Origin of the sequence: Micromonospora sp. NPDC048868, from assembly GCF_043198195.1 — a bacterium.
Taxonomy (GTDB): Bacteria; Actinomycetota; Actinomycetes; order Mycobacteriales; family Micromonosporaceae; genus Micromonospora; species Micromonospora reichwaldensis.
This window is the reverse complement of record NZ_JBICUN010000032.1, coordinates 1-42,272: the sequence shown is the minus strand read 5'-3', so window position 1 is coordinate 42,272 and position 42,272 is coordinate 1. Positions and strand designations below refer to the sequence as shown.

Genomic DNA, 42,272 nt, shown 5'->3' with positions numbered 1-42,272 from the left:
CCCAACGCGATGGAGACCTCACCGGTTACGACCATCGCTCGCATTCACACACTGAGCCAAGCCCACAATGGGCAAAGGCTACCGAACCACCCTCTTACAATTGCGGTGCTGCGACGGCTGCTCAATCGAGCAGACCGCGCACGGTGCTCGCTAGGTTGGCGAGTCTGGCATCGGCGCGTTGGCGCCGGTGCCTCACCCACTCCTTGCCCTCTGCAGCGATCCCTTCAAGCACGTGCAGGGTGTGGCTGAGTCCGGAGGCATCCAGTGACAATTCGGCGATTCTGGTCGGGTCCTCGTTGTGCTGGAGCGCTTCGTTGTCGGACTCGCTCACCAGGACCGAGACCGGTTCCCCGCTGAACAGTGTCAACTCGAAGGTCTGTTGTCGGGCCGCTATACCGTCGATCCGGACGGCGGCGACGGCGTCGAATCGATAATTGAGCCGCTGTGTTGTGCGGTCCACGGCGGCCTCGAAATCCAGATCGATGTTGACCTGCCTGACCCCGTCGTCGGTGAGTAGGAAGAGCAGCAGACGGTAGCGGGAGTACCGCCACGGACCGCGCGGGTACCGCGCCTTCTTGCAGGAGTTGGCGGGCGCCTCGATGAAGGCGTGCGCGATAACCTGGCTCGGGCGTAGCCTGTACTGCCGCATGGCTTGGTCGACCAAGACCTTACGGTCACCTTCCAGCCAGGCGGCCATCTCAGTGTCCGACGGTTTGTCGGAGAGTTTGCGCTGCCACCGGTGGTACGCCGCCCACCTGGCTGCCTCCTTGTCAGCTCGCTCCGCCTGGTCGGCGGTCACCCTGCGGCGTTCGGCGACGATCCGGAACGACGAGCGGAGCGCCGGCACCGCAGACGCCACCGCGAGTAGGCACCAGGCGATGCCTTGGAGGGGAGCGGCCATCACGGCGGCAGGAACAGCCCACAAGCTGCCGGCAGTCAGGGCAACCAGCCCACCGATGTAAAGTGCCATCGTTGTGCCTGGGGATTGGAGCTGGTGGCGGTACGCCGTCAACGTGTCCCGTTCCCACTGTTCGCGGACGTCGCTCACCAGGTATCGGACGAGCCAAGCGATTTGTTCGGCCTCGATGCGCTGCTCACGGTAGATCTCGACCAACTCGTCCCGCAGTTGTCGTCGAATTCCTGCCGTTTGGGCGAGCCAGTGTGCGCGGTCGGTTCCTCGCGGGACGTATCGGCCGAAATAGCGGTTGAAGAGCCGGTCTACCTTGCGGGCGAAGCCCCCTGGCGGCGCTTCAGGGCGACGCTGGCGGGGCGGACGCATTCCGGCGTCCTTTTTTCGCAGGCGCGTCCTTCGGTAGTAGCGGTCTGCCCCACCGATGCAGAAGGCGGCTAGGCCGGCCAGGCTGACGAGCAGACCGAGGTTCGAGTCGAGTTCGCCGTGAGCCGCCACCAGTATGGTCAATTTGACAAAGGCGAATGTGAAGAGAGCCGTGCCCGCGCCGACGCGTAACCAGTCCCTCAAGGCGACAGCGGGGGGCTCGACCGGTAAGGTCCTCGGCTGCGCTGGCGTGGGGTGGAAGAACTTCCAGACCCGGTTCAGCCGGTCATCCGCGGTGCGTTGCGTCTTCGCGAGAGTGACAGATCTTTGCCACATCTCATCCTGCATGGCGCCCTCGAGTAGTGCATCGAGGTGACCGTAGATCCAGTCGCGTTGGCGCTGGTTCAGCGCGTCGATTTCCTTGATGACGAGTTCTGCCTCGGCAGCGTTGACCGGACCCAGGATCCGGATGATGGCCTTCAACCCCGCTGCCCATTCGTCACGGTCGTCAAGTTCTGGCAGGCTGGTACAGATGGCGTCGAGGCGATCCAACTCCTCCGTGCCGAGCTGTCGTAGGGTGCGTCCGCTCAACAGTGCGATCAGCCGGTAGAACTGGACTTCGGTGGTGGCATATCCGCCGGCCACCGCCTTCTCGATGAACCTCCGTGCCTCATCGCGAACCCGCGCGCGGAGGTACTTCAAGGCGGCGTTGAATTGTTCTTCGGGGCTCGGGTCTGGTGGCAGACGGTAGAAGTTGACGTCGCCGTGAACGATCCCCGCCTGCAGATCGACGCGAGCGTCGCCTTGGGCGACGTTGGTCGCCGTGGGGCTTGTCACGACAGCCCTCGCACCGTGGCGATGATGACTGCTAGGCGCGCTGCCAGCTCAGTCACGTCGGCTACCAAACCCCGCAACCGCTTGAGCGCGACGAGCAGGCCGCCCCGCTTTTCGGAGGTGTTTGCTGAAAGGCAGTCGGTTGCCGCGTCCAATTCCGACTCGGCCGCCACATAGGTCTCTTCGTCGAGGTGACCATCGAGGTGGGCCTGCTTGAGGTGGCTCCTCAGCTCGGCAATACTCGCTGCCCAGGTCGACCGGCCCGTCCGGGCCTGCGCCGAAAATGACATTGCCGTGGATCTGCCCGGCCTGCACCCCTACCCGGGCGTTGCCGGTAGCAATGTTTCGGTTGGTCATACCCATTGGCTGGCTCCCGTCTCGACCTGCGGTGTCTGATTGGCTAATCGGGCCATAGTTGATCAATTCCTGTGCCAGTGCGGTGGCGAACGCGGCGGCGTGGCGTGCCGCCCGCGGTTGCCAGTTCATTCCGTCGGTAGCTGTCTTGCTGCCGTCGGCGCGGTCACTGATACCGCGTACGACCACCACGGGAAGGGCCCGGTTTAGGTGGCCGGCCTGTGCTACACCCGCCGCCTCCATCTCGATCGCTACGGCGTCGTTGTAGTGCTGACGGATCCAGTTGGCCTGCGCGGAGATTGCCGAGTCCTGTACGACCTCACCAGCGGCAATAGGCCCGAAGTGGACCACTGGAGAAGAACCGGTGGGTAGGCCGTGGCGCCAGCTACTGCCTCTGGCAACGTGATGCGCGACCTGGTCAGCCTCGTGCGGGATCTCCCACGCCTTTGGTCGGGCCTTCAGGCCATCGTCCTCGCTGGTGCCGCCGTGATAGGCGTAGATCTTGCTCGCGACGACGACATCGCCGAGCTGAATGTTGCGCCACAGGCCACCGGCCACTCCGACGAACAGCACTGCGGCCGGAGCGAATTCCGCCATTGCGCGCTCAGCGAGGACTGCGGCCGAATGATTACCTTTGCCGACCAGGGCCAGCGCGACCCGGCAACGACTCTGGCGGATCCGGCCCACTTCAAAACGGGTGCCGGCGGCGTGTCGGTGCACTCGCAACTCGGTCAGTCGGTCGCGGACCGCTTCGTACTCGAGGTTCAGGGCCGTGAGGATCACGACGAGACCGCTGTTCGTGCTCACGTTGTCTCCTTGCTAATTAAACTGGTAGGTCTGGTCATGGGGGGATGCAGCGCTGTGCGAGGGCCAGGTCGGAACAGCCGCGCGGGACGGCCGCCCTCCGTCTTCCGAGTGCCTCCGGCGGGAACGATGAAGCCGTCCACGCCCTGCACCTTCCGGTAGAAATTCCGTGGATCGAGCTGTACGCCCCATACCGCTTCATAGACGTTCTGCAGTTCCGAGATGGTGAAGGTCGGGCCGCAGAACGCTGTGGCGAGGGCGGAGCGCTCCAACTTCTCCCGGGCTCGGTCGACACCTTCCGTGAGAATCTGTCCGTGGTCGAAGGCGAGCCGCGCTCTGCCGGACAGCGCCTGGGCCACCGGCGTCCAACACGCGGCTGACGCGTCGGTGCCGGCGATCGGTTCAGGCAGCCGAGGGGCGACGGCCAGGTATGCCACAGAGACCACCCGGCCCCTAGGGTCTCGCCCGGGTCTGCCGTAGATGCCCAGTTGTTCGAGGTGCAACTGATCTGCCCCCACGCCGGCCTCCTCGGAAAGCTCCCGATGGGCAGCGGCCAAGAGGTCTTCCTCTTCATGGCTCAGGAAACCGCCAGGCAGGGCGAGAGCCCCCTGATAGGGCTCGACGCCGCGCTCGATCAGCAGTACCTGCAGGCAGGATTCACGCAGCGTGAGGATGACGAGGTCAACCGCGAGCAGAACGGCTGGGGCAACCCAGCGATCGTCGGACATGAGTCGACCATAGGCTTACTGTCAGCCTGACAGGAACCCTGCTGAGTGTCGGATTTCAGCAGCGTGCCAACGGGCACCCGTCGGCCGCACACGGCAGTTGGAGCAAGGTGCGCCTGCGGTATCAACGCTTGATTTGGCGAGTAGATGTGCACGGTTCGGCCGGCGGTGACCAGCACGGTGCCGCCGGCCGGGAGGACCGGGCTTTGTCTGGCCGGGGCAGCAGCGGGTTCCGAGTCCGTGCGGCGCAGACCAACGCCGCAAGGCACCCAGGGTTGCGGGGCGAGTACGCCGCCACCGCATGCCCATGTCGCCGCACCGGGCCTCGGCACCAAGCAGGTGCTGCTAATGCTCGGCTGGTGCGGTGAGACGGCCTGGTGGCGTCCGGCTCAGTCGGCCAGTTCGTCGGCGAGCAGGTCCATCAGCAGCCCGTCGTGCCAGCGCCCGTCCTCGCCGCGCTCGTAGCGGCGCAGCACGCCGACGGGGCGGAAGCCGACCTTCGCGTACGCCCGGACGGCCGCCGTGTTCGCCGCCGCCGGGTCGATGGTGAACCGGTGGTGGCCGTGCTCGTCGATCAGGTGCCGGACCAGGGTGCGGATCGCGTCCCCGCCGAGCCCGGCGCCGCGTACCGCCGGGTCGAGGAAGACGTCCATGCTGGCGTGCCGGTAGTCGGGGTCGTCCTCGGCGTACCACTGGATCGCGCCGACCACCCGGCCGTCGTGCTCGATCGCGTACACCGTCAGGGCCTCGTCGGCGAGGTCGGCCCGGACGGCGGCGACCAGGTCGTCGCCGCCGCGCCACCAGCGCCGGACCTCCGGGTTGGCCCGGATCGCGACGAGCGCCGGCACGTCCCCGGCGCCCGCCGGCCGCAGGGTCACCGCCCGGCCGCGCAGCATCCCCTCAGCCCCGGATCTCGCCGTGCTCGACGCAGACCGCCGCCCAGCCGACCGGCAGCACCTGCACCTTCATCCGGCGGCGGCAGTGCGCGCAGAAGCGCGGCGGCTCCAGCTCCCGGGCCGCCGCGCACCCGTCGTGCGACCCGGCCGCCACGGCCTCGCCGCAGCGGTCGCACCAGGCGGCCGACGTCCCGCCGGCCGCCGTCGCCGCGTCACTCGTCGTCACCGGGGCGCTCACAGCGTCGCGGAGAGCGCCTTGACCGGCATCTTCAGGTCGTCGAGCAGCTCCAGGTCGGCCGTCGCCGGCCGGCCCAGCGTGGTCAGGTAGTTGCCGACGATGACCGCGTTGATGCCGCCGAGGAGGCCGTCGCGGGTGCCCAGGTCACCGAGGGTGATCTCCCGGCCGCCCGCGTACCGCAGGATGGTGCGCGGCATGGCCAGCCGGAAGGCGGCGATGGCGCGCAGCGCGTCCTTGCCCTCCACCACCGGCCGGTCGCCCAGCGGGGTGCCGGGGCGGGGGTTGAGGAAGTTCAGCGGCACCTCGTGCGGGTCCAGCTCGGCGAGCTGCGCGGCGAACTCGGCCCGCTGCTCCACCGTCTCGCCCAGGCCGAGGATGCCGCCGCAGCAGACCTCCATGCCGGATTCGCGGACCATCCGCAGGGTCTCCCAGCGCTCCTCCCAGGAGTGCGTGGTGACCACGTTGGGGAAGTAGGAGCGGCAGGTCTCCAGGTTGTGGTTGTAGCGGTGCACGCCCATGTCGACCAGCTCGTCGACCTGCTCCTTGCTGAGCATGCCCAGCGACGCGGCGACCTGGATGTCGACCTCGGCCTTGATCGCGGCGACGCCCTCGCGCATCTGCTTCATCAGCCGGGCGTCCGGGCCGCGCACGGCCGCCACGATGCAGAACTCCGTCGCCCCGGTCGCCGCGGTCTGCTTCGCCGCCTCGACCAGCGAGGGGATGTCCAGCCAGACCGACCGGACCGGGGAGGTGAACAGGCCCGACTGCGAGCAGAAGTGGCAGTCCTCCGGGCACCCGCCGGTCTTCAGCGAGACGATCCCCTCGACCTCCACCTCGGGCCCGCACCACCGCATCCGCACCTCGTGGGCGAGCTGGAGGGCGGCGGGCAGCTGCTCGTCGGGCAGGTTCAGCACGGCGAGGACGCCGGCCTCGTCGAGACCGACGCCGTTCTCCAGCACCTGGGTTCGGGCCTGGTCGAGGATCTCTGGCATGGCTCGTACCCTACAAGGCCACCTGGCCGGGATGAACGGCCCGCGTGTCGGCACCCGGACGCCGGGGTGGACACGCCGGGCGCTGGCCGGCGGGTGGTAATTTCGCCCGGCGGAAGCGGCCGACGGCGGCCGGCCGGGCGGCGTGGGGGTGACGGTGGCGGACTGGCTGGCGGCGCTCGACCGCCGCGCCGAACTGCGCGCGAAGGCGGGGCTGACCCGCCGGCTGCGACCGCGGGCCGCCGGCGACGCCGTGGTCGACCTGGCCGGCAACGACTACCTCGGCCTGGCCACCCACCCCGAGGTCACCGCCGCGGCGGCGCGGGCGCTGTCGGCGTACGGGCTGGGGGCCACCGGGTCGCGGCTGGTGCGGGGCTCCACCGACGCCCACCACGCGCTCGAGGACGCCCTCGCCGACTGGCTCGGCGCCGAACGGGCACTCGTCTTCTCCTCCGGCTACCTGGCCAACCTCGGGGCGGTCCGGGCGCTGGTGCGGCCCCGTACGCTGCTCGTCTCCGACGCCCACAACCACGCCTCCCTGATCGACGGCTGCCGGATCTCGGGCGCGGAGACCGTGGTGACCCCGCACGCCGACGTCGCGGCGGTGGCCGCCGCGCTCGCCGCCGCGCCCGGCCGGCCGGCGGTGGTCGTCACCGAGTCGGTTTTCTCCGTCGACGGCGACCTCGCCCCGCTGGCCCGGCTGCACGCCGTCGCCCGGGAGCACGGCGCGCTGCTGCTGGTCGACGACGCGCACGCCCTCGGGGTGACCGGCCCGGCCGGCGCCGGGGGTGTCGCCGCCGCCGGCCTCGCCGGCCAGCCCGACGTGGTCGTCACCGCCACCCTCTCCAAGGCCCTCGGCGGCGCGGGCGGGGTGGTCGCCGGGCCGGCGGAGTTCGTCCGGCACGTGATCGAGACCGGCCGGACCTTCATCTTCGACACCGCGCTGCCCCCGGCCGTGGCCGCGGGCGTGCACGCCGCCGTCGGGCTGGCCCGCGCCGGCGACGACCTGCGCGCGGAACTGGCCGAGCGGGCCGCCCTGGTCGTCCGCCGGCTGGGCGCCGCCGGGCTGGCGGTCTCCGCCCCCGACGGCGCGGTCGTCTCGGTCACCGCCCCCGGCCCCGAGGCGGCGAGCGCCTGGGCGGCCGACTGCCGCGACCGGGGAGTCGCCGTCGGCTGTTTCCGGCCCCCGTCCACGCCGGACGGCCGGTCCCGGCTGCGGCTGACCATCGGCGCCGGCATCCCCCGGGCGGACTTCGAGCGGGCCCTGGAGACCATCGTGGAGGCAGCACCATGACCGGGCCGTGGCGCGGGCCGGTGCTGGTGACCGGCACCGACACCGACGTCGGCAAGACGGTGGTCACCGCGGCGATCGCGGCCGCCGCGCAGGCGGCCGGCCTGCGGGTCGCGGTGGTCAAGCCCGCCCAGACGGGTACGGCCGGCGGCGAGCCGGGCGACGTCGACGCGGTCAACCGGCTGGCCGCCCCGCTGACCGGCCGGACGCTGGCCAGCTTCCCCGACCCGCTCGCCCCGCTGGCGGCGGCCCGGGTCGCCCAGCTGGAGCCGCTGGAGCTGGACACCGTTGTCGACGCGGTCCGCGAGGAGGCCGACAAGCACGACCTGGTGCTCGTCGAGGGCGCGGGCGGCCTGCTCGTACCGATGGGGCTGTGGCCGGAGGGGAAGCCCTGGACGGTGGCGGACCTGGCGGTGGCGCTGGGCTGCCCGGCCGTGGTGGTGACGCGGGCCGGTCTGGGCACCCTGAACCACACCGCGTTGACGCTGGAGGCCCTGGAGCGTCGGGGGGTGCCGGCGGGCGTGGTGGTCGGCGCCTGGCCGGCGGCGCCGGAGCTGGTGCACTGGGCCAACCTGACCGACCTGGTGCCGAGGCTGATGGGCGCCCTGCCGGCCGGGACCGGGGCGATGGATCCGGGGGTCTTCCGCCGGTCCGCGTCCGGCTGGCTCACCCCGGCGCTCTACGGGGTGCTCGACGACTGGCGCGCGTGGGCCGAGGAGATCAGCTGAGCACCTGACTTTCGTCGGTGCCGGCGCAGGTCGGGCGTGGGTAGCCTGACCGCCGTGGGGAACTGGTGGTCCGTCCGGGTGGGCGGCGCGGTGCGGTCCCGGGAGGTCGTCCGGCGGCGGCTCGGCGACCTGCTCCTGTGGGCGACGACCGCTGCCCCGATCGCGTACGCGCTCGTCACCCCGCCGCACTCGGGGCCGGCCACCGCCCGGCTGGCCGGCGCGCTGCTGCTGCTCGCGGTGGCGGTCGCGGTGAGCCGGCGTTGGCCGGTGGTCGCCCTGGTCGGGGTGGTGCTCGGGTCGTTGCTGGACGGCAACTTCCTCTTCGCGATCCCGGTGTTCAGTTATCTGACCGGTCGCCGCAGCGCCACCGCCCGTACGGCCGCCGTCGCCTTCGCCGTGCTCGCGGCCGGCGGCACGGCGCTCAACCTGGGGCTGCTCGGCACCGGCGCGGCCACCTGGTTCCTGCTCGCCTCGGTGCTGCTCTTCGCCGGGGTGTTCCCGTGGCTCGTCGGGCGGTACCGGCGGCAGCAGGCCGCCCTGACCGAGGCCGGCCGCCGGCACGCCGAGGCGCGGGAGCGCGAGCGGCGGGGCACCGCGGAGCGGGTCCGACTGCGGGAACGGGCCCGCATCGCCCAGGAGATGCACGACTCGCTCGGGCACGACCTGAGCCTGATCGCCCTGCGCGCCGCCGCCCTGGAGGTGGCCGACGACCTGGCTCCCCGACACCGGGCTGCCGCCGCGGAGCTGCGGGCCAGCGTCGGCGTCGCCACCGAGCGGCTGCGCAGGATCATCGGGGTACTCCGGGAGCCGGACGGCGCGGCGACCACCCGGCCGGCCGACGAGAGCGTCACCGAGCTGGTCGACGGGGCCCGGGAGGCGGGCATGGCGGTGCGGCTGGACGGCGCGCAGGCCCTCGCGCAGCTGCCGCCGATGGCCGCGTACGCCGCGCACCGGGTGGTCCGCGAGGCGCTGACCAACGCCGCCCGGTACGCCCCCGGCGCGTCGGTCAGCGTCGTGCTGGCCGCCGACGGCGACCGGATCGACGTGGCCGTCGTCAACGACCCACCACCGGCGGGCCCACTGCCCGGCCCGCCGTCCACCGGTTCCGGCCTGCTCGCCCTCGCCGAGCGGGTCCGGCTCGCCGGCGGCGTCCTGACGACCGGTCACCAGGACGGTGGCGGCTTCGCCGTCCGTGCCCGCCTGCCGGCGGCGGCCCGGGCGGGCGGAGGCGACTCCGGCCCCGGCCCCGGCCCCGGCAGTGGCCGGTGGTCGGCGGGCGGCTGGCCGGCGGGCGGCTGGTCGGCGGGCGAGGCGGGCGAGGCGGACGGGCCGGGGCTTCCGGTCGCCCCGGGTGCGGGCGCCGACGCGTCGGACGGTGGGGCGCCGGGGGATCGGCCGGGCGAGGCCGAGCGGCGGCTGCGCGACGCCCGCCGGCGGGTCCGGCGCAGCCTGCTGACGGCGCTCGGCGCCCCGGCGGGCCTCGCGCTGGTCCTCTCCCTCGTCTACTACCCGGTCGCCACCGCCGGTACGGTCCTCGACGACCGGGCCTTCGCGCGGATGCCCGTGGGCGCGCAGCGCGCCGAGCTGACCGGGCTGCCCCGACGGCAGTCGGCCCCGCCCGCCGGGACGGCGCGTCCCGGCTGCGAGCACTACACCGACGGCAACTTCCCCCTGGCCCAGCCGACGTGGCGGCTCTGCTTCGTCGAGGGCCGGCTGGTCAGCAAGGAGCGGATCGACGGATGAACGCCGACACGGCCGGCCCGGTGCGGGTCGTCCTCGCCGACGACGAGGCGATGATCCGGGCGGGCGTCCGGGCGATCCTGGCCACCGATCCGGGCATCGAGGTGGTGGCCGAGGCCGGGGACGGCCGGGCCGCGGTGGAACTCGTCCGGGCGCACCGGCCCCGGGTGGCGCTGCTGGACATCCGGATGCCGAGGCTGGACGGGCTCACCGCCGCCGCCGAGATCCGCCGGCTCGTGCCGGAGACGGCGACGCTCATGCTGACCACGTTCGGCGAGGACGACCACGTCGCCCGGGCGCTCGGGCACGGGGCGAGCGGATTTCTGCTCAAGGCCGGCGACCCACGCGAGTTGATCGCCGGGGTGCACGCCGTCGCCGACGGCGGCGCGTACCTGTCACCGCAGGTGGCGCGTCGGGTCATCGAGCTGGGCGGTGACCGGCTGGCCCGCCGGCCGGTGGCCCGGGACCGGCTGGCGGGGCTGACCGAGCGGGAGCGGGAGGTGCTCGCGCTGGTCGGGGCGGGCCTGTCCAACGCCGAGATCGCCCGCCGGCTGCACCTGGTCGAGGGGACCGTGAAGAGCTACCTGACGAGCGTCTTCACCCGCCTCGAGGTGCGTAACCGGGTGCAGGCGGCGATCCTCGCGTACGAGGCGGGGCTGGTCGAGCCGACCGGCTGACCCGCCCCACCCCGCGCCCGGCTCACGCGTCGCGGCGGCGCAGCGCGGCGCGGCCCAGCAGCAGTGCCGCGCCGGCCCAGCCGGCGAGCAGGAGTAACCCGACCGGCGCCGGGTACGGGTCGGTGTCCCCGGCCAGGAAGTGCGCCCCGGCCACCCCCGGGAAGGCGTCGGCGATCCGGTTCAGCACGGCGATGTCCGGCTCCTGCAACGACAGCGGAACGATCATCAGCGTGGCGACGAGCACGGTCAAGGTGAGCACCGCGCTGCGCAGGGCCGCGCCGAGCCCGAGGGCCAGCACGCCGACCAGCGCCAGGTAGGTCGCCACCGCCAGGACGTCGCCGACGGTGCCGCCCGCCGGCGCGGCGCCCCAGCGGCCGAGCACCGGCCGTGCCACCAGCGCGCCGACCGCGCCGAGCAGCAGCCCGAGCGCGAACGTCACCGCCCCGGTCACCACGGCCTTGGCCAGCAGCACCCGGCCGTGAGACGGCGTGCACTGCAAGGTGGTACGGATCGTGCCGCTGGTGAACTCGCTGGTGATCACGAGCAGGCCCAGCGCCAGCACGGCGTACTGGGTCAGCTCGACCGAGCCGATCACGATGCTGCCGACGGTGACGATCCCGGCGTCGTCGGCCGGGTCGTCGTTGGTGTTCGCGTTGGCGGCGTAGATGGCAAGCTGACCGGCGGTGGCGGCCATCAGCAGCACCCCGGCCAGCAAGGACCACCAGGTGGAACGCACGGACCACAACTTGGTCCACTCGGCGGAGATCGTGTTCATCGTGCCTCGCTCACGGTCGGGGTGCCGGCGTACTCGACGCTGTCGGCGGTCAGTTCCATGAAGGCCTGTTCCAGGGAGGCCCCGTGCGGGCTGAGCTCGTGCAGCCGCACTCCCAGCTCGTACGCCACGTCGCCGATCCGCTCGACGGTGGCGCCCGTGACGGTCAGCTCGTCGGGGCCGGCCGGCTCGACGGCGGCCCCGGCGGCGGTGAGACGCCCGGCGAGGGCGGCGAGGCCGGCCGGCTGCGGGCTGCGTACGCGCACGGCCACCGCGCTGCCGGCGATGACCTCGTCGATCGGGGCGTCGGCGAGCAGGCGACCCCGGCCGATCACCACCAGCCGGTCGGCGGTGAGCTGCATCTCGGTCATCAGATGGCTGGAGACGAAGACCGTCCGGCCCTCGTCGGCCAGGGAGCGCATCAGCTGCCGGACCCAGCGCACCCCGTCCGGGTCGAGGCCGTTGACCGGCTCGTCGAACATCAGCACCGGCGGGTCGCCGAGCAGCGCCCCGGCGATGCCGAGCCGCTGGCCCATGCCGAGGGAGAGGGTGCGGCCGGGCTTGGCGGCGGCACGGGCGTCCAGCCCCACGGTGGCGAGCACCTCGTCCACCCGGCGGTCCGGTATCCCGTTGCTGCGGGCCATCGCGAGCAGGTGCGCCCGACCCGAGCGGGCGGGATGGACGGCCCGGGCGTCGAGCAGCGCGCCGACCTCGCGCAGCGGGCGCCGCAGCTCCCGGTACGCCCGCCCGCGCACGAGCGCCTGCCCGGCGGTGGGCCGGTCCAGCCCGAGGATCATCCGCATGGTGGTGGACTTGCCCGCGCCGTTCGGGCCGAGGAACCCGGTGACCCGCCCGGGCCCGATGTCGACGGTCAGGGCGTCGACGGCGGTCGTGCCCCCGAACCGCTTCGTCAACCCACGCAATGTGATCATGCGCCGACGCTAGGTCCGGAACCCCCGCCCCGGCCGCGCCCGAACGGCACCACCGTCCACTGACTTTCGTCGAGTCCCGCCACCACCTCTCCACACGGGCCGCCACCTCTCCCACAAGGCTGCCGCCTCTCCCATGCGGATCGCCGCCGTTCTCACACGGCTGCCGCCTCTCACGTGGGCTGCCGCCTCGCCGGCGCCGGCGGGACGCGTGCCCGCCGTCCTCCCACGCGGGCTGCCGCCGCTCTCACACGGCTGCCATCTCTCCCACACGGGTCGCCGCCGCTCTCACACGGCCGACACCTCTCCCGCACAGGCCGCCGCCGCGACGCGCTCACCGCCCGCCAACGCAGCCCCCGGTGCCGCCTCGCCGGTGGTGACCGGTGGTGATCAGGACGCCATGGACCTTAAAACCGCCGGCAAAGGTCCATGGCGTCCTGATCACCGAGCCGCGTGCCGCACACCGTGCCGGGTGCCGCACATCGAGCCGGGTGCCGCACATCGAGCGGGGGTGTGTCCGTTGGCGGTCCACCGGGGGCACTCCCGGAGAGCACCTCACCCCGGGCCGGTGCGGTACTGGCGTCGGCGGGCCGGTCAGCGGCGGCGGACGACGAACGCGTCGGGCATCCGGAAGGTCAGGTTGTCCGGGCACCACGGCGGGCGGAGCACGCTGACGCCGTCCAGCAGCGGGGCGGTCTCCGTGACCACCACGGCCGCCTCCATCCGGGCCAACTGGTCGCCGACGCAGCGGTGCGCGCCCGCCCCGAAGGCCAGGTGCCGGCGGGAGCCGCGCTGCCCGGGTCGGAACTCGTCCGGCGCGTCGACGGTGGCCGGGTCGCGGCCGGCGCGGGCCAGCCAGAGCACGATGCTGGTGCCCGCCGGCACCGCCGTCCCGCCCAGCGTGGTGTCCACCGCCGCCACCCGCCGCCAGGTGACGATCGGCGGCTCCAGCCGCAGCCCCTCCTCGACGACGTCGGCGACCGGGACGGTGCCGTCGCGCAGGCCGGCCAGCACGGCCGGCTCGCCGGTCAGCCGGTGCAGCAGCAGGGTGAGGAACTGCGAGGTGGTCTCCTGGCCGGCCACCAGCAGGAAGAACAGCGCGCCCACCACCACGTCGGGCGGGTGCCCGGCGGCCCGCAGCGACCCGGCCAGCCCGCCCCCGGTCGCGGCGAACTCCCGCAGCACCCGGTGGAAGCGGCCCACCTCGGCGGCGAGGGCCTGCTGCCGGTCGGCGTCCAGGGGCGCCCAGAACAGTTCCAGCGCGGCGCGGGCGAACGCCTTCACCGCGCCGACCGGCGCGTCCGGCAGCTCGACCAGCCGGGCCAGCACCAGCAGCGGCAGGTCGGCGGCGAGCCGGGCGTACAGGTCCACCGACCCGCCGGCGTCCAGGGTGGCGGCGATCCCGCCGACGCGCTCCCGGACCAGGTCGGTAAGCCAGGGCCGCTGCGCGGCGACCCGCGTCGGGTGCAGGGCGTCGGCGACGATCGCCCGGATCGCCGGGTGGCTGGCGCCACCGTTGTTCGCCAGGGTCGGCGGCAGCCGGAACCGGTGCCCGGCCAGCACCCGCAGCGCGGCCACCGGGATCGGGGTCACCGCGTCCAGCGCGTTGTCCGGCCGGTACGTCGCCGGATCGGTGAGCACCTCACGGACCAGGGCGTGCCGGGTCACGACCAGGTGCGCGACCCCCACGTGGTCGCGTACCCGGGCCACGTCCGGCCAGTGCGCGTCGGCGGTCTGCGCCCAGCTCCGGAACAGCACGCCGACACGCTAGCGGCCCGCCCCCGGCAGCCCCGCCCGCAACTGCCACACCGTGGTGCGCTTCACCCGTACGCTCTCCAGCGTCTCGGGCACCGGCACGTCGTAGACGGCCAGCTCGTCGAAGCGGTCGTGGGGCAGGAAGGCCCGGCCGGGGTCGCCGACCAGCACCTGGGCCCCGGCGCGGGCGGCCCGGAGCAGGAAGCGCAGCACCCGGTTGGCCATCGCCTGGCTGTAGAACACGTCCCCGGCGAGCACCACCTCGGCCCCACCGGCGTCGCCGTCGAGGACGTCGCCGAGTTCGGCGTCGACGCGTACCCCGTTGGCCTCGGCGTTGACCGCGACGGCGGCGACGGCCAGCTCGTCGATCTCCACGGCGCGCACGGCGGCGGCGCCGGCCCGCGCGGCGGCGATGGCGACCAGGCCGGAGCCCGCGGCGAGGTCCAGCACCCGGCGGCCGGCGACCAGTTCCGGGTGGTCGGTGACATACCGGGCCAGCGCCTGCCCGCCGGCCCAGGCGAAGGCCCAGAACGGCGGCGGCTGCGCGCTGCGGAACTCGCCCTCCGTCAGCTCCCACAGGCCGATGGCGTCGTCCGCCTGGTGCAGCCGCACCTCGGGAACGAAGGCGACCGGGGAGAGACTGGCGTGCAGGCGGACGAAGGCGGCGGAGAGGTCGGACACGCCGGCGATTGTCCCCCGCCACCCGGACCCGCCGACCGGCGCCACCCCGGATCGCCCCCGATCGGCGGCCGGTCGAGGGCCGCCCCGACCGGCCGCCGCAAGCCGGTCGCCGTCGCGCGGTCACCCCTCGGCCGGTCGCCGTCGCGCGGTCGTCGGGGCCGGGCGTGTCGCGGGGAGGGGGTGACCGGTTCACCACGGTCGGTGAAATTGGCCCCCGCGCTTGGCGACCGGTGCGAACACGCCCGTCTACCGGCCGGCCGGCGGCGCTGGCAGCGTTGCGGGTTGGCGGCGAGCGGCGGGAGGTGGGAAGTGGCGACCGTGTGGCGGTACGCGCTACGGGCCGGGGTGGTGCTCGGCTGCCTGACCGGGGCGGGTCTGCCCGCGCCCGCGCAGGCGGCCTTCGCCACCGAGTTGAGCGGCCTGCCGGACGAGTTCACCGCCGGGGGCCGGGTGGAGACCGTCTCCGCCGTGGTCTCCCGCGACGACGGCGGCTGCGTCAAGGTCCGCTGGTCGATGGTGCTGCGGGTGCGCGGGATGCGGCTCGACCAGGTCAGGGTGGACCGGGTCGAGGAGACCGGCTCGTTCCCGCTGGACATCCGCGCCGACGGGGACGTGGCCCGGCTGACCGACCGCCGGCTCGACCCGGGCACGCTCTGCCCCGGGCGGACGGTCACCGCCCGCTACCGGTTGGCCTTCGCCGGAGACGTCACCCGGGGGCGGATCACGCTGGCGGCGGAGGCGTACGACGCGAACCTGCGGCTGCTGTCCCGACAGACGGCGACGCGGTCAGTGGTCGGGTCGGCCGCGCGGACGGCCGCGCCCGAGGAGCCGGAGTCCCGCCCTGCCCCGGCGGACACGACCGGACCGGCTGGGGAGACCGGGCGAGCGGCGGAGCCGGGGGCGTCGCCCGCCACCGACGAGCCGGGGACTGACGAGCCGGTGACTGACGACTTGGCGACCGACGGGCCGGTGGCCGCCGGGGCATCGCCGGCGGCCGGCACGGGGCGGCCGGTGGCGGGGGCCGGTGGGTTCGGGATCGTGCAGGCCGCGTTCCTGCTCGGTGGGCTGCTGCTCTCGCTCGGCCTCGGCCTGCTGCTGCGGCTGCGTCACCTGACCCGGGCGGCCGGCGCGGACGACGACGTCGGGCCGGACCGGCGCTGGGAACGGCCCGTCGTGCCCGGACGGTGGCGGGCGGCGCGCCGCTGACCGAGGGCCACAGGTACGACTGTCCGGCGGAGGCACGGGGACGCGTGCCCGGCGGCGGTCCGCCCGGGTCGACGGCCGGAGGTGGTCCGTCGGGGCCGGCCGGCACGCCGACCGGCCCCGACGGGCGGTCACTTCGAGAACGCCTGGAACTCGGCGATGCGCACCTGCGTACGCGCCGGGCTGGCCGTCGCGCAGTCGGTGGTGGTCGCCGGGTCGTCGTCCTGCTCACCGGCGTACGCGGGGCCGCCGGTGCACTGGCTGGCGAGCACCTCCAACCGCAGGTGCGTGGCCAGCGTGGTCGGCACCGCGAACTCGCGCAGGTTGATGTCCGGCACGTACGCCCGGTACGCGCCGCCCGGGAACGCGTCGGGCGCGCTGGTGTGGATCCGCCGCCAGTTCGCCGGATCCGCGCAGTCGGTCGTCTTCGCGTTGCACGCCGACACCGCGAACGAGCGCAGCGCGCTGAGCGCGTTCTGGCCGCCCGCGTCGGCGTCGCCGGCGATCGCCGGGCGCAGCATGGCGCTGACGTTCACCCGCTTCACGACCTGCGGCGCGTCCCCGGGCAGCGCCACGGTCACCTGCCGCCCGGCGACCCCGTCCAGGGAGGCCCAGTTGGTGGCCTCGGTGTCGTCGGCGATGCGGTCCAGGTTGACGCCGTCCCCGGTGACCGTCGCGCCGGACGCCGTGGACGCCAGATTCCGGCTCATCCGCAGGTCGACGTACCCCTCCTTGCCGGGCTTGGCGACCACGGTCAGCCGCTGGTGGCCGAAGCCGGGCGCTACGGCGAGCAGCTGGTACGTGCCGGGCACCAGCTCGACGGTGTCCGGCAGGGCGGTGGCCGGGTCGGTGTCGGCCACGGGCACCGCCCGCGCCTCGTACGCCCCGACGTACACCCGGATCGGCGCGTCGGCGCTGTCGCCCTTCGGGCGCAGGGTGAGCACGGCGTTGTCGGCGCCCGGGGCGGCGAAGCTCGGCGTCGGGTCCGTGTCGGCGGCGCCGTTGGTGGCGGCGTCGCGGCCCATCCCGGAGCGGGCGAACTCCGCCCAGAGCAGGTCCTGGTTGGCGCCGCCGAAGCGCAGCAGGTCGGCGGTGAGCATGTTGTCCCGCATGTCGAGCATGCTCACCTGGCTGGCGGCCTGGAGCAGGAACGAGTCGAAGACCAGCTGCGACCAGCGCCGGTTGCCCGGGCACTGCTCCACCGCCACCGTGCCGCGCGCGCAGTCGAGCTGCCGCTGCGGGGTGCCGACGCCGTAGCGCTTCATCATCGCGGCGCGTACCCGGAAGTTGGTGGCGCTCCAGATCTCGCCGTCGGCGTGCACGGCGGGCCCGCCGGTGTTGTAGCCGACGTCGGAGTAGTTCAGCGGGCTGCGGCTGAAGTCGTGGTTGCGGATGCCGCTGACCAGGTTGCCGGTGACGTAGCCGCCGGTGACGTAGGGCGTCTCGCCGGGGGCGCGCAACCCGTGCTGGAACAGGTACTCGGCGGCGAGCAGGTCGCTCCACGACTCGCCCATCGAGCCGCCCTGGTGCCCGCTGATGCCGCTGTCCGGGCCGGCGATCATGCGGTTGGTGATGGCGTGGGTGTACTCGTGCCCGATCACCGTCATGTCGTAGTCGCCGTCCACGCAGGGCGGGTACGGCCCGCCGGCCTGCGGCTGCCACAGGTACATGTTGGTGGTCGGCGGCAGGCCGTCGCGTGGCGTGCCCTGGTTGGCGTTGTTCCGGTTGCCGCTCAGCGCACCCTGCTGGGCGCGGCCCTGCTCGGCGTCGCCGCCCAGGCCCTGCGGGGTCAGGTTGACCGCCTGGAGGTTCCAGGTGGCCTCGGTGAAGCCGAGGTGCCAGGCCCAGTCGTGCATCCGGTTGTGCATGGCGAACAGGTTGGCGATCGCGGCGTCGCCGTCGTTGCGCTGCGCCGAGGTGAACACCTCCGGGTTGCAGCGGGCCTGGTGCCACTGGTCGGTGAACGGGTACTCGTAGCGGCGCTCCGGGCTGGGCGTGGCCGGTACGGCCGGCGTGCCGCCGCCCCAGGACAGCACGGTGTTGGCGGAGTTGCCGCGGGCGGTGCCGGTCGGCGTGCCGGTGGCCGCGTCGACGTCCCAGGGCTGGCCGGTCGCCGGATCGCGGAAGGCCGCCTCGCAGCCCGGCGCCGGGTCGCCGCACCAGCGCACCCGGGGGTCCTGCCCGGGGCCGAGGTCGCGCGGCGGGGTGGCCGGGAAGACCGCCCAGCTCGGGTTGTCCGAGTCGAAGTCGACCAGGTCTTCGCGGACCAGCACCTGCCCGGTGATCCCGTCGACGTAGCTGGTGAACGCCGCCGGGTGGTCGGTGTCGGCGCCGATCAGGGTCACCTCGTAGGCGGCCCGGGGTCCGTCGAGCGGGGTGGGCACGGCGACGGCCCGGACGCTGTGGCTGCGTACCGCCTCGGCGGTCAGGCCGGCGTCGGCGCGCGCCGCAGCGTACGCCTGCTCGTCGGTGAGGGTGGCCGGCGCCGGCGCGTCGGTGTCCCGGGACAGCGAGGAGCTGACCGCGAGGACCTTGCCGCCGGCGACCGCGACGGTGACCAGGCCGTCGTGCCCGGCCGGCAGGTCGCCGAAGCGCTGCCGGAGGGTGACGACCGCGCCGGCGCCGACCGGGCGGACCAGCACCCGGTCCATCGCGTCGACCGCCGCGGCGTCCAGGCCGAAGAGGTCCTGGTGCCCGGTGAGGTACGCGCGGGCGGCCGCCTCCGGCTCGGCGGGCAGTCCGGTGGCGAGGGGCGCGCTGCCGGGGCCGAGCGCGTGCGGGGTGCCGAGCCGGTTCCAGCGGGCGTCCGGGTCGGCCCTGCGCGCCAGGCCCCGCTGCCGCGCGTCGGGGGCGGCGGTACCGGGGCGGTTGTCGACGTCGGCGTGCTGGTGCTGCCCCTCGGCGAACGGGCCGGAGCGCCGCTCGGCGGAGGCGCCGCCGGTGGGGGCGGCTGCGGTGGGTCCGGTGGGCAGCAGCGCGGCCGCCACCGCGGTCGCCGCCAGGACGGGGATGAGCCGGCGTCGACGCCGACTCATCCAGGGTGTCCACTCCGGTTGTGCCACGGGACCTCCTCGTGGGAGCGGGTGGCCGGCCCTCCGCCGGCTCGCGCAGCGCGGTAACGCATGCGCATCTGTGGATATCAGCCTGCCTGGGTGGGGACAAGGGTCGCGCCTACTCAAGGCGGCCCGGCGCGTCGCGGGAGCCCCTCGCGGTTGCCGGAGCGTCGCCCCCTCCCCGCGCTGGTTTCGACAAAAACAGTCCCTTGTACACGGACGTGACGGCTGTCACAGTCGAGGGAGGACCGCGACAGAGCGGAGGCCGGCCATGGCCCTCGACCCCACAGCGCCCGCCACCGCCGCCGGGTGGCGGGACACCCGCCGGCCCTGGTGGCCGCTGGCGCTGCTCGTCCCGACGCTGCCGTTCGTCGGCTGGGCGACCTGGCGGGCCACCGGCGACGCCTGGGCCTGGTGGCTCACCCCCGCCGCCGTGTTCGTCCTGATCCCGGTGGTCGACCTGCTGGTCGGCGAGGACCGGCGCAACCCACCCGACGAGGCGGTGTCCCGGCTGGCCGCCGACGGCTACTACCGCTGGCTGACCTACCTCTACCTGCCCGCCCAGTACGCCGGCCTGGTGCTCTGCTGCGCGGTCTGGGTCCGGGGCGACCTGACGGTGGCCGGGGCGGCCGGCCTGGTCGCCACGATGGGTGTGGTCGACGGCATCGCCATCAACACCGCCCACGAGCTGGGCCACAAGCGGGAGACGGTGGAGCGCTGGCTGTCCAAGGTGGCTCTCGCGCCGGCCGCGTACGGGCACTTCCACGTCGAGCACAACCGGGGCCACCACACCCGCGTCGCCACGCCGGAGGACCCGGCCAGCGCCCGGCTGGGGGAGAGCTTCTGGGCGTTCTGGCCGCGTACCGTCTCAGGCAGCCTGCGCTCGGCGTGGCGGCTGGAGGCCGCCCGGTTGCGCCTGCGGGGCCGCAGCCCGTGGACGTGGCGCAACGACGTGCTCAACGCGTTCGCGATGACCCTCGCGCTCTACGCGGCGCTGGCCGTCGCCCTCGGCCCGGGCGTACTGCCGTTCCTGGCGCTCCAGGCGGTGGTCGGGTTCTCCCTGCTCGAGGTGGTCAACTACCTGGAGCACTACGGGTTGGCGCGGCAGCGCACCCCCGCCGGGCGCTACGAGAAGGTCGACCCCCGGCACAGCTGGAACAGCGACCGCAGCGTGACCAACATCTTCCTCTTCCAGCTCCAGCGGCACAGCGACCACCACGCCAACCCGCTGCGCCGCTACCAGACGCTGCGCACCTTCGAGTCCTCCCCGCAGCTGCCCGCCGGCTACGCCACGATGGTGCTGGCCGCGCTGGTGCCGCCGGTGTGGCGCCGGCTGATGGACCACCGGGTGCTCGCCCACTACGGCGGGGACCTGACGCTGGCCAACGTCCACCCGCCGGCCCTGCGCCGACTGCGGGAGCGCCGTCGACGTGGCCCGGCGGCCGCCTGACGACCGGGTCCGCGTCCCGGCCCGCCGCGCGACTCCCGCCGCGTCCGGGCCGGTCCCTCACGGCGCCCAGTCGGGGTCGCGGCCGAAGGCGGCGACGAGGCGGTCCTGCTCGTCCGCCCGCGCCGGCACGTCGACCTCCGGCCGGACCAGTCGGCCCCGCTGGTAGTCGCCGATCCGCTGAGCGAACCACTGCGCGCACGCGGCGACCGCGTCGGCGTCCAGCCGGGGGTCCGCGCCGATCGCCACGGCGAGGTCCCAGCCGTGGATCAGGTGCTCCGCCGTCAGTTGGTGCAGGTACTCGTCGGCGGGGGTCTCGCCGGAGGAGAGCCCGACGGTGCGCTCCAGCGCCCCCGGGTGGGTGAAGGCCAGCTCGGCCTGCCCCGCCGCCTCCCGGGCCGCGCCGGCCGGGTCCGGGCCGAGCACGTCGCCGTCGTAGCGGTCGCCGACCTGCTCGATCGTCCGCCCCGCGAGCAGCGCGACGCTCCACCGGTCCTCGCCCACCACGTGGTTGACAAGCGTCCGGACGTCCCAGTCGGGGCACGGGGTCGGGTCCGACCACTGGTCGGGGCCGACCTGCGCCACCCGGTCGGTGAACTCGGCCAGGCTGCGGCGGTACGTCTCCAGCGGGTCCATGCCGACGATTGTTCCGGCTGCCTCGGGGGAGCCGAGCCGTTTTGCCGGCTTCGCGGGCGGACGGAGCGCCGGTCGCGCCGGCCGGGCCCGGCTCAGTCCAGCTGCGCCGGGTCGAGCCCCAGCTCGCGGGCGGTGAGCAGGCGCACCCACTCGGCGAACTGCCGGCGGGAGATCACCCGGTCGTGCACCGCGAGCTGCACCGCCAGCCCGTCCATCACCGCGCTGATCCGCCACGCCGCCCCGGACGGGTCGGCGCACTCGAAGGTGCCGTCGCGGACCCCGTCCGAGATGACCGTGGCCAGGTCCTCGCGCCAGCGCAGGTCGAGCCGGCGGGAGAGCTTCTCCAACTCCGGGGTACGCAGCGACTCCGCCCAGCCGTCGATCCACATGGCCCAGGAGGTCGCCCGGCCCGCCGGCGTGTAGAGCCGGACGATCCGGCGGAGCTTGGTCAGGGGCGGGGCGCTGGAGCGCATCACCGCGTCCAGGCGGGCCAGATCCTGCTCCACCGCGTACGCGAACGCCTGCGCGAGCAGTCGGTCCTTCGTGGCGAAGTGGTAGAAGACCAGCGCCTGGCTCACCCCGGCGGCCTGTGCCACGTCGGCCGTGCGGGTGTTGGCCAGACCGCGTTCCACGATCACGTCACAGGCCGTGCGCAGCAGGGCATCCAGGCGGATCTCCGCCGCACGTCTCGTCACGCGGTTACCGTAGCCCATCCAGTCGAACACGGGCAGTTACGGATCACGGTCCGTTCTGCCCGCCGGAGTCGGAATCCGGACAGTTTCCGGGGAAGATCCCAGCCGCAGGCCGTCCGCAGCTGCGGACGGCGGGACAAGTCCGGCCCATCCTCCTAGGAAGCCTAGGCGGTGGGCGGGACGTCATCCTTCCGCCGCAGGTGTCGTGGCAGGCCGGTCCCACCAGACTCGCCGGGAGCCACCCCGATTTGGCAACCGCTCGCCCGCTCGGCTAAAGTTCTCACCCGTCACCGGTTAACGCCGGAGACGTGCGGACGTAGCGCAGCTGGTAGCGCATCACCTTGCCAAGGTGAGGGTCGCGGGTTCGAATCCCGTCGTCCGCTCGGAGCTGCCGCCACGCATGACGGGGGCAACCTCGGTGGGGTGGCCGAGAGGCGAGGCAACGGCCTGCAAAGCCGTGTACGCGGGTTCAAATCCCGTCCCCACCTCGGTAACAAGCGAGGGCGATTGGCGCAGTGGGAGCGCGCTTCCTTGACACGGAAGAGGTCACTGGTTCAAACCCAGTATCGCCCACCAACACGAAGGCCCGGCACCGAATGGTGCCGGGCCTTCGTCGTTTCCCACCTGTGCCGAGTTGTCGTGACTGCGACCAACGCCGACGGCCACGGCGGGGTGGGCCCGCAGCCGCCGGCGGCGGACCGGCGGGCCAGTTCGCCGAGGACGGGCGGTGTCTCGTGGCCCTGGCTTGAGACGGCCGGGCGATGCCTCGTGAGTGTGCCTGTCGGGGTGAGTCGTCTACGACATCATCGCCCGGGCGATCACGGCGGCGAGCAGGTTCGGTGTGCACCACCTGCGACATCACCACCGGCGCTGGCAGGCGACTGCTTCGGTCCGGAGGCAGGGGCGGCTCGCGGAGGTAACCCGTCGCGGTTGAGTCGTCTGTGACATCAGCTCGACAGCGTCGTTACGGCAGCATGCATCGGCGCTCGCCGTGCCCGCCGCCCGCCGCGTCCGCCGCCCGCCGCGTCCGCCGCCCGCCGTTCGTCTGTCGGGCGCCGGGGCTGGCCGTACGGCTGGCGGACGCGATGTGCCGGCCACCCTGCTCCGGGTGACCGGCACGTCGGCGGTGCGTTGCGCGACCGTTCAGCTCCGGCGGCCGCGTGGATGAGCGTCAGAGCGGCGGGGCGACGTCCCGGCGCTCCTCGACCCGCCGGTACTCGACCGGCTCGGTCGTGCTGACCACCTGGCGGCGACGTCCCCAGATGAGCGTGGTCATGATGAGGCCGAGCACGCCGGCGGCCATCAGGATCCACCCGACGACGTCGAGGTTGATGCCGCCGAGGCTCGCGTCGAGCGCGAAGGTGAGGATCGCGCCGAGCGCGATCAGGAAGATGCTGGTGCCGATACCCACGACAGCCTCCTTGGTCAGGGGATGTGGTGTGCTGTCGATGGCCCCAGTACCCCGTGGTTTACCAGCGCAATCATCGCCCGGTCCGGCCGTCGGCGGGGCGGCGTGCCAGGCGATCTTGCCGTCGGGTAGAGTTTCCCCCGTCGCCGACGAACACCGGCGGCACGCGGACGTAGCGCAGCTGGTAGCGCATCACCTTGCCAAGGTGAGGGTCGCGGGTTCGAATCCCGTCGTCCGCTCGCGATCCGCCCCTCGTGATCCGGCCTGCCGGGTCGGGCGGTCACCCCCGGGCGATTGGCGCAGTGGGAGCGCGCTTCCTTGACACGGAAGAGGTCACTGGTTCAAACCCAGTATCGCCCACCAGATGTCTCCGTGGAACGGTGATCAGGCGTCGCCCTTGCGAGTGCCTCCCTCGACTGCGTCGCGCAGTTCCTTCACCACCTGCTCCGGTTCGGCGAGACAGCGCCAGGCCGGTACCCGCCTGACCTCCGCGGCCGCGGCGACGATGTCGAGCCTGCTCAGGATCCGCCGTAGCGGCCTCCCGTCCGGGTCACCCTCGGGATCGTCGACCAGCACCGCCAGGCTCTTGTCGCGAAGGCTGAGCGTGAGGTCGACCGGATAGCCCGGCAGTGGCGTGCCCCACCGCACTGTCAGCCCGGCGTCGCGTAGGCCGGCGATCAGTTGGTCGACCGGTCGCGCGTCGACGCCGGCGTCCGTGGCCGTCGGCGCGGGCGGGCTGGCGAGATCGGCCAGCAGTCCGCGTTGCCCGGACCACCACGAACGGTCACCCACGACGATCAGCTGGGACCTGGCGCGGGTGATCGCCACGTTCCACAGGTTCGTCTGCTCGACGAGCCAGCTACGGGTGCGCTCGCTGATGCCGTGCGCGCCGACGGGCGAGACGACCATGATGTCCTTCTCGCTGCCCTGAAACTTGTGGATGGTCGCGCACCGCAGGTCGTCGGCGAGGCCGGCGTCCTGGAGCGCGCGGTCGAGGATCCGCTGCTGCTCGGCCAGCGGCGTCACCACGCCGATCGTGACGCCCGGGTACTCCTTGCGCAGCCGCTGGACCTCGCCCACCACGGCGTGAACCTCGTCGGCGTTGCGGCCGGAACCTGTGGCGCCTCGGGTGAAGCGGCCGGACACGTCCACCCAGCGGGTGGCGGACTCAGCCGGTGCGGCCAGCCGGGCCGGGTCGGTGAGAACCGTCAGCCGGTTCTGGTAGACGACCCGGTTCGGGGCGTCGATGATCCCCGGGTGGCAGCGGTAGTGCTCGTCGAGCAGGATGGTGCTTCCCGCCGCGGTCGCGAACGCCTCGTACGCCGAGTGGTTCCGGTGGGTGAGCCGCCGGCTGGTCAGCCACTCGTGTCCGAGCCCGGCGCGGGCCTGCTCGCCCCGGTCGTCGGTGTCGGAGAGCTCGACGACCGGTGTGAGCTGCCGCGGGTCGCCGATGATCAGGGCGCGTTTCGCCCGGTAGAGCATCGGCAGGATGGCAGCGACGGTGCACTGCGCGGCTTCGTCGATGATCACCAGGTCGAACAGCCCCGCCCTGGGCAGCAGCCGGCGGGCTGACATCGCGGTGACGGCCCAGCCCGGTAGCGCGGCGAGAAGCTCGCTCATGTAGGCCCAGCTTCGTGCTTCCGGCTTGGCCATCTCGTCGGCGCGGTTGCGGAGCAGGGTCGTGTTGCCGACCACCCGGGCGGCGATCTGGGCACGCAGCAGTTGGTCGCTGTGCTCGGGTCTGGTGTCGTGTTGCAGCGTCCGTAGCCGCTTCCAGACTTCTTCGGCGGTGCCCGGCCGGGACTGGAGTCGGTGGCGTCGCTCGCGCCAGCACTGCTCGATGACCGCCTGTTCACCGAGGGCGGTGATCGCATCCCGGTCGAACACACCTCGCGACCGCAGTCGCCTGCGATACCACCACCCGAACCATCGGCTTGTCAGTGCCCGGTCGGTGAGGTCGACCAGCTTGGCCAGGACGGCGTCGTCGGTGTCGGCGAGTGAGCGGTCCCGTTCGAAGGCGAGGTCGGCGAGATCCCGTTCAAGGTGGCGACGCTCGTCGAGATCCTCGCGTAACCGGTTGATCTCCTGCGCCACGAGTCGTAACTCGTTGGCCGGCCCGCCGGCCTCCGGCACCGGCGGGGGCCATGCCTGCATCACCTCGGCGAGGTACTGCGGCTCCTGCTGCCGGTACTCCTTGTTCCCGGTACGCAACACCAGGCCCGGGCCGACCATGCCGGTGACCCGCTCGACGACCTCATCGACAGCCCGGTTGTTGGTCGAGCCGATCAGCACGCTCTGCCCGGCGGCCGTGGCGGTCGCCAGCAATGCGGTCACCAGTTGGCTCTTGCCGGTGCCGGGCGGCCCCTGCGCGACAGTCAGGGGTCGGCTCATCGCCGCCCGGATGACGTCCTCCTGAGTCTCGTTGACCGAACTCAACGCCACCGTCAGGACGTCGGCATCCTGCTCATCCGTCCCGGCCACGACACCGCTCGCCAACGTGCCGAGTGCGGTCGATGCGATCTTCCCCGCGTTCTTGACGATGTCCTGCAGGTCCTCGATGAGCTGTCGCTCAGGGGACTCCGTGCTGCCTGCGGCGAACAGCATTCCGGCGTTCTGCACCCGGTTGACGGGCCCGCGGTTGACCATCCCGACCAGATTCTCCGGGTCGAGGGCGGACACCGGCTTGAGCCCGAACGTGTTCGCCACCAGATCGGCCACCTCGGCGAGGGACTTGTGCTCGCCGGGGACGAGTCGTTCGGCCACTGCCTGCCGCAGTTCGTCCGCCTCGACCGCAGCCAGCTGGAAATGGTCGATCAGGGCTGGACTGGGCTGTGGCGGCGCCGGGTGCGCCAACCCGTCGTCCCCCACGGTCAGGTCCGAGACGAGCAGGGGCGCCAGTCGTACCTGCTGGGTGCCCTTCTGCTGCAGTGCCACGATCGCGTAGCCGTACTGCAGGGAGCGGCCACCAGCCTCGGCCAGCCCGGCCAGCCGCTGGCCGCGCTCCTTCAGTGCGACCGGCTCGGTGGCCGAGAGCATGATCTCCCGGCCCGCGGGCGCAGCGAGGTACGAGTCCTTGTTCGCCGGGTTCACGAAGAACTGCAGGACGGCGGAGCGCTGCAGGCAGGCGACGTGGTAGTTGAGCAGACGACGCCACCGCTCGGCGTCGAAGGGTGCGTCCTCGGGCTCGTCGCTCCGTACGCCCGGGCTCCGCTGTGGCCGTTCGTCCGACCCCGCGACCAGCGGGATCGGGTCGGTGACACCTTCGCTCGACTCGACCGGTTTCTCCGCCCGGCGACGTGACATCTCAGTCATCGCGTACCGGGAGAGGTCGCTCGCGGTGATCCAGCCGTCCTCCGCGGTTGCCCGGGCCGCACCGCGGAGACCGCTGAGCAGCACCTCGGTGAAGACCGACGGCCGGTCCGGGCCCTGCGCCTTCGACGCCTTCAGATGGCTGCTCGACTGGAGCATGAACGTGCCACGCTCGCGCTTGAGACGCCGGGGCTCCCGCCGTACGCCGGCGCTGAACCGGTGCCGGGCGGTGAACGAGCCCGAGAAGCAGCAGTCCAGCAGGACCACCTTCTGGCTGGCCTTCGTGTGGTTGAGCATGTGCCGCAGGACGCCCTCGACATCGAACGCCGTGGTGTGCAGGAGAGTCGTATCGGTGTCGATGGTGCCGAAGAAGAGGGATTGCCGGTCGTCGTGCTGGATGCCGTGGCCGGAGTAGTAGAAGAGCGCGAGATCACCGGTGCGCCGGGCGCCGTAGAACTCCTCGACGACCTGCTTCATGCGCGCCGCGGGCAGGTCGACGTGGGCGTCGACGCTGTCGAAGTCGCCGTCGCTGTCCAGCACGGTCCGCACCTGTTCGACGTCCTGCCGGACGCCGGGCAGCGCGGTGAGCTTCGAGGCGGCGTGGTAGGTCGCCGTGCCGAGCACCAGGGCATGCCGACCCATCAGCGGGAATGCGCGATCGCGTCACGGACGAGGTCGATCAGCTGGGCGGTCTCCGCCTTGGTCGCCTGGTCGATTGTCAGCTCGACGGCACCGATCTTCAGGTGTGCCCGGCGACCCTGGTTGCGGTGGAGGAAGCCCACCACCAGGTCCACGAGTGCCTGCGCGTAGCCGGGGTCGGCGCCGGCGACCGCAGCCACGGTGGCCAGCACCAGCTCGCCGACGCCCTTGCTGTCAGGACCGGTGGGCGCCTCGAGCCGCCGCACCTCGCCGATGTCGCCCAGGTCCTCCACGAGCTCGTCAGTCAGCTGGTCGAGGACGAAATCGTCGTCCTCCGGCAGCGGCGTGAAACTGACCTCAACGACGACCTCGGACACCCGTGCCTCCCCCAGACCCAACCGAAAGCACCCGGAACGCTACGGAATGACGGCGCGGCGAGGGGGGACGTGTCGGGTTCCCGACGGGGCGCCGAGGGCGGTCCTGCCCTGTCGGGGGCGAGCCGGACGCGCGCGCTGTCAAACACCTCTTCCCGCACCGCCGGAAGCATCCGCAGTCCACTTCGGATCAGGGGCCGTCCGGCCGGCGTTCTGCCATGGGCAGATCCGCTGACCGTGAACACGGGACCGGAGCGCCGCCGGGAGCGGGCACAGTGGAGCGCATGAGGCTGCTGGTGCTGGGCGGAACGGGATTCGTGGGCGGCGCGACGGTCGCCGAGGGCGTACGGCGGGGTTGGACGGTGACCGTGTTCAACCGGGGGCTGCACGGCGCGACGCCGGAGGGCGTACACCGGTTGCGGGGTGACCGGACCGCGCCCGGCGGCCTGGCGGCGCTCGCGGACGGCGAGTGGGACCTGGTGGTCGACACCTGGGACGGTGCGCCCCGCGCGGCGCGCGACGCCGCCCGCGCGCTGGTCGACCGGGTCGGCCGGTACGTCTACGTCTCCAGCGGCTCCGTCTACGCGCGGCCCGTCGCATCCGGGGTGGGCGAGGACGCTCCGGTGGTGGACGCGGAGCCGGACGCCGACGAGGGCGGCTACCCGGTCAACAAGGCCGGCGCCGAGCGGGCCGTGCGGGAGACGTTCGGCGAGCGGGCGCTGATCGCCCGGGCCGGGCTGATCCTCGGGCCGGGGGAGGACATCGGCCGGCTGCCCTGGTGGCTGACGCGCATCGCGACGGGCGGGGACGTGCTGGCGCCGGGCCAGTTCGACCTGCCGGTGCAGTACATCGACGTGCGGGACCTGGCGGGCTGGATGCTGGACCTGGGCGCGGCGGGCCCGGGCGGGACGTTCAACGCGGTGAGCCGCCCCGGACACGCGACGATGGGGGAGCTGCTCGACGCCTGCGTCGCGGCCACCGGCGCCCACGCCCGGCTGCGCTGGACCGACCCGGGGCCGATCCTGGCCGCCGGCGTGGAGCCGTGGAACGACCTGCCGATCTGGGTTCCGGCCGGGCACGAGTACCGCTGGTTGCAGGAGCGCGGCGTCGAGCGCGCGTACGCGGCCGGGCTGACCTGCCGCCCGGTGGCCGAGACGGTCGCCGACACCTGGGCGTGGCTGCGGGAGGTGGGCTCCGTCCCGCCCCGCGCGGGCCGCCCGCAGCGCGCCCCCGTCGGGCTCGACCCCGACCGGGAGGCGGCGCTGCTCTCCGCGGCGGACTGCTGAAGCGGCCTCGACACGGGAGGAAAGCCCGGTCCTCCAACGCCCGTCGCCCATCCGACGCAACCACTGCCAGCTCGTTACCGAACGCATATGTTCGAACACCATGAGTCGTTGGGTGCGGGCCGGTGTTCCGTCGGCCGCACCCGTCAACGCCCCCCGACGGGCTCGTCAAGGGAAGGGTGCATGGCGATGATGCGATCTACAGACAGGACGCGACGGCGGTGGCGCGCGATCGGCGCAACCCTCGGCGCGGCGACGGTGGGCATGGCGGGAGTGCTGGTCGTGCCGACCGGCGCACAGGCTGCCAGCGACCGGGTCGCGGTGGTCGACCAGCGGTACGGGGTCAGGATCTTCAGCGCCGGCGTCAGTCGGTGGACGGCGGGTTCGGCCCAGTGGTCGTGGAAGCGACCCGCCGGTAGTGGCTGGAAGAACCTTTCCGACGTCAAGTTCCGCAAGCAGGGCTCGCGGTACGTGGTCCTGGTGGCCGCGTCGGGTGGCCGGGCCGGGATCGTCGACTACGCCACCCGCAAGGTGCGGTACCAGGTCACGCCGGGCGGCAACCCGCACGCCATCGAGTTGCTGCCCAACGGCGCTGTCGTGGTCGCCTCCTCCGACCCCGGCAAGCTCACCCTCTACGGCAAGGGCAGGACCAGCCCGGCCGCCACGAAGGCGTTCGCCAAGGCCCACGCCGTTTACTGGGACAGTGCCATCAAGCGCCTCTGGGCCGCTGGCGGCACCCGGCTGTGCAGCTACAAGGTGAGCGGCGCGGCCACCGCTCCCAAACTCACAAACGCCGCCTGCCGGAAGGTCACCGGGAACGTGCACGACCTGTCACCGGTCTACGGCACCTCCGCCAACCTGTGGATGAGCAACACCAGCCACGTCTACCGGTACGACATCAACCGCAATCGATTCCAACGGGCACCCGGATACATCGACACAAGCAAGATTAAGAGTGTCGGTAACCACTCAGGCGGGCTGGTCTTCACCACCAAGGTCAGCGGCGCGAACGGCGACGGCACCTACGGCAACGGCAACGTCTGGCTCTATCAGCTGAACGGGTCCTACGTCGGCAACCGTTACCTCTCCGGGGCGGCGATCTACAAGGCCCGGCCGGTGGTCTGGAGCTACCGGTAGTCACGCCCCCGGGGCTGGTGGCGGGTGCCCGCCTCCGGCCCCGGTGTGCCCCCCTCGCTCGCAGGCGGGCGCTACCGAATCCGCGCGGCCTCGCCCGTTCCGCGTCCCGAATGCCAGCGGCCGGATGGAGCCGGCGTCCGGCACCGTGTGTTGTTCAGACCTGGGAAACAGGCAGGTCGAGCACCTCGTTCACGTCGCGGCGCGGGGTCGGCCAGCCCGGCTGGCCGTAGCCGACGCGCAGCACCATCTGCGGGGTGCCGAAGCGCCCCAGCGACAGCCGCAGCTGATCGCGCGCCGACGGCACCTCGATCGGCTGGGACAGCATCGACGCCGCCAGCCCCGAGTCCGTCGCGGTCAGCAGTACCCGCTGCAACGCCTGCCCGGCGACGACCTGGTCGACGGCCGTGTTGCCGGGCGAGCCGAGCACCGCCACCAGCGGCTCGGGTTCGAAGTCCCGCCCGGGTGCCCGGTCGAGGCCGCCGAAGCCCCGCGACGGCAGCAGGTCCTGTGGCTCGCCCTGCGGGCCGCCGGACGCGGCCGGGATGCCGTCCGGGGCGGGCGTGGAGCGTACCCACTCCTGGCGCTCGGCCCGGTACTGCGGGCTCCGCTCCAGCACCCGGTGGGAGCTGCGGGCGAGTTCGCCGAACGCGTTCACCGCGCTGACGCCGACCACCAGTTCCAGCCAGCACTGCTCGGCGCGGGCCGCCTCCGTGAGGCGCCAGCGGGCGTCGGCGGGCACCGGGTCGGGCCAGAACGGCGCGCGGTTGCTGAACCGGCGGGGGATGGCGGCGTGCAGGGCCTGCTCGGCGGGGGTGGGGCGGCGCGGCACGTCCGGCACCAGCCGGGCCACCACGTCCGGCTCGGCCGGGTAGGGGCGCAGCCGCACCGTCGCCGGGGTGCCGGCGACGGCCAGGGCGAGCCGCAGGTTGAACAGCGCCGCCCCGCAGGCGATCCGCACGCCCCAGCCGGTGGGGTCGGTGGCCGGCAGCCGCCGGTCCGGGTCGACCAGCACCTCGATGCCGCCGTCGCGCAGCCGGAACCGCCACGGCTGGGTGTTGTGCAGGGACGGCGCGCGTACGGCGTCGGTCGCGGCGGCCCGTAGCTGCTCGACGGTGAAGCGGGTGTCCATGGTCGTGCTCCTTCCGTGGCAGAGAGTGCGCCGGCGGGTGGTACGTCTCCACGGTGCGTCACCGGGGCGTCGCCCGGGCAGGGCCGGACGTCCCGTCCCGCCGGGCCCGACCGGCCCCGTCGCACGTGCGGGACTTCGGCCGTGTCGCGGGCCGGTGACCTCGGCTCGACCGCCCCGCCACTGGTCGGAGGGACGGTTCGGGCCGCCGGTGGCGCGGGCGTTGCCGGTTCGGGACCTTCGACCCGTGCGGGAGGGGGTGGGAAGCGGGTAGAAACGAGGGATGATCCGCGTGTTCCTGCTCGACGACCACGAGGTCGTCCGCCGTGGCCTGGCCGACCTGCTGGAAAGCAGCGGGGACATCGAGGTGGTCGGCGAGTCCGGCCTCGCCCAGGAGGCGGCCCGGCGTATCCCGGCGCTGCGGCCGGACGTGGCGATCCTCGACGCGCGGCTGCCCGACGGCAACGGCATCGACGTGTGCCGGGACGTCCGGGCCGTGGACTCCTCGATCAAGGGCCTGATCCTCACCTCGTACGAGGACGACGAGGCGCTCTTCGCGGCGATCATGGCCGGCGCGTCCGGCTACGTGCTGAAGCAGATCCGCGGCACCGACCTCGTCGACGCGGTGCGGCGGGTGGCGGCCGGGCAGTCGCTGCTCGACCCGGCGATCACCATCCGGGTGCTGGAGCGCATCCGCAGCGGCGTCGAGCAGCCCCGCGAGCTGAAGTCACTCACCGAGCAGGAGCGGCGGATCCTGGAGTACGTGGCCGAGGGCCTCACCAACCGGGAGATCGCCGGGAAGATGTTCCTGGCCGAGAAGACCGTGAAGAACTACGTCTCGAGCGTGCTGGCCAAGCTGGGCCTGGAGCGCCGCACCCAGGCGGCCGTCCTCGCCACCCGCCTCCTCGGCAAGTCCCACTGACGCCTGCGGGCCCAGCCGCACCGCCTCCGGGCCGAGTCGCATAACGGCACCGCCTGCGGCCCAGCCGCACAACGGCACCGCCTGCGGGCTCAGTCGCGCAGCGGCACCGACCAGCACACCTCGGTGCCCCGGGGCACCGCCCGGCGTACCACGAACTCGCCGTCGTGGCGCTCGGCGCGCTCGCGCAGGTTGACCAGGCCGCCCCGCGCGGCGGCCGGGTCGCAGCCCACCCCGTCGTCGGTGACGGTCACGGTCACCCGGCCCGCCTCGACCCGCACCGCCACCGCCACGCGGTCGGCCTGCGCGTGCCGTACGGCGTTGGAGAGCGCCTCCCGCAGCACGGCGGTGAGGTCGGGGCGGACCGCGTCGGGGACGGCGCTGTCGATCGGCCCGGTCAGCTCCAGGCGGGGCCGGTGGCCCAGCGACTCGGCGGCCACCTCGATCGCCTCCCGGATCTCGGTGCGCAGCGCCGCGCTCATCGGGGTACGCAGCTCGAAGATGGTGCGGCGGATGTCCTTGATCGTGGCGTCCAGGTCGTCGACCGCCGCGTTGATCCGCCGGGCGACCTCCGGCTTCGTCGTCATCGGGGCGGCGCTCTGCAACTGCAGGCCGGTGGCGAAGAGGCGCTGGATGACCACGTCGTGCAGGTCCCGGGCGATGCGCTCGCGGTCCTCCAGGACCACCAGCAGCTCCCGTTCCTCCTGCCCGCGGGCCCGCTCCAGGGCCAGGGCGGCCTGCCCGGCGAAGCTGCCCAGCATGGCCATGTCGTCGTCGTTGGCGACGGGCGCCCGGTCGGCCCGGTGCGCGATCACCAGCACCCCGTGCAGGGTGTCGGCGGTGGCCAGCGGCGCGACCATCGCCGGGCCGGTGCGCAGCAGCGCCGGCCAGGGCGCGGCGTGGGCCAGGTCCGCCACCTGGTCGTGCCGGCCCTCGATGACGGCGGCGGCGAAGCTCGTCTCGGCCGCCGGCAGCGCGGTGCCGACCAGGGCGTCGGCCTGCTCGTCGGCCCCGTCGACCACCTCGACGGTGAACTTCTCGCCGTCGGGGTCGTAGAGCAGCACGAGGGCGACCTCCGCCTCGGCGACCTCGCGGGCGCGCCGCGCCACCAGCGTCAACGCGTCGGTGCGGCGCACCTCGCCCAGCAGCACGGTGGTGATCTCGGCGGTCGCCGCGAGCCAGCGTTCCCGGCGGTGGGCCAGCGCGTAGAGGCGGGCGTTCTCGATCGCCACGCCGGCGGCGGCGGCGAGCGCGACGACGATCTCCTCGTCGTCCTCGGTGAACTCCGCGCCGCCCTGCTTCTCGGCCAGGTAGAGGTTGCCGAAGACATGGTCGCGGATGCGCACGGGAACGCCGAGGAAGCTGTGCATCGGCGGGTGGTGCGGCGGGAACCCGTAGGACTGAGGGTGCCGGGTGATGTCGGGCATCCGCAGCGGGCGGGGGTCGTCGATGAGCAGGCCGAGCACGCCCCGCCCGTGGGGCAGGTCACCGATCCTGGCGTGCAGCTCCGCGTCGATGCCGTAGGTGATGAAGTCGTGCAGCAGGCGGTCGTGGCCGATCACGCCGAGCGCGCCGTAGCGGGCGCCGACCAGCTCGCAGGCCGACTCCACGATCCGTTGCAGGGTGCTGCGCAGGTCCAGGTCGGTGCCGATGCCGACCACCGCGTCGAGCAGGGCACGCAGCCGCTCCCGGCTGGTCACGACCTCGCCGACCCGGTCCAGCATCTCCTGGAGCAGCTCGTCGAGCCGTACCCGGGACAGCGGGCTGAGCCCCAGTGAGGGGGTCACGTGCGGTTCGGGGCGGGGACTCGGTTCGCTGGCGGCCACCGGGCGATGGTAGCCGCCCGGTGGCCGTGGTCCTGCCCGCGCTACGCGTCGGGGGAGCGGACCGCCGAGGTGTCGACCACCTGCGCGGCCTCCATGCGCGGGGTGTGCGGCGGGCCCGCGTGCGCCGGGTCCGCGAGCCCCAGCCGGATCACGAGGTACGGGTAGCCGAGGCCGGCCAGCAGCCCGCGCAGCGTCTGCCGGGTGCCCGCGACCTCCACGACCCCGCTCAGCGGCACCACGGAGATCCCGAGCCGGGTCGCGGTCAGCCAGGCGGCCGAGAGCGCCTCGCCGGCGCGCAGCCAGCTGTCCGGCTCGTCCTCGTCGCCGTAGAGCAGCCCGTACACGGCGGCCCGGTCGTGCCCGGGACCGACCGGCAGGGTGCCGGGGCGGCCGAAGTCGCGCGCCGGCACGGTGGTCTGCGGCGCCTCCGCGGGCAGCACCTCCGGCGGCAGGCCGGTGCCGGTGCCGGCCCGGCTGGTCCAGTACTCCAACTCCTCGCGCAGCTGCGAGTCCTCCGCCTCGACCGAGGCGGCGCGGCTGGCGACCGCGGCCAGCTCCAGCACGTTGTCGCGGTCGAGGAACTGGAGCTGGCAGCCCTCGGCGGCGACCGCCGAGGCGATCTCCCCGAGAGCGGCGGTCGGCACCGGCTCCTCGCTGACCGGGCGCCGGTCGGTGTGCCGCACCTGCATGCACTGCACCAGGCGCATGGCCTCCGGGTCGGCCTCCGCGCGGGCCATCCCGGTCAGCCGGGCCAGCAGGTCCCGGTCGGTCGGGTCGGGCATCCGCTCCACCACGGCGGTCCAGCCCTCCGCGGTCAGGGCGACCCGCGCGTGGTGCAGCGCCGCCCCGCAGCTGTACGTCAGCAGTCGGCCCTCCGGGTCGGTCGCCGTCAGCTTCGGGTCGCGGACCACCCGCAGCTCCAGCGCGTCCGGCAGCACCCGCCACCGCCACGGTTGGCTGTTGTGCACCGACGGGGCGTGCCCGGCCGTCGCGGCGGCCTCCGCGAGTGCGGTGGTCAGCGGACGCTCCGCCGCCGGTGTCTCGTGGCTCATGGTCACGACCTTTCCGTTTCTCCCCATCGTGCCCCAGCCCGACGGTGCCCCGGGCGGGGTTGCCGCTCCATCCTGCGCCATCCCCTTTGCCGACGCACGGTACGCAGGTCCCCGCGTGGCAGGGCAGCTAGCCCCTGCCGGTTCGCGCGGATGCCCTCCCGGGTGCGGTCGGCGCTGAGACGATCCGCAGGTGGGAACGGAACCGCGCGAGTGCGTGCCGGAGCAGCCGGTACGGCGGGACCGCTCGCGCCTGCTGCTCTGGGCGCCCCTGGCCGGGGTGACGGTGCTGGTGCTGGCCGGGGCGGTGCTGTGGCTCGCCGGCCGGCGGGGCGCGGCCGAGGTGGTGTGGGCGTCCGCCACCGTTGCCGCCCTGCTGCCCGCCGCCTGGTCGGTGCTGCGGCAGCTGTGGCGCCGGCAGTTCGGGGTGGACGTGATCGCCGTGCTGGCCCTGGTCGGCGCGCTGGTGGTGCGGGAGTACCTGGCCGGGGCGGTGATCGCGGTGATGCTGGCCACGGGGCGGGCGCTGGAGGCGTACGCCCAGGGGCGGGCGACCCGGGACCTGCGGTCGCTGCTCGCCCGCGCCCCCCGCACCGCCCGCCGGCGCGGCCCGGGCGGGAGCGTCGAGGAGGTGCCGCTGGACCGGGTGGCGGCGGGGGACCGGCTGCTGGTCGGCCCGGGCGACGTGGTGCCGGTCGACGGACAGGTCGACGAGCCGGTGACCCTCGACGAGTCGGTGGTGACCGGCGAGTCGCGGCTGGTGCGGCGCGCGGCCGGCGAGCAGGTCGCCAGCGGCGTGGTCAACGCCGGCGCCGGCTTCGGCATGCGCGCGACGAGGGACGCGGCGGGAAGCACGTACGCGGGGATCGTCCGGCTCGCCGAGGAGGCGACCGCCCACAAGGCGCCGATGGTGCGCCTCGCCGACCGGTACGCCGCCGCGTTCGTGCCGTTCACCCTGGTCCTGGCGGGGCTGGGCTGGCTGCTCTCCGGCGAGTTCGTGCGGGCGGTGGCCGTGCTGGTGGTCGCCACCCCGTGCCCGCTGCTGCTGGCCACCCCCATCGCGATCGTGTCGGGGCTGTCGCGTACCGCCCGGCGCGGGGTGCTGGTCCGCGACGGCGGCTCCCTGGAGCTGCTCGGCCGGGCCCGCACCCTGCTGGTCGACAAGACCGGCACACTGACGGCCGGCCGTCCCCGCGCCGCCGAGGTCGTGGCCGCCCCCGGCGGCGACCGCGACGACGTCCTGCGTCTCGCCGCCTCGGTCGAGCAGCTCTCCCCGCACGTGCTGGCCCGCGCGCTGGTGGCGCAGGCGCGCGAGCGGGGCCTGTCGCTGACCGAGCCGGCGGGGGTGACCGAGGAGCCGGGCCGGGGCGTACGCGGGTCGGTCGACGGGCGGCAGGTGCGGGTCGGTCAGCTCGACGGCGACCTGCCCGACTGGGCGGTGAGCGCCCGGTCCCGAGCCGAGCTGGCCGGCCGCTCGGTGGTCTGGGTCAGCGGCGAGCGGGACCCGCTCGGGGCGATCCTGCTGGAGGACCCGGTACGCCCCGACGCGCGCCGCACCGTGCGCCGGCTGCGCGAGGCGGGTCTGCGGCGCATCGTGATGGTCACCGGGGACCGGCCCGACGTCGCCGCCCAGGTGGCGGGGGTGGTGGGCGTGGACGACGTGGTGGCCCGGTGCGCGCCCGCGGAGAAGGCGACCCGCGTACGTGAGGAGGCGCGCCGGGCCGTCACCGTGATGGTCGGCGACGGGGTGAACGACGCCCCCGCCCTCGCCGAGGCGCACGTCGGCGTGGCCATGGGCGCCACCGGGGCGACCGCCTCGGCCGACGTCGCCGACGCGGTGCTCACCGTCGACCGGCTGGACCGGCTCGCCGACGCGGTGGAGATCGCCCGGTACGCCCGCAGGATCGCGGTGCAGAGCGCCAGCGTGGGGATGGGCCTCGCGGTGCTGGCGATGCTGGCCGCGGCCCTGGGCTGGCTCCCGCCGGTCGCCGGGGCGTTCCTCCAGGAGGGCATCGACGTGCTGGTGATCCTCAACGCGCTGCGCGCCCTCGGGGGCGGGCTACGCCGCCGCGACGTGCCGCCGGGCACCCGGGAGCTGCTCGACCGGTACGCGGCCGAACACGGCGGGATCCGCGACGTGCTCGCCGCGCTGACGGACACCGCCGACCTGGTCGCCACCGCGCCGGACGCGCCGCAGTGCCTGCCGACGCTGCGCGAGACGCACCGCCGGCTGGTCGACCAGGTGCTGCCGCACGAGGCGGCCGAGGAGCGCCACCTCTATCCGGCGCTGGCCGACCCGCTGGGCAGCGCCGAGGCCACCTCGACGATGAGCCGCGCCCACGTGGAGATCCGGCGGCTGGTGGACCGGATCGGCGCCCACCTCGCGCAGGCCGGCGACGGCCCGCTGCGCCGGGACCAGCTCACCGACCTGCTCGCCGCCCTCTACGGCCTGGCGGCCATCCTGCGGCTGCACCTCGCCCAGGAGGAGGAGGACTACTTCTCGCTCAGCCCGGCGGAACCGGCCGAGAGCCGCTGAGCGCCCTCGTCGGGACGTCGTGCGTAGCCGGCGGGTGGTGGGGTGCTGCGTGCAAGGAAGGGCCCCCTGCACATCAGAATGCGATAGCAGAGGGCCCTTCCTGACCGCTCAGCGTTCCCGGACCACCGCCACCGGGCAGTGCGCGTGCTGGATGAGCTGCTGGCTGACCGAGCCGAGGAGCATCCCCTTCAGGCCGCCCCGGCCCCGGGTGCCCACCACCACCAGACGCGCGTCGCGGCTGGCGTCGACCAGCAGGGACGCGGCGCTGCCCTCCGTCACCTCCACGGCGACGGCCACGTCGGGGAACGTCGCGCCCCACCGGGCGAGCGGCTCGTCCAGTTCGGCCCGGTCGGCCGCCGTGGCCTCCCGCGCATCGGGGCCCGACGGCGGACGCTGGCCGGTGGGCGGTTGCCAGGCCCGCACCACGTGCAGGGGCACCTGCCGGGCCTCGGCCTGCTCGAACGCGAAGCCCAGCGCCAGCAGCGAAGACTCGGACCCGTCGACGCCGACCGCCACGTGCCCGGTGCGCCCACCGGCGGCCGACTCGCCGCGGATCACCACGACCGGGCAGTGCGCGTGGGCGGTGACGGCCACCGCGGTCGAGCCGACGAGCAGCCCGCCGAAGCCGCCGTGTCCCCGGGTGCCCAGCACCAGCAGGTCCGCCTGCGCCGAACGTTCCTGGAGCACCAACGCGGGCGGCCCGTCGAACACCTCACCCGTGACGGTCAGTTCCGGGTGCGCGGCGGACGCGTCCCCCGCCGCCTTGCGGACCAGCTCCTCGACCTGCCGGCGGGCCGTCTCGTCCGGCCAGATGCCGGGAGCGACGCCGGGACCGATCCAGCCGGCCACGGTGAGCCACTCGAAGACGTACGCCAACCGCACCGGCCGTCCGCTGCGGCCGGCCTCCTCCAGCGCCCACTCCAGCGCGGCGGAGGCGTCGGCGGAGCCGTCGTAGCCGACCAGGATCTCGTTGCCGCTCATCGGGTCCACCTCTCGTTCGCGACTGCGGGGGTCACGAGGTGCCTCCTCGCGCCCGCTGGTGCCGGCCTTTCGTGCGCGACTGCGGGGCTCGCAAGCTCACTCCTCGCGCTCACTGGTGCCGGCCTTTCGTGCGCGACTGCGGGGCTCGCAAGCTCACTCCTCGCGCTCACTGGGCTTGCCTTTCGTTCGCGACTGCGGGGCTCGCAAGCTCACTCCTCGCGCTCACTGGTCCCCCCGGAGTCCCGGGTCCGTCTCGCGGACCCAGCGCCACTCCGCGACCCGGGGGTCGTCCTCGCCGTGTTCGCGGGTGTAGTCCCGGCAGGACTGGCGCGCGTCGACCATCTCCTGCCGCAGGTGGGCGGCCCGGTCGGCCAGCCCAGGCACCCGGTCGATGACGTCGATGACCAGGTGGAAACGGTCCAGGTCGTTGAGCATCACCATGTCGAACGGCGTGGTGGTGGTGCCCTCCTCCTTGTAGCCGCGTACGTGCAGGTTCTCGTGGTTGGTCCGCCGGTAGGTCAGCCGGTGGATGAGCCACGGATACCCGTGGTACGCGAAGATGACCTGCCTGTCCCGCGTGAAGATCGTGTCGAACTCCTTGTCCGACAGCCCGTGCGGGTGCTCCGTCGGCGGTTGCAGGCGCATCAGGTCGACCACGTTGACGACCCGTACCTTCAGCTCCGGCAGGTGCCGGTGCAGCAGGTCCGCGGCGGCCAGCGTCTCCAGCGTCGGCACGTCCCCGGCACAGGCGAGCACCACGTCCGGCTCGCTGCCGGCGTCCGTGCTGGCCCAGTCCCAGATCCCGATGCCGCGCCGGCAGTGCTGGACGGCCTCGTCCATCGACAGCCAGTTCGGGGCGGGCTGCTTGCCGGCCACCACCACGTTGATGTAGTGCCGGCTGCGCAGGCAGTGGTCCATCGTGGAGAGCAGGGTGTTGGCGTCCGGCGGCAGGTAGACGCGTACCACCTCGGCCTTCTTGTTCATCACGTGGTCGATGAAACCCGGATCCTGGTGGGAGAAGCCGTTGTGGTCCTGCCGCCACACGTGGCTGGAGAGCAGGTAGTTCAGCGAGGCCACCGGCTCGCGCCACGGGATGCCCCGGGTCACCTTCAGCCACTTGGCGTGCTGGTTGACCATGGAGTCGACGATGTGGATGAACGCCTCGTAGCTGGTGAAGATGCCGTGCCGGCCGGTCAGCAGGTAGCCCTCCAGCCAGCCCTGGCAGAGGTGCTCGGAGAGGACCTCCATCACCCGCCCGTCGGCGGAGAGGTGGTCGTCGCCGGGCACGGTGCCGGCCATCCAGGCCCGGCCGGTGACCTCGAACGCCGCGCCGAGCCGGTTCGAGGCCACCTCGTCCGGGCCGAAGAGGCGGAACGTCTGCGGGTTGGCGGTGATCACGTCGCGTACCCACGGGCCGAGGGCCCCGGTCGCGCCGGCCACGGTCTCGCCGGGCCGCTGCACGTCGACGGCGTACTCGCGGAAGTCCGGCAACGCCAGGTCACGCAGCACCGCCCCGCCGTTGGTGACCGGATTGGCGCTCATCCGCCGCTCGCCCCTGGGCGGCAGCGCGGCCAGCTCGGCGACCGGTGCGCCGGTGGCGTCGAAGAGCTCCTCCGGTCGGTAGCTGCGCAGCCAGCGCTCCAGCGCGGCCAGGTGCTCCGGGTTCTTGCGCACCTCGGACAGCGGCACCTGGTGCGCGCGGTAGGTGCCCTCGACCTGTTTGCCGTCGACGTCCCGCGGACCGGTCCAGCCCTTCGGCGTACGCAGGACGATCATCGGCCAGCGGGGGCGCTCGACGGCGCCGCCCGAGCGGGCCCGCCGCTGGATCGTGGCGATCTCGTCCAGCGCCCGGTCCAGCGTGCCGGCGAGCGCCTGGTGCACCGTCGCCGGGTCGTCGCCGGCGACCACGTACGGCTGGTAGCCGAAGCCGCGCATCATGGCGAGGAGGTCGTCCTCGTCGATCCGGTCCAGCATCGTCGGATTGGCGATCTTGTAGCCGTTGAGGTGCAGGATCGGCAGCACCGCGCCGTCGCGGGCCGGGTTGAGGAAGACGTTGGAGAGCCAGCTTCCCGCCAGCGGACCGGTCTCCGCCTCCCCGTCGCCGATGACGCAGGCCACCAGCAGATCCGGGTTGTCGAACGCCGCGCCGTAGGCGTGGCTGAGCGCGTACCCCAGCTCGCCGCCCTCGTGGATCGAACCCGGCACCTCCGCCGCCACGTGGCTGGGGATGCCGCCGGGGAACGAGAACTGGCGGAACAGACCGGCCATGCCGGCCTCGTCGCGGCCGATGTGATGGTACAGCTCGCTGTAGGTGCCCTCCAGCCAGGTGTTCGCGACGATCGCCGGGCCGCCGTGACCGGGACCGGTGACGAACAGGGCGGACAGGTCACGGGCGACGATGACCCGGTTGAGGTGGGCGTAGAGCAGGTTCAGGCCGGGACTGGTGCCCCAGTGGCCGAGCAGGCGCGGCTTGACGTGTTCGGGGGCCAGCGGCTCGCGCAGCAGCGGATTGTCCAGCAGGTAGATCTGCCCGACGGTCAGGTAGTTCGCCGCCCGCCAGTAGGCGTCCAGCCGGCGCAGCTCGTCATCGGTCAGGGGGCTGTGCAGGTCGAGAGCGGTGTCCATACTGCATGAGCCTCTCGCGGGTAGGGGAATCCTGCATCCTCGGAGCGCGGATTCGTCCGGGCCGGCCCCAGCATCGCCGGTCGACGCCGGTGTGGATCAGGGCCGTTGGTCCCGTGGGCGCTGGGCATCGCGCCCGTGCCCCGAAATCCCCGTCAGCCCGCGCACGACGATCAGCGGCGCGGGGGAGTGGTAGAGCAGCGCCTGACTCACCGCGCCGAGCATGCCCCGCCACGGCTCGTCGCCCCGGGCGGCGACCAGCACCACCTGCGCCGAACGGGACTGCTCCACCAGGACACCGCCGGGATCGCCGCGGATCGTGTGGCACTGCGCGGCCACCGACGGAAACCGGCGCGCCGACCGCGCCACCAACCCGACGAGCAGCTCGGCATCCTCCGCGCCCTGCTCCGACTCGACGACGCGGACCGCCGACAGCCGCGCCTTCCGCCGGGCCGCGCAGTCGAACGCCCACTCCAACGCGGCCTGCGAGCTGTCGGAGCCGTCCACCCCGACCAGCACCGGCCCCTGCGGGGGCGGCTCCCGGCGGACCACCAGCACCGGGCAGCCGGCGCGGGCGGCAAGCTGCACCGTGGGCGTTTCCACCGACACGCACTCGCCGCTGGTCGCCATGCCGCCGTCCCCGACGGCGAGCAGGAACGCCGTCTCCGACCGGCGGACCAGGGTGTCGACGAGGGCACCTTCGACGATCTCGCCGCCCACCGGCAGCCCCGGCTCGACCTCGGCGACGATCTCCGTGGCCCGGGACATCAGCTCCTCGGCGGCCGCGCGTGGCCCCGCGACCGACGGCGCTTGCAGCGCGGCCGTCCAGTTGAACGCGTGCAGCAGACACAGCGGGCGGTTGTGCGCCGCGGCCTCCTGCGCGGCCAGCCTGACCACGGGCAGGTTGCGCTCCGTGCCGAGCCCGACCAGCACCGCCGCGTCGGTGGGTGCGGCCATCCGAATCACCTCCGCAGGCGTCGCGCCCGGCCCTCCTGTCGAGGCTAGTCGCGCCGGTACCACGGTGGGGCGGGATCGCGGGTGACGGTGGGGCGGGGGTTCGGGCTGGGGTGTCCGCGGGGTCGGGCGGTGCTCTTGGCGTGGGGTGGGTGCGGTGCGTCCGGTCTTTGCGGTGCGTGGCCTGATTGGGGTGCGTCGGGTGGCTGTGGTGCGACGGGTGGGTGCGGTGCGTCCGGTCTTTGCGGTGCGACGGGGGGTGTGGTGCGTCGTGGTGGGTGTGGTGCGTCGGGTGGTTGCGGTGTGTCGTGGTGGGGGTGTGGCCCGGCGGGGGGGGGGGCCGGGGGGGCGCCGGGGGGGGCCCCGGGGCCCCGCCCGTCCCCCCCCCC

31 protein-coding genes, 5 tRNA genes and 1 pseudogene are annotated in these 42,272 nt (G+C 73.6%); 15 read left to right on the top strand and 22 right to left on the bottom strand.

Annotation, left to right across the window (positions count from 1 at the left end; all coding sequences use genetic code 11):
• Nucleotides 1-121 precede the first annotated feature (121 nt).
• The 6 genes and pseudogenes from ACGFNF_RS29855 to bioB form a co-directional block, all read right to left on the bottom strand.
• A complete protein-coding gene (locus ACGFNF_RS29855) occupies nt 122-2,113 on the bottom strand; it encodes a hypothetical protein (RefSeq protein WP_393172238.1) in 1,992 nt (663 codons plus the stop codon).
• Nucleotides 2,110-3,271: pseudogene (locus tag ACGFNF_RS29850) on the bottom strand (purine phosphorylase). The gene ACGFNF_RS29855 and the pseudogene ACGFNF_RS29850 overlap by 4 nt, the downstream one beginning before the upstream one ends.
• Nucleotides 3,268-3,996, bottom strand: a complete 729-nt coding sequence (locus ACGFNF_RS29845) for an NUDIX domain-containing protein (RefSeq protein WP_393172236.1) — start codon at nt 3,994-3,996, stop codon at nt 3,268-3,270. The pseudogene ACGFNF_RS29850 and the gene ACGFNF_RS29845 overlap by 4 nt, the downstream one beginning before the upstream one ends.
• Nucleotides 3,997-4,382: 386 nt before the next feature.
• A complete protein-coding gene (locus ACGFNF_RS29840) occupies nt 4,383-4,889 on the bottom strand; it encodes a GNAT family N-acetyltransferase (protein WP_393172234.1) in 507 nt (168 codons plus the stop codon).
• Between the two features lie 4 nt (nt 4,890-4,893).
• The gene (locus ACGFNF_RS29835) at nt 4,894-5,127 is read right to left on the bottom strand and encodes a hypothetical protein (protein WP_393172232.1); all 234 of its coding nucleotides are present in this window, start codon (nt 5,125-5,127) and stop codon (nt 4,894-4,896) included.
• Complete coding sequence (gene bioB / locus ACGFNF_RS29830; protein WP_132233178.1) at nt 5,124-6,119, bottom strand: biotin synthase BioB; 996 nt, start codon at nt 6,117-6,119, stop codon at nt 5,124-5,126. The genes ACGFNF_RS29835 and bioB overlap by 4 nt, the downstream gene beginning before the upstream one ends.
• Before the next feature lie 154 nt (nt 6,120-6,273).
• Between bioB and ACGFNF_RS29825 the strand changes: the two genes are divergently transcribed.
• The 4 genes from ACGFNF_RS29825 to ACGFNF_RS29810 are packed head-to-tail and all read left to right on the top strand — an operon-like array spanning nt 6,274 to nt 10,552.
• Nucleotides 6,274-7,410, top strand: coding sequence for an 8-amino-7-oxononanoate synthase (locus tag ACGFNF_RS29825; RefSeq protein WP_393172230.1), 1,137 nt, complete (start codon nt 6,274-6,276; stop codon nt 7,408-7,410).
• Complete coding sequence (gene bioD, locus ACGFNF_RS29820; protein WP_393172228.1) at nt 7,407-8,135, top strand: dethiobiotin synthase; 729 nt, start codon at nt 7,407-7,409, stop codon at nt 8,133-8,135. Before ACGFNF_RS29825 ends, bioD begins: the two co-directional genes overlap by 4 nt.
• A 54-nt stretch (nt 8,136-8,189) precedes the next feature.
• Nucleotides 8,190-9,878 carry a sensor histidine kinase gene (locus ACGFNF_RS29815; protein WP_393172226.1) on the top strand — a complete coding sequence of 563 codons (1,689 nt, stop codon included), beginning with the start codon at nt 8,190-8,192 and terminating at the stop codon, nt 9,876-9,878.
• The gene (locus tag ACGFNF_RS29810; RefSeq protein ID WP_357580454.1) at nt 9,875-10,552 is read left to right on the top strand and encodes a response regulator transcription factor; all 678 of its coding nucleotides are present in this window, start codon (nt 9,875-9,877) and stop codon (nt 10,550-10,552) included. Before ACGFNF_RS29815 ends, ACGFNF_RS29810 begins: the two co-directional genes overlap by 4 nt.
• A gap of 22 nt (nt 10,553-10,574) precedes the next feature.
• On the opposite strand, the gene ACGFNF_RS29805 is transcribed toward ACGFNF_RS29810, so the two are convergent.
• From ACGFNF_RS29805 to ACGFNF_RS29790, 4 genes are all read right to left on the bottom strand, one after another.
• Nucleotides 10,575-11,327, bottom strand: a complete 753-nt coding sequence (locus tag ACGFNF_RS29805; protein ID WP_393172224.1) for an ABC transporter permease — start codon at nt 11,325-11,327, stop codon at nt 10,575-10,577.
• A complete protein-coding gene (locus ACGFNF_RS29800; protein WP_357580452.1) occupies nt 11,324-12,256 on the bottom strand; it encodes an ATP-binding cassette domain-containing protein in 933 nt (310 codons plus the stop codon). The genes ACGFNF_RS29805 and ACGFNF_RS29800 overlap by 4 nt, the downstream gene beginning before the upstream one ends.
• Before the next feature lie 591 nt (nt 12,257-12,847).
• Nucleotides 12,848-14,011: a cytochrome P450 gene (locus ACGFNF_RS29795; protein ID WP_393172222.1), complete on the bottom strand. Its 1,164-nt coding sequence runs from the start codon at nt 14,009-14,011 to the stop codon at nt 12,848-12,850.
• Nucleotides 14,012-14,020: 9 nt separating this feature from the next.
• Entirely contained in the window at nt 14,021-14,689 is a 669-nt protein-coding gene (locus ACGFNF_RS29790; protein WP_357580450.1) for a 50S ribosomal protein L11 methyltransferase, read from the bottom strand.
• A gap of 309 nt (nt 14,690-14,998) precedes the next feature.
• On the opposite strand from ACGFNF_RS29790, the gene ACGFNF_RS29785 reads away from it, so the two are divergent.
• A complete protein-coding gene (locus ACGFNF_RS29785; protein ID WP_393172219.1) occupies nt 14,999-15,895 on the top strand; it encodes a hypothetical protein in 897 nt (298 codons plus the stop codon).
• Nucleotides 15,896-16,023: 128 nt separating this feature from the next.
• Here ACGFNF_RS29785 and ACGFNF_RS29780 read toward each other — a convergent pair whose 3' ends face one another.
• Complete coding sequence (locus tag ACGFNF_RS29780; RefSeq protein WP_393172217.1) at nt 16,024-18,927, bottom strand: M36 family metallopeptidase; 2,904 nt, start codon at nt 18,925-18,927, stop codon at nt 16,024-16,026.
• Between the two features lie 289 nt (nt 18,928-19,216).
• On the opposite strand from ACGFNF_RS29780, the gene ACGFNF_RS29775 reads away from it, so the two are divergent.
• Nucleotides 19,217-20,395 carry an alkane 1-monooxygenase gene (locus ACGFNF_RS29775; protein WP_393172215.1) on the top strand — a complete coding sequence of 393 codons (1,179 nt, stop codon included), beginning with the start codon at nt 19,217-19,219 and terminating at the stop codon, nt 20,393-20,395.
• 57 nt (nt 20,396-20,452) lie between these two features.
• On the opposite strand, the gene ACGFNF_RS29770 is transcribed toward ACGFNF_RS29775, so the two are convergent.
• A complete protein-coding gene (locus tag ACGFNF_RS29770) occupies nt 20,453-21,028 on the bottom strand; it encodes a TIGR03086 family metal-binding protein (protein WP_393172213.1) in 576 nt (191 codons plus the stop codon).
• Nucleotides 21,029-21,120: 92 nt separating this feature from the next.
• On the bottom strand, nt 21,121-21,723 hold the full coding sequence (locus ACGFNF_RS29765; RefSeq protein WP_132233198.1) for a TetR/AcrR family transcriptional regulator: 603 nt from the start codon (nt 21,721-21,723) through the stop codon (nt 21,121-21,123).
• Between the two features lie 307 nt (nt 21,724-22,030).
• Here ACGFNF_RS29765 and ACGFNF_RS29760 point away from each other — a divergent pair.
• From ACGFNF_RS29760 to ACGFNF_RS29750, 3 genes are all read left to right on the top strand, one after another.
• Nucleotides 22,031-22,103 (top strand) — tRNA-Gly (locus ACGFNF_RS29760).
• Nucleotides 22,104-22,137: 34 nt separating this feature from the next.
• Nucleotides 22,138-22,208, top strand: a tRNA-Cys gene (locus ACGFNF_RS29755).
• Between the two features lie 13 nt (nt 22,209-22,221).
• Nucleotides 22,222-22,296: transfer RNA gene (locus ACGFNF_RS29750), tRNA-Val, on the top strand.
• Between the two features lie 595 nt (nt 22,297-22,891).
• Here the strand turns inward: ACGFNF_RS29750 and ACGFNF_RS29745 are convergent.
• Entirely contained in the window at nt 22,892-23,131 is a 240-nt protein-coding gene (locus tag ACGFNF_RS29745) for a DUF6458 family protein (protein WP_091620076.1), read from the bottom strand.
• Nucleotides 23,132-23,294: 163 nt separating this feature from the next.
• Here ACGFNF_RS29745 and ACGFNF_RS29740 point away from each other — a divergent pair.
• Nucleotides 23,295-23,367: transfer RNA gene (locus ACGFNF_RS29740), tRNA-Gly, on the top strand.
• Nucleotides 23,368-23,416: 49 nt separating this feature from the next.
• Nucleotides 23,417-23,491: transfer RNA gene (locus ACGFNF_RS29735), tRNA-Val, on the top strand.
• Nucleotides 23,492-23,512: 21 nt separating this feature from the next.
• On the opposite strand, the gene ACGFNF_RS29730 is transcribed toward ACGFNF_RS29735, so the two are convergent.
• The gene (locus ACGFNF_RS29730) at nt 23,513-27,079 is read right to left on the bottom strand and encodes an AAA domain-containing protein (RefSeq protein WP_393172211.1); all 3,567 of its coding nucleotides are present in this window, start codon (nt 27,077-27,079) and stop codon (nt 23,513-23,515) included.
• Entirely contained in the window at nt 27,079-27,453 is a 375-nt protein-coding gene (locus ACGFNF_RS29725; RefSeq protein ID WP_357580502.1) for a hypothetical protein, read from the bottom strand. The genes ACGFNF_RS29730 and ACGFNF_RS29725 overlap by 1 nt, the downstream gene beginning before the upstream one ends.
• Nucleotides 27,454-27,734: 281 nt before the next feature.
• On the opposite strand from ACGFNF_RS29725, the gene ACGFNF_RS29720 reads away from it, so the two are divergent.
• Entirely contained in the window at nt 27,735-28,736 is a 1,002-nt protein-coding gene (locus tag ACGFNF_RS29720) for an NAD-dependent epimerase/dehydratase family protein (RefSeq protein ID WP_393172209.1), read from the top strand.
• Between the two features lie 186 nt (nt 28,737-28,922).
• Nucleotides 28,923-29,870, top strand: a complete 948-nt coding sequence (locus ACGFNF_RS29715) for a DUF6528 family protein (RefSeq protein ID WP_393172207.1) — start codon at nt 28,923-28,925, stop codon at nt 29,868-29,870.
• Nucleotides 29,871-30,024: 154 nt separating this feature from the next.
• On the opposite strand, the gene ACGFNF_RS29710 is transcribed toward ACGFNF_RS29715, so the two are convergent.
• The gene (locus ACGFNF_RS29710; RefSeq protein ID WP_357580499.1) at nt 30,025-30,999 is read right to left on the bottom strand and encodes an Acg family FMN-binding oxidoreductase; all 975 of its coding nucleotides are present in this window, start codon (nt 30,997-30,999) and stop codon (nt 30,025-30,027) included.
• 280 nt (nt 31,000-31,279) lie between these two features.
• On the opposite strand from ACGFNF_RS29710, the gene ACGFNF_RS29705 reads away from it, so the two are divergent.
• Nucleotides 31,280-31,918 carry a response regulator gene (locus ACGFNF_RS29705; protein WP_393172205.1) on the top strand — a complete coding sequence of 213 codons (639 nt, stop codon included), beginning with the start codon at nt 31,280-31,282 and terminating at the stop codon, nt 31,916-31,918.
• An 89-nt stretch (nt 31,919-32,007) separates the two neighbouring features.
• Here ACGFNF_RS29705 and ACGFNF_RS29700 read toward each other — a convergent pair whose 3' ends face one another.
• Both ACGFNF_RS29700 and ACGFNF_RS29695 read right to left on the bottom strand, forming a co-directional pair.
• Entirely contained in the window at nt 32,008-33,639 is a 1,632-nt protein-coding gene (locus ACGFNF_RS29700) for a GAF domain-containing protein (protein WP_357580504.1), read from the bottom strand.
• 143 nt (nt 33,640-33,782) lie between these two features.
• Nucleotides 33,783-34,793, bottom strand: a complete 1,011-nt coding sequence (locus ACGFNF_RS29695) for an Acg family FMN-binding oxidoreductase (RefSeq protein WP_393172203.1) — start codon at nt 34,791-34,793, stop codon at nt 33,783-33,785.
• A gap of 190 nt (nt 34,794-34,983) precedes the next feature.
• On the opposite strand from ACGFNF_RS29695, the gene ACGFNF_RS29690 reads away from it, so the two are divergent.
• Nucleotides 34,984-37,326: a heavy metal translocating P-type ATPase gene (locus ACGFNF_RS29690; protein ID WP_357580497.1), complete on the top strand. Its 2,343-nt coding sequence runs from the start codon at nt 34,984-34,986 to the stop codon at nt 37,324-37,326.
• Between the two features lie 108 nt (nt 37,327-37,434).
• Here ACGFNF_RS29690 and ACGFNF_RS29685 read toward each other — a convergent pair whose 3' ends face one another.
• The 3 genes from ACGFNF_RS29685 to ACGFNF_RS29675 form a co-directional block, all read right to left on the bottom strand.
• Entirely contained in the window at nt 37,435-38,307 is an 873-nt protein-coding gene (locus ACGFNF_RS29685; RefSeq protein WP_393172201.1) for a universal stress protein, read from the bottom strand.
• A 222-nt stretch (nt 38,308-38,529) separates the two neighbouring features.
• On the bottom strand, nt 38,530-40,932 hold the full coding sequence (locus ACGFNF_RS29680) for a phosphoketolase family protein (RefSeq protein ID WP_357580495.1): 2,403 nt from the start codon (nt 40,930-40,932) through the stop codon (nt 38,530-38,532).
• Between the two features lie 96 nt (nt 40,933-41,028).
• Nucleotides 41,029-41,886: a universal stress protein gene (locus ACGFNF_RS29675; RefSeq protein ID WP_393172198.1), complete on the bottom strand. Its 858-nt coding sequence runs from the start codon at nt 41,884-41,886 to the stop codon at nt 41,029-41,031.
• Nucleotides 41,887-42,272: the final 386 nt, after the last annotated feature.

What these genes read in the sequence shown, in the direction of transcription:
- bioD (WP_393172228.1), top strand. Translation starts at nt 7,407, where the DNA reads ATGACCGGGCCGTGGCGCGGGCCGGTGCTGGTGACCGGCACCGACACC.
- ACGFNF_RS29775 (WP_393172215.1), top strand. Translation starts at nt 19,217, where the DNA reads ATGGCCCTCGACCCCACAGCGCCCGCCACCGCCGCCGGGTGGCGGGAC.
- ACGFNF_RS29730 (WP_393172211.1), bottom strand. Translation starts at nt 27,079, where the DNA reads ATGGGTCGGCATGCCCTGGTGCTCGGCACGGCGACCTACCACGCCGCC.
- ACGFNF_RS29685 (WP_393172201.1), bottom strand. Translation starts at nt 38,307, where the DNA reads ATGAGCGGCAACGAGATCCTGGTCGGCTACGACGGCTCCGCCGACGCC.
- bioB (WP_132233178.1), bottom strand. Translation starts at nt 6,119, where the DNA reads ATGCCAGAGATCCTCGACCAGGCCCGAACCCAGGTGCTGGAGAACGGC.
- ACGFNF_RS29720 (WP_393172209.1), top strand. Translation starts at nt 27,735, where the DNA reads ATGAGGCTGCTGGTGCTGGGCGGAACGGGATTCGTGGGCGGCGCGACG.
- ACGFNF_RS29700 (WP_357580504.1), bottom strand. Translation starts at nt 33,639, where the DNA reads ATGCTGGACCGGGTCGGCGAGGTCGTGACCAGCCGGGAGCGGCTGCGT.
- ACGFNF_RS29675 (WP_393172198.1), bottom strand. Translation starts at nt 41,886, where the DNA reads ATGGCCGCACCCACCGACGCGGCGGTGCTGGTCGGGCTCGGCACGGAG.
- ACGFNF_RS29845 (WP_393172236.1), bottom strand. Translation starts at nt 3,996, where the DNA reads ATGTCCGACGATCGCTGGGTTGCCCCAGCCGTTCTGCTCGCGGTTGAC.
- ACGFNF_RS29695 (WP_393172203.1), bottom strand. Translation starts at nt 34,793, where the DNA reads ATGAGCCACGAGACACCGGCGGCGGAGCGTCCGCTGACCACCGCACTC.
- ACGFNF_RS29705 (WP_393172205.1), top strand. Translation starts at nt 31,280, where the DNA reads ATGATCCGCGTGTTCCTGCTCGACGACCACGAGGTCGTCCGCCGTGGC.
- ACGFNF_RS29715 (WP_393172207.1), top strand. Translation starts at nt 28,923, where the DNA reads ATGATGCGATCTACAGACAGGACGCGACGGCGGTGGCGCGCGATCGGC.
- ACGFNF_RS29805 (WP_393172224.1), bottom strand. Translation starts at nt 11,327, where the DNA reads ATGAACACGATCTCCGCCGAGTGGACCAAGTTGTGGTCCGTGCGTTCC.
- ACGFNF_RS29680 (WP_357580495.1), bottom strand. Translation starts at nt 40,932, where the DNA reads ATGGACACCGCTCTCGACCTGCACAGCCCCCTGACCGATGACGAGCTG.
- ACGFNF_RS29800 (WP_357580452.1), bottom strand. Translation starts at nt 12,256, where the DNA reads ATGATCACATTGCGTGGGTTGACGAAGCGGTTCGGGGGCACGACCGCC.
- ACGFNF_RS29840 (WP_393172234.1), bottom strand. Translation starts at nt 4,889, where the DNA reads ATGCTGCGCGGCCGGGCGGTGACCCTGCGGCCGGCGGGCGCCGGGGAC.
- ACGFNF_RS29770 (WP_393172213.1), bottom strand. Translation starts at nt 21,028, where the DNA reads ATGGACCCGCTGGAGACGTACCGCCGCAGCCTGGCCGAGTTCACCGAC.
- ACGFNF_RS29710 (WP_357580499.1), bottom strand. Translation starts at nt 30,999, where the DNA reads ATGGACACCCGCTTCACCGTCGAGCAGCTACGGGCCGCCGCGACCGAC.
- ACGFNF_RS29780 (WP_393172217.1), bottom strand. Translation starts at nt 18,927, where the DNA reads ATGAGTCGGCGTCGACGCCGGCTCATCCCCGTCCTGGCGGCGACCGCG.
- ACGFNF_RS29810 (WP_357580454.1), top strand. Translation starts at nt 9,875, where the DNA reads ATGAACGCCGACACGGCCGGCCCGGTGCGGGTCGTCCTCGCCGACGAC.